Here is a 56267-nt window from a genome sequence, read left to right as displayed (position 1 = left end):
ATGACGGCTTGCCCAACCGGCACGTCCTACACTCGCCGCAACTATTGAAGCTAATGGCGACGCTGTCCCCAACCGCCACCCTTGTGACCTTGTCGCCGACCCGAAGCACCCTTCCGCTGCCTTCGTGACCGAGTACTGATGGAAAGGGGAAGGGAATATGGCCGTCCCTGACGGCCAGGTCAGTGTGGCAGAGACCCACACCTGCAATTTCCACTAATACTTCCCGGCTCGCTGGATCCGAAACCTCGATAGCTTCGAAGCTGAAATCTTCACCTACGGCTCTAACAACTGCGGCTGCGCTCTGCATTCTTGCCTCTCAACTGCTGCGATATGAATGTGATGCAGGTCATCACGTGATCATAGTGATCACATCTACTGCCGTTTCAGCTCCTTAGGGCATAAAGATCCCTCGAAGATCACCCGATGAGTCCCTCATAGGGAGCAATTTCGTGACAGATCGGAGCAAAATTTCTCAGGCGGTAGGTTGCCGAAATATATAGCCCTGCCGAGTGATGTATATCCCCCCGCTACTCGTGGAGACTCAAATCACACCGCATTGGTTGGGTGGCCTGTTGTGTATGCCGCAATTGGTCACCCCAACAGACAAACAAGGAGTTACATTGTCCCCCCAAGACACCTCACTGATATCGACCGTGCCCTCCTCGATCGCAGAGCAGATTATTCTCCCTCAAGGACACCTTGATGAGGAATCTCTCTTCGGAGCTTACGAATGGTTGCGAAATAACGCCCCGCTCGCGCGAGTCGAAGTTGACGGATACGATCCTGTTTGGCTCGTCGCGAAGCATGCCGACATCATGGAGATTGAGCGTCAACCCGCGATTTTCTCTAGCGGGGGCGGTGAAGTCCCGGATCATAATCACAATGTCATCTTCTTTGATAAAGCAACAGACGAGTTTTTCAAGTTGCTTACGGGAGGCAGTGTGCGGATGCTTGAAGGCGGCGTCCCTAATCTGGATGGGGATGAGCACGCTGCTATCAGAGCTATGGCTGGCGACTGGTTCCGCCCGGCAAACATCTCGAAATGGGACGAAAGAATCCGAGTTCTTGCGCGTGAATCAATAGATCAATTACTTTCCGGACCGCAGGAAATTGACCTGGTCAAGGACTTCAGCATTCATTACCCTCTTCGGGTAATCATGGCTCTCTTCGGGATCCCCCGTGAGGATGAAGCGAGGATGATGCATCTTACCCAGGAAATGTTCGGTGTTGCGGATCCGGACGAACAGCGGACGGACATTGACGCGGCATCACCGGAAGCTATTGGTCGGCAATGGGCCGCCACCATGAAGGACTTTTACGCGTACTTCGATGCGCTCATCGCAGAACGTCGTGCGCATCCACAGGACGACCTTGCAACCATCATTAGTGTTGCCAAGCAGTCCAACGGAGAGTACTTCGAAGACAAATATGCATACGGATGGTTCATCGCCATTGCCACAGCCGGCCACGATACTACTTCCAGTACGCTGGCGAGCATCATCGAACAGCTGGCACTTCAACCAGATCTGCTGGCCCGCGTCCAGGAAAATCCGGCGCTGATACCTGACCTCATCAACGAAGGGTTGCGATGGGCTTCGCCCGTGAAACACTTTGTCCGCCGAGCTGAAACCACTTATTCGCTGAGGGGGCAGGAAATCAAATTCGGCGAGAAGCTTATGCTCCTGTATCAGTCTGCAAATCGCGACTCGGATGTTTTCGAATCACCGAATACCTTTGACATCACACGTCGACCCAACCGCCAGATCGCATTCGGGTACGGCCCCCACATGTGCGTCGGACAGCACCTAGCCAAGCTTGAACTAAAGGTCATGTTGGAGGAGCTTCTTCCCAAACTCCAAAAAATCGAGCTTCTGTCAGGTCGAAAAGTGATGCAGGCAAACTTTGTTGGCGGGCCCAAAAATCTGCCCGTAAGGTTGGAACTGAACTGATGGGCCAATCTCGTGTAGTTATTGTCGGTGGGGGTCACGGCGCCAGCTCCCTGGCTGGTTTCCTCCGCCAGGGGGGGTTCACCGATGAAATCGTCATCATCAGCGAAGAAGATGAACTGCCTTACCACCGCCCCCCGTTGTCAAAGGACTTCCTTGGCGCCCATAACGCTAATCTGCTTCGCCCTGCCCAGTTCTACACTGACCAGAACATTCAGGTACTTCTAAACCAGAAGGTCACCTCGATCAACCGGTTCGCAAAGGAAGTTCAGATTACGAACGGTGAAATCCTTGCCTACGGTACTTTGGTCCTTGCCACCGGTGCTCAACCTCGACAACTTCCAGTTGAGGGACATCACCTCGATGGGGTCCTGACATTAAGGAGCTTGCGGAATTCCCGGAAGTTGGGCCAAGCCTTAAAAGCCGGCGGTAATCTAGCCATCGTGGGGGGAGGCTATATCGGCATGGAAGTAGCAGCCGCAGCTCGGGCTCAGGGAATTGGGGTCACGATCCTCGAACGCGAGCACCGGGTTTTGGCGAGGGTGGCCAGCCCGGAGCTTTCAGCTATCTTGGCATCACACCACCGTGCAAACGGAGTTGACATCCGGACCTCAATTGGGGACTTACGCTTCGTTGGAGACCCTGGCGGTCACGTGCGCGCTGTAGCTCTCGAATCGGGTGCAGAAATCGTCTGTGACACTGTACTTGTGGCCGCAGGAGCCGTACCTCGCGATGAGCTTGCCCAGCGAGCCGGAATCGCCTGTGACGGCGGGATCATCGTAGATGCCTATGCCATGACGAATGATCCCGATGTGCTCGCCATTGGAGACGCCACCACTCGTCCTATCTTCCGCCAGGGCCGGTTAGGCAGAGTGGAGAGCATTCCAAGCGTGACAGAGCAGGCCAAGCAAGCCAGCTCCACGATACTAGGATCGCTCCCGCCCCCTTCCGAACTTCCGTGGTTCTGGTCCGATCAGTTCGATCTGAAGCTGAAGATGGCAGGTGCTGTCAGGCCCGACGCCCAAGTTGTAGTCCGCGATGAAAAAGTAAAAAATCGCTTCGCGCTCTTCCATCACGAAAAGGGGCGCGTCATCGCGGTCGAGACCGCTAACTACCCCGCTGCATTCGTAGCGGCCAGGCATCTAATCGCGCACGAGACCCCCGTCGACATCGAAAATCTAGGGAATCCCAGTGTAGATTTTCGCGATCTCGTCGGAACCTAGAAAGGAGAATTCAGTTGGCTATCGTGGAATATCGGCAATTTGACGGAAGGACTCAAGCCGTAGACGTCCCTCCAGGTCAGTCCATCATGGATGCAGCAGTTCGCAATAATGTGCCCGGGATCATCGCTGAATGTGGCGGGTCGTGTGCGTGCGGGACATGCCATGTGTATTTGATCGAAGAAACATCCAGCACCTTTGGGCCGCCGACAGATGCTGAGGCGGAACTGCTTGAGTTCGCTGAGGGCAGGGAGTCCAATTCTAGATTGTCCTGCCAGTTGGTCATAGGACGTGAATGCACAAAAGTCTGCGTAAGTGTTCCTGAACCCTGACTCAGGCTTCCCCTGGACGTCGTCACACCAGCGCTGAATCGAAATGGCGGTTCTGGATTCGACGCAAGTCGAAGGGACCAAGCCAGTATTTCACTGGGCTTGGTCCCTTCGACTGTCTTAATACTTTCGTGGCTGTACCAGTGAATGTAGTCGTCCAGTCGACCAGTGAAGCTGTTATTGACCTGAATGGTTGACCGGGGAAGCGAAGATCATACCGCCGTGGTGCCAAAACAGGTGGTCCTGCGGGACGGCGGATGGCTCACTTTTCGACCATCGCTGACACGGACATCTTCAATCTCGTATCAGCTCCAGTCTTGTTGCCATGCCATCGTCCAGCGTTGCCCACATGACCAGGAAGCTTTCGGATCCAGGAAGTCTCGATCATGCCCGTCAGCCGTTCGGTACAACCCTTGTACGTGGGGAGGCGCAGCGGAGGCGATGACGCTGACCCCGAGGAAGCGGCACTCCGAGATAAAGTCTCAGACAGGTAGTCCTTGCCGCTGTCGGTCGTGTTCGCTCCGGGACAGCACCGATGGCGTTTGATTCAGGGCGCAGCTCCGGCTGGCCTCGTCGCACGAACGCACACTGCATGCTCCGCCACGAGGACTGTCGGCCTGACGATGAGGCTAGGACTTTCCGCGTCGTCTGGCCTGTTCTACGAGGTCGGCCGCCCAAGGCCGGGATCCGTGCTGGAACACCATGCCCTCGGGCAGCCCCCGGACGGTCGCGGTGGAACCGGAGATATCGAGGGTGATTCGGCCCTCGGCCATGGGTGCGTTGGTGATGTGCAGGTCGCCGTACGATTCCGGTAGCACAGGATCCATCCAGAGGCCGCCGAGGGCAACGTCCGGATAGTAGCCCATCAGGCTCGTCACCAACTGGATTGGCGTGGTGGCTGCCCAGGCCTGGGGCGAGCATGCACTGGGGTAGGGGATAGGTTCGTCGAAGTGCTCGCGGCTGAAACCGCAGAACGACTCAGGCAGCCGCCCGTCCGAGTACTCCGCAGCCTCAAACAGGGCTGCGGAGATCCGCTGCGCTTCCTCGACGAAGCCGTAGCGCAGTAGCCCGCCTGCGATGATTGCATTGTCGTGGGGCCAGACCGACCCGTTGTGGTAACTCGCGGGGTTAAAGGCGCCCATGTCGCTCGCCAACGTCCGCACGCCCCATCCGCTGAACATTTCGCGGGACATCAGCCGTTCCGCTACCAGCGGAGCCTTGTCCTCATCAATGAGTCCGAACAACAGGCAGTGGCCCATATTGAAGGCGCAGGCATCAACCGGCCGCTTGTTGCGGTCCAGCGCGATGGCGTAGTAGCCGTGCTCAGGCAGCCAGAACTGTTCGTTGAACTGCTTTTTCAGCCGCGCGGCGCGCTCCGGTACTTGACGGCCAAGTCCACTCTGGCAGGTTCACACTCTTCGTTCGGATCCTCCGAGAATGTGCTGGTCCAGGCTCCTTCGACTGCTGTTACCCTGGGGCAGATCGAAGCTGTTGGCTGGCGTCTTGAGCACACTGGTTACGTTTTCGTAGAAACGGGGTCAACGTCCACTAACCGTGTGCTGGCAACCGGACAGGGCGTCGTCACCAAGGGGCACGTCGCCGGGATCTATCTATTCAGACGTAGGGAACAACAGAAGCTCCGAGTCGCCGCAACGGCAGATACTGGTTCGAGCTTCTAACGACGGTTACGTCCCAGCATTCGCGCGTTGAAACGGATTAAGCGCAACCGGCGGTACTTGGCGGAGGCCAAAAGTGGCGAAACTCCGGCCAAATAGCGGTTGGCCGAAGTTCCATTACCAACCTGCCGGGTGAACCTTGAGGTTGGCGGGGAACCCCGGGGGAGGGGAGAGGGCCTACTTCACGTGGCTTGACGGAGGTACTGGTAGACCGTTTCCCGGCTGATTCCGTAGTCGCGGGCGAGTACGACTTTCGGGATGCCTGTGCCGGCGCGCTGGACCAGCTCTGCTGCCCGTTCTGGGGTCAGGGTTTTCTTTCGTCCTTTGTAGGCGCCGCGCTGCTTGGCCAAGGCGATGCCCTCACGTTGGCGTTCCCGGATCAGGGACCTCTCGAATTCGGCGAAGGCTCCCATGACCGAAAGCATGAGGTTGGCAATCGGGGAGTCCTCTCCGGTGAAGACGAGCTGTTCCTTGAGGAACTCCACCCGCACGCCCCGTCTGGTGAGGCCCTGCACCAGGGCGCGGAGGTCATCAAGGTTGCGGGCGAGCCGGTCCATGCTGTGCACGACCACGCTGTCGCCGTCGCGGACGAACCGCAGCAGCTCCGTGAGCTGTGGCCGCGCGGTGTCCCGGCCCGAAGCCTTGCCGGTGAAGACCCGGTCCAGGACCTGGCCCTCGAGCTGGCGCAGCTCATTCTGGTCCACCGTACTCACCCGAACGTAACCGATACGCTGTCCCGTCACCGCTGCCTCCAATCCTTGACTTGTGAGAACGAGTGTCAGCGCCCTGACCGAACACGTCAAGACACCGCATTCGGAGCCTGCCCCGGGGCCGAAGCCAATGCGTCACGCCGAGACAACACCAACTGGTTCGGGAACAACGCTGTACTTGGGTACGTTGCACTCTGGTCAGAAGGAAGCCAGCCAACTACAGAAATGAGAAGCGCCTACCGTGGCTACCGATTACGACGAAGTCCGCTCCGACGTCAAAGAATCCCAAGACAACTCCTTGGAAGCACTGAAGTCAGCCAGCGCCCCGGACGCCCGCAGCGTCGTCACCGAACTGGACGAAGCCGACGCCCTCGACGAAGGACTGACGCCCGGCGGGGAAATCGTCTCCGAGGAGCTCATCGTTCAGGTCATCCCGCAGGGCAAGGACGAATTCACCTGCTCATCCTGCTTCTTGGTCCGGCACCGGTCGCAGCTCGCGCGCGAAAACAACGGCCAGTCGTCCTGCATCGAGTGCGAAGGCTGACTTCAGCAGCGCAGCGGCAGGTAACCCGGCGTCGTCGATTGGCTGAAAATGATGCATCGGATGCAATACGCAGGGGTTTACTGGCAACGGTGCATATTCGTTTTGGTACTAATCCGCTGACAAGACCTACCGAGACGCCGCAGTGCCGTGGTTCACGGGGCTTTGCGACATACTCGGGTCATGGTTGCTCAACAAAGTTCCGCTCAATCTGCTGCCAAATGGCGCTCGGAGCATGACGTCTGGATCGACCATGCCTCGCTCAAGTTATCGGATGCCCAGTGGCTCGCCGGTGTCCGGCGCCTGACGCTCTGGGCGGTTAAGATCCCCGAGGGCTTTTTGTCATCGCTGTCGCAGCTGGAGTGGTTAGACATCCGAGGGGGCTCCGGAACATCGATCGACGTGGTCAATGGCTGCCAGAACTTGACCTACCTCGCAGTCAACCAGGTCCGCGGTCTGTATGATCTGTCTGCTCTAAGTGCTCAAACAAACCTCCGGCTGCTGAGCCTCTATGGATTGCCGCAAGTGCGGATTCTTCCTTCACTCGCTAACCTTCTGCATCTCAAGCGACTGGAGATCGGATCGATGAAGGGGCTCGCTGGGTTGGGTCCGCTTCTAGAGGCGCCGTATCTGGAGGAATTATTGCTTTCCAAAGCGCTGGCTTTGACTAGTATCGATCCGGAGGCAATCGCTGCCCACCCTTCAATCCGGGCCTTTGATTGGTTTGCGGAGGATGTTCCGGTTAAGACGTGGGCTCCGATCGTTGATCGAATAGGGCGGCCAAAAGCAAGAGCTTTGAGTCCGTCGGATTGGTTCGATCAGAATCGCTGATCCGGCCCGATCCAGCTAGTTTGCTTCGGTAGATGCCTGGTGATCAATATTCAGTAGTGGCTGGCATGTAGCGGGACCAGGGTTCTGCCGCGGCTGCAGCGTGCTTTTGCGTGACCTGGTAGCTGTAGCCGAGCATTTCTGCGACGAGCGGTGCCGGGACTTCTTTGACGAGGTTGCGGAGGGATGCGTTGCGTGCGCCGCGGAGGTTGATTCCGATATCCCGCAACTGTTCCATGAGGGTGTTGGGGTGCAGGTGCTGCCCTGCGCGGTAGCCAGGGAAAAGCCAGGGGCTGCCGGAACTGCTGCCGGTGCGTAGGTTGGGCCGTGAGGCCAAGTGTTCGGTGATGAGTGCGGCGAAGGGCTCGGGTACTGGCGCTGGATCTCCGTGGCCAAGCGATAGGCGCAAACCGTCAGGAGTGATGATGACATCGGTGCTTTTCATCGCGGCGATCTTCACAACTGGCTGGGCGTAAAGCAGCAGGAGAGTGGCAGCGACCCGGTAGGACAGGGTGTCGACATTGTCGGTGAGGCAGGCCTTGAGCATCGCGAGTCGTTCTCCCTGGGTGAGCAGGGGAACGGTTCTGGCCTGGCGATGACCGATGGTGATGTTGGTGCAGGTCCGGTTTTTAGTTGCCCAGACGAAGAAGGTTCGGATGCGGTGTCTGGTGGTTGGTCCGTCGGCCAGCCAGGCATCGACGTCGGCTTGCACACACGAGATGATGGTCCGTCCGTGGGTGAGTTTGAGCCAGGTGAGGAATTTGATGGTTTCGGTGATTTCCTGCTTTGCGCTGTGCACGGGGCCGCGGCTAGGTTTCCCGTCTGTTGACAGGCTTCGGATTCGGCGCAGGTGATGCCATCGGCTGAAAGACTCAACGGGGCGGCGCACCTCGGGATCATCAACCCCATCGAGCTTGCTGGATAGCCACCGCTCAAAGAGGGCGAGGTAGTGGTCCCGGACCGGGAGTAGCTTGTGGTGGGTAAACAGGCTGCGCATGTGCTCCACCCGCAGGCTGTTGGCTTCCTTGTCCAGCGCCTCGTGGCTGAGCGGGACGTCTCCGATAGCGACTCGTTCGAGCAGTTCGCGGACACCGGTGCTGCGGAGCCAGGTAAGGATGCTTTCGGGGCGGTCGGCTCCGCAAAGCGCGGCGAGCAGCTTCGCTGCCGTCGTTTCCGTTCCCTTGGAGTCATCGACGCGCAACAGCGCCGTGAGGTCGTTCCGGAGTGAGCAGCGGGCGCAGGTGTTCTGGCGGTAATGCTCAGTCTCGGTGCCGCAGCCGGAGCAGTGGTAGTCCTGGGTGATGCCCGCGCAATCGGCGCAGACTGGCTGGCCATCGTGGGTAGCTGACCTGCCGGGGAGCATGCGCTCTGTTCCGCAGCCGGGGCAGGTGCCGTGGGTGCGCATGGCGACCGTGAAGCAGGTCCCGCAGATCCTTCCTTCTGGCCAGCTGGCACGGTGCTTGCCGGCTGCCCGTGAGCACCTGTCGCAGGTGAACGCCCCGGTGGTGCGGGGCCGGCCACGCACGGTAAGCCGAGAGCTGATCTCAGCCGTCATCGCGGATTACCCGGGCACGTTTGGGCCGGATGGTCTTGTTCAGGTCCACGACGTTGGCATCGGAGGCGACTTTGCGGGCCTTGGCATCTGTCGCTGTAACGGTAACCAGGTCCTCAGGCCCGCACGAGAAAATGTCGCAGAGCGCGGCGATCATCATGAGTGAGACCCGTTCTGGGCGTTGGGTGACGAGCCGGTAAACCTGGGAGGCCGAGAGTTCGATGCCACGTTCCTTCAGCAACGGGCTGAGGTCGGTGCTGTTGTGCATTCCCCGGGCTGCCATGAGTTCTGCAAGCCGCCAGCGGTAGTCGATCTCTCGTTTCATGCGTTCAGTCTTCCATTCCGGCCAGCGCGTCCCGGGCCGTGGAGTCTAGAGCGCGGCGCAGTGTTTTGACCCTGTAGTCGCTGGAGACGGAGGTGTAGAGGGCGGTCGTTGAGGCGTGCTCGTGCCCGGCCTGGTGCTGGACGAACAAAGCGTCCATACCTGATTCGATCAGGTGGGTGACGTAGGAGCGGCGCAGCGAGTGGATGTCGAGGCCGGGGGAGAGGCCCAGGTCCTCGCAGTACCGGTTGAACCTTCGGTTCAGCGCCGTCTCCGAAACAAGGGTGCCCCGTTCGGAAGGGAACAGGTCCAGGCCGTCGGTCATGTGCGGGTGGCCGTGTTCCAGCCAGTCGGCAACGATTTCCGCGGACCAGTCGAACACGGTGAGCACGCTGCGGCGCTTGGGTGGTGAACCCTTCATGGCCTTCCCGTAGCGGACCTGCAAGACCCCGTACTTGCCGAATTCCCGGGCGTGTGGGTTCCGGGCAAAATCGACAGTCTGCAGGTGCCTGACCTCGTTGCGGCGGAGGCCCCAGCAGTAGGCCACTTTGAACAGGACAGCGTCGCGGTAGGCCGGCAGCCAGCCCTTGCGGCCCAGCGTTGCGATCCTGTCCACCTCGTCATCGGCCCGGTCAAAGAAGGCCTGCAGCTCCTGCCGGGTGAACGGCCGCCGCTTAGGATCCGATTCGTTGGTCTGGGCGTGGACGGCGGTGTTCCAGTCGAAACAGACCTGCGAAGGGTGCGTTCCGAAATACTGCTTGCAGACCCGGTCCCAGCCATAATCAGGCGAGGCTACGTACGAGCAGAACGCCCGGAGCGCCGCTTGATAACTCCGGATCGTGGACTGGGCCGCGTGCTTCACGCTGCGCAGATCACCGAAGAACTCATCCACATGTGCTGGCGTCCACTGCCACGGATACTCATTCGTGGACTCCTGGAACCGCGTCACGAGCCGCTCCCGGCCTTCGATTGTGCCAAACGACAGATTCCTGCTCAGCTGCTGATTCCGCCAACCCGTGAGCATCTGGTTGAAAACGACATCCTCCGGATGAAGGAAACGCACTGCGCCGAAATCCAGCACCCGTCCCGCTGAATCGACCGACACGAACCCTCCTGAAGCATTGCATTGGATGCAAGAATCATGCAATTAATGCACAACGCCTGCAAATCCACTGCGAAACCGGGCATCCAAGATCAAGGTCATGTGGCTTTGCGCGGCCCATCGATGCTTTTAGGAATGCCCTGCGCCGAATCTGTGCGACGTGTTTCCGCAGGTCAGGGCGCTTTGCGACGCTGAATGACTACGTGGCGGCGAGTCGCGGGCGGAAGAGGGGTGATCATGCATCAGATGCAATAATCATTATTCAGCCTTACATAATCACGGTTATCGGCGATTCAAATTAGGCGGGGAGTGCCGTCGTCTTGGCACATCTAGGGTTTTGCCAGGCGCGTTCAGGAGAGGCGTGCGATGCTTCGGCGTGATGCCTTGGGTGTTTTGCCCATCGTCGCCTGGCTCAGGCATCGCCGTACAAGACGCTCGCTTAACCCTGCGCGCCGGGCTAGTGCCGTATTCGTTGGGCGACGGCCCGCGGCATACTCCGCGGCAAGAACTGTATTGACCCGCTGGATAGCCCAAATCGGCACCGCTTGATTGGACATAGCTTGGGTTCACTTTCGTTCAGGCTGATCTAAGGTGTCTGTCGCAGTTACGGGCCGCCGAGGTCCCGCCAAATCAGAATCGGGGGGGGGTAGGGACGTCACGAAGAGCCCGGCCGGGCAGTCCCGGCCGAGCGTCTTCTGCCCTATTGATCTGAGCGCTACGGGCTCGGCTATGTTGCAGTCAGCCAGCTGGCACTAGCGCGCGGCGGTGGCGGGCTGTTCCTGGAAGGCGGGCACGACGTGCTCGATGAACAGCTCAAGTGAGCGCTTCTTCTCTTCATGGGTGAGGCTGTTGTCGGCCCAGAAGCTGAATTCGTCTACGCCGAGTGCCTCGTAGCGGCGGAGACGCTCGATAACCTCATTGGGCGTTCCGATCATCGCCGTCTTGTGGAACGATTCCGGCGTGAACTCCGGACGCTCGGCGAACTTCTCTTCAGGGCTGGGCTCGAGGAAGCCGTTCTTCGGGGTGGTCTTGTTGCCGAACCAGGCATCGAAGGTCCGGTAGAACTTTTGGATGGCCTCGGCCGGGCGCCGCCATCCCTCGGGCTCGTCTTCGGAGTGGACGTGCGTGTGGCGGAGCACCATGAGGTCCGGACGGGGGACGCCGGGGTTGTTCTCCACAGCGGTGTCGAACTTGTTGGCGAGGTCCTCGACTTCCTCGTCGCCCTTCATCAGCGGGGTCACCATGACGTTGCAGCCGTTGGCGACGGCGAACTCGTGCGAGGAGATGTCGCGGGCCGCGATCCACATGGGCGGGGTGGGCTTCTGAATGGGCTTCGGGACACTGGTGGACGTCGGGAACTGCCAGACCTCGCCGTCGTGTGCGTAGTCACCTTCCCAGAGCTTGCGCACTGCCGGGACGAGCTCGCGCAGGTGCTTGCCGCCGTCGACCGCGGACATGCCGCCCATCAGGCGGTCGAACTCGAACTGGTATGCGCCGCGGGCGAGTCCCACTTCCATGCGCCCGTTGCTGATGACGTCCAGGAGCGCGGTTTCGCCGGCAACGCGGAGCGGGTTCCAGAACGGCGCGATGATGGTGCCCGCGCCGAGCCGGATCCTGGACGTGCGGGCGGCCAGGTAGGCGAGCTGGGGCATGGGGCTGGGAGAGATGGTGTACTCCATGGAGTGGTGTTCACCGATCCAGACGGTGCTGAATCCTCCGGCTTCCGCCATGAGCGTCAGTTCCGTCAGGTTCTCGAACAATTCCTGGTGCGAGACGGACTCGTCCCAGCGTTCCATGTGGACGAAGAGTGAAAAGCGCATCATTAAATCCTTTGTTCTGCCGCGGCGTTCTGCGGTGCCTCGTTGACCACAGCTCCGGAGGCTGCTGCATTGCGTTCGGCGATGGTCTGGTTGCCGCGGGACCAGTGTTCATGCTCGATCTCGCGGATGATGACGGTGGTGTTGTCCGGAACTGCACCCACAGCGGTTTCTGCCGCCCGGTGCAGTTCGGCGATGAGTGCGCGGAGCTGCTCCGGGGTCCGGCCCCGGGCGATGGAGACTTCGATGAGTGGCATGGGTGGCTCCTTCAGCTGCGCAGGACGAAGGGGTCGGACACGGGACCTTCGTCGGTATTGATCCAGATGCTCTTGAGCCGGGTGTATTCGTGCATGGATTCGAGTCCGTGCTCGATGCCCACGCCCGAGTTCTTGAAGCCCTGCCGCGGCGACATCGGGGACATGGCGCGGTAGGTGTTGACCCACACTGTGCCTGCTTCAAGCCGGCGCGCCATGCGGTGGGCGCGTGCCAGGTTCTGGGTCCAGACGCCGGCGGCCAGTCCGTACTCGGTGTCGTTGGCCAGGCCCACCACCTCGTCCTCGGAGTCGAAGGGCATGATCGCGGCGACGGGGCCGAAGATTTCCTCCCTTACTACGCGCATGGAGTTGTCGACGTCGGTAAGGACAGTCGGCGAGAAGAAGTATCCCGGAAGGTCGATCTCGGGCCTGCGGCCACCGGTCCGGACGGTTGCACCCTCGCTGACGCCGAGGTCGACGTAGGAGCTCACCTTGTCCAGCTGGGCGCCGAAGGCGAGGGGCCCGAGCTCGGTGTTGGCGAGGAGCGGGTCACCGATGATGATGGAGGCGGCCCGTTCCGCGACCCGCTCAACGAGTTCGTCATAGACGCTGCGATGGGCAAAGACCCGGCTGCCCGCGATGCAGGTCTGGCCTGCCGCGGCGAAGATGCCGGCGATGACACCCATGGCGGCGTTCGAGACATCTGCGTCGCCGAACACGATGTTGGGGCTCTTGCCGCCCAGTTCAAGGGTGGAGCCGATGAAGCGTGACGCGGTCTCCGCGGCGATGCGGGCTCCGGTCTGCGTGGAGCCCGTGAAGGAAATCTTTGCCAGGTCCGGATGGCTGACCAGGGCAGCGCCGGCTTCCTGGCCGAAGCCGGTGACGACGTTCACCACGCCGTCGGGGAACCCGGCCTGTGAGGCTAGTTCGGCGACGCGCAGTATGGTCCGCGAGGTGTACTCGCTGGGCTTGATGACCACGGTGTTGCCTGCAGCCAGGGCAGGGGCGAGCTTGGAGGTGGTCAGCGTCAGCGGGGAGTTCCACGGCGTGATGGCCCCGACGACGCCGAGCGGCTCCCGCTGGGTGTAGTTGAGCATCGCGAGTGAATTCGTGGGGATCTGGCTGCCCTGGACCTTGTCCGCGAGCCCGGCGTAGTAGTACAGGTACTCCGGCAGGCCGGCGAGCTGGCCGCGCATCTCGCGCAGCAGCTTGCCATTGTCCAGGGTCTCAAGCTCGGCGAGCTCCTCGGCATGCTCGCCAATGAGATCACCGAGGCGGCGCAGGAGGTGGCCCCGCTTGGTGGCCGTGAGGTCACGCCAGAGCGGCGACTGGAACGCGGTCTTCGCCGCTGCCACGGCCCGGCGCACGTCCTCCTCGGTTCCCCGGGCCGCCTCGTAGAGGACCTCGAGTGTTGCGGGGTTGGTGCTGGCGAAGTATTCCCCGCCGGCGGGAGCAGACCAGGTGCCCCCGATAAAGTGCTCGAGTCGAACAGTCATGCGCGTTCTCCTTCGGAATCTTTGATGAACTCGTTGATGGCCCGGGCCAGGACGTCAGCGTCCTGGACGGGGAGCATGTGCCGGGCACCCGGCACGACGACGGCCTTCGCACCGGGGATGGCTGCGGCCAGCCGCCTCGTCATCTCCGGCGTCGACCCCGGGTCATGCTCGCCGGTGATGGCCAGCGCCGGCACCTCGATGCGGCTGAGCTCGTTGCCGATCACCCCGTCCCCTAAGGCGAAGACACGGTAGGCGTGGATAAAGGACTGGACGTCATTTGCCTCAAGGGTCCGGCGGGTCGCGTCCACGACGCTTTGGGGCACGGCCGTCCCTGAGTACCAGCGGTCAATCGAAGCCTCAACCGTTGCCGGGAAGTCGGCTTCGGCCGATGCCAGCCGGGCGCCGACCGCACTGCGCTCGGCATCAGTGCGTTGGCACACCGAACTCACGCAGGTGAGGGTCTTGACCCGGCCGGGATGGAACCTCGCGATGTACTGCGCAACCAGCGCCCCCAGTGAGAAGCCCACGAGATGGGACCGCTCGGGGAGGCGCGTCAGCACGTCGTCGGCCAGGTCTTTAAGGGTGACCGGTTGCGTCAGCGGCGGCTGCTGGCCGTGCCCGGGCAGGTCGACGGCGATCGACTCACACCCGAGCGCTTCCTGGACGGGCGCCCACATGGCCGCATCGAGGCCCACCCCGTGAAGGAGGGCAACGGGAGTTTCCTGCGTGTGTGTCATTGCTCTGTGGAGAGGGGCGCCAGGCGTTCCTGCGGCCGGCCCTGTGCGGAGGCCGCGAGGGCAATGAGGATCTCACCGGGGTGGGGAGCGTCGGCGATCCTGACCTCGACGGTCTGGTGGTGGGAGCGGATGGTCGCATCCGTGATGTGCTTCATCGGGATGTCGAACACGGTGCCGGCCGGCGCGCGTTTCTCGACGGCGGGCAGCAGGGTGGTTGCGGAAGCGGCCTTGCGGTAGTGGTCACCGAACTTGAGTGTGTGGATCAGTGCCGAGCCGTGCTCCACCTCCCCTTCGATGCCCACAATGGCTGCTTTGCCGTAGGCCTCCACCGGGGCGCCAAGCGCCTCGATGACCTTGGGAGTAAGGAGTGCGCCAAGGTCGGAGGCTGTTGCATCGATGCCCTGGCTAAGGTCCTCGACGAAGCCCTGGCCTGCCCAGGGGTTTTCCACGACGGCGACGGCGACGGCGACACGGGCTCCGGGCGTGACGGGACGGCCGCCCTCGGTCAGGATTTCTTCGGACAAAGTAACGATCTTGCGGATGTTCACGGCAGGATTCCCTCCAGTATTTCAGCGGTAACGGGTCGGTCAGTTGTTCGGTCGCCAATGCGGGGATGCGGACGCGAGCCTGTGGAGGCGGCGGCGATCACGACGATCTCATCCGGGTGGGGCGCATCGCTCAGGCTCAGCGTCAGGGTTTGGTAGTGGCTGCGGGTGGAGGCGGCCTCTTTGTGCCACATGGGCACGCCAATGGAGGTCCCCGGTTCGGCGCGGTCGTCAGAGAAGGACAGGATGGACGTGCCTTCGAGGAACTCCCGGACAAGGTTGCCGAAGAACGGGGTGTGGATCAGCGCCGCAGCGTGCTCGACCTCACCGTTCAGCCCTACTACGGCCGACTTGCCGAACGCCTCGATTTCGCCGGCACCGCCCAGTGCTGCGGTGAGGCGGTCGGTGAGGACTTTCGCGAGCACCGGAGCGATCCGTTCGGTCTCGGGTGCCAGATCGTTCGAGACCGGTGAGCCGGCCCAGGGGTTGCGGACGATGGCGGCTGCGGCGGCCCTGGTCACGCTGGTGGGCAGGGAACCCTGGCCGTCGCGGAGGAGCTCTTCCGTGAGCACGGTGATCTTCCGAACACCAACCTGCCGGGCAAGCTCTTCCATGAGCTGCGCCTGCTGAAGATCGGTTCCGTCATCGGAACGGGAAGTCAGTGCTGTATCAGACATGGTTCAGGTCCTTCCATCGGAAGGAAAGGGAAGTCAGGGAGCACACAGTGCACGTCCTTTCGGTTTCTCCGCCTCAAAGGCTGGCGGTTCGCTGGTATGCGGCAAGGCCACGCTGGCCATCCCTTTCACAAGGGATGGATCCAGCCAAAATTTCAATTCCCGGCAACGTCTGGCGATTCGGGGGCGATACGGGCTGCGGCAAGGCTAGAGGCATTGACGTGGCCGCGCATTGCAAGTTCGGCACCGGTGGGATCTTTTTCCAGGATCGCTTCGAGAACCGACTGATGCTCACGGATGGAGGCCCGCATCCGGGCCGGACGCTCAACGGTCTCCAGGACAATCCGGTGGTAGGCAAGCTGGTTCATGAGGCGCCCGTAGTGCTCGCGGAGCTTTGAGTTATCGGAGCCGTTCACGATGGTCCAGTGGAACTCATGGACCAGTTCGGCATACTTGGCGCTGTCCCCCCGGCGCTCGGCGCCCTCTGACGCCTCAATGTTGCGTTTGAGACGGTCCAGCTCCGGCACGGGACCGCGCCGGGCGAGCAGGCTGGCCGCCAGGCCCTCCAGGCTTTCCTTCAGCTGGAACAGTTCCACAATTTCGCGCCGGGTGGGTATCCGGACGAAGGTGCCGACCTTTGGGCGTATTTCAACCAAGCCCTCATTTTCCAGCTGCTTGAGCGCTTCCCGCACCGGCGTTCTGCTCACATCGAACTCTTCAGCCAGGAACAACTCAGGCAGGGGAGCACCTGGCGGGTACTCGCCGCTGAGAACGAGCTTGCGCAGCTTATCCAGGAGGCTTCCCTGGTTCCCGTTCGCTTGCTCTTGTGTTTTGGCCTGAAGCATCTCTTGCATGCATCAAACGTACGTTGCATACAAGCAGGGCGTCAAGGGATTGGTTCTATTCCGCGTTGTAACGCTATTTTCCGCGGAGGGTGTTGACGCAGATCACACTTAGATTTACGGTTGTGGCATGCAACAGACAATCAACCACACCTTGACCGCAGCTTGGACCGCAGCCTGGGACGAGGGTGACGTCAGTGCTTTCGACGCAATCGTCACCGCCGACTACCAGCGTGAAAGCGCCGGCACGAAAAAGATCACCGGTCTGAAGGAACTTCAGCAGGAAATCCTCGAAGTCCGGGCGGCATTCCCGGACCTCACCACCCGCATCGACAAGGTCATCGCGGACGGCGACGATGTAGCCATTTTCTGGACAACTACCGGCACCTTCACGCACCCGCTGGGTGGAGTCCCGCCCACAGGACGTGTCGTGGAGACCCGCGGATCAAACGCCCTCACGCTGCGCGATGGCCGTATTGCGTACGAGCGGGTTACCTGGGACGCCGCAGAACTCCTGGCCGACCTGGGTGTTCCGTCCCTCCACTCGGCATTCGAGGACGAAACCACGGACGTCGTGGTGGATGAACTGACCGGCAACCTTCCGCTGGACGTCATGAAGGGCTTCAACCGGCAGTTCATTACCGGTGTCACCGTGGTGACCACCGTCGACGAAGACGGCAAACCCCGGGGCCTTGCGGCAAACTCCTATGCTTCGATTTCGCTGGACCCGCCGCTCGTTCTCGTCTGTGTCCAGAAGACGTCGTCCACCTACCCGGCCCTGTTCCGGTCGGAACACTTCGGGATCAATATCCTCAGCAACGAACAGCACGACACTGTACGGACGTTTGCTTCCAAGGCTCCGGACAAATTCGCCAACCTGGAATGGCACGCAGGCCCCCACGGTGTGCCACTGATCGACGGCTCGGCCGCCTCACTCGAGGCCGAGATCAAGGAACGCTTCCAGGCAAAGACCCACACCATCTTCGTCGGCCGGGTACGGCACGCTGAAGTCGCAGACGTAGACCCCATGATCTACAAGGCAGGCCACTTCTTTGACGGCGCACGCCTCCAAGAACTCTGAGCGCACCACCGCACAGCCGTCCCACACCAGCCGGCCTCCAGCTGACTGACAAGGGCACGCAACGTCCCTCCTTCGTGAAGGCATCCCCAACCAAACCTATGCAGCCCACTGCAACCTGGAGCACCCATGACCCACATCAAAACTGCCGAGGATCTGATGGATGAAACATCCCCCGGCATGGGCGACAACAGCAAGGCATCGCACTCCCCGGCTGCCCCCGAGGAGGCAACCGAAACCCCGATGGCCAAAGCCGACCGCCTCCGGCACCGGCCAGGGGCAGTCTTCTGGACATCCGTTGGCCTCATCGGCGCGTTCACCGCCTGGGCTTCCTTGGCCCCCGAAAACCTGAGCGCCGTCATGACCGCGGCAATGAACTGGGTCGCCGAAAGCGTCGGCTGGAGCTACCTGCTTGTGACCCTCGGCTGCATCGGTCTGCTCATCTACATCGGCATCAGCAGGTTCGGAACCATCCGACTCGGCGCCGACGACGCAAAGCCCGACTTCAGCACCTGGTCCTGGCTTGCGATGATCCTCTCCGCGGTCATGGGGATTGGCCTCATCAGCTATGGCGTCGCGGAACCCATTTCGCACTTCGCTTCCCCGCCCCACGGCCTCGCCGAGGCCGGCACCATGGAAGCCGCCGTCCGGGCCATGCAGTTCTCCTACTTCGACTGGGGTCCGCACGCCTGGGCCGTGTTCGGGGTCTTCGGCCTCGCCATCGCCTACTCCACACACCGCCGCAACAACGCCGGACTGGTCTCGCCCATGCTGCGTCCGGTCTTCGGCAAACTGGTGGACGGCTGGTTCGGCAAGATGATCGACATCTTCGCCATCATCGCCACCCTCTTCGGAACAACCACGTCCCTTGGACTCGGCGCCTCACAGATCGGCGAAGGGGTGGACCGGGTCTTCGGCATTCCCTCCAGCCTTGTGGGCCAGATCCTGATCATCGCCGTCATCACGGTGATCTTCACGCTCTCCGCGCTCTCCGGCGTGCACCGCGGCATCAAGTACCTGAGCCAGGGCACCATGGTCCTCTCTGCCGGGCTGGCCCTCTTCGTCTTGTTCACGGGACCCACCAACTTCATCTCAAACCTGTTCTTCCGTTCCCTCGGCGAATACCTCAGCGGCTTCTTCGCCGTCAGCCTGCTGACGCCAAGCACCCCCGACGACGTCCAGTGGATGCAGTGGTGGACCTACTTCATGATGGCCTGGTGGCTGAGCTGGGGCGCCTTCGTGGGGGTCTTCCTCGCCAAGATCTCCAGGGGACGCACGGTGCGCCAGTTCATCGCGGGCGTCATGATCGTTCCGAGCGTTGTGTTCTTCGCCTGGTTCACCATCTTCGGCGGTTCGGCAATCAAGTTCGACATGGATAACGGCGGCCAGATCGGTGCCGCTGCGCTGGAGGACGTCAACTCGGCCTTCTTCGCCACCCTCGCTGAGCTCCCGTTGTCCGGCATCACCTCCGTGGTGGCGATCTTCCTGGTGGTGATGTACTTCGTCTCCGGCGCCGACGCGAACACCTTCGTGCTCAGCATGATGTCCTCCCGCGGAACACTCAAGCCCACCAAGCCGGTTCTGACAACCTGGGGCCTGCTCACCGGGCTGTGCGCCGTCGTTCTCCTCATCGTCGGAGGCCTGGGGGCGCTCCAGCAGGCGGCCATGCTGTCGGCACTCCCGTTCACCGTGATTGTCGCCCTCCTCGGCTATGGCCTGGTGGTGGAGCTGAGGAAGGACCCCCAGTTCGAGGGGACCCGCGCGCTGACCCAGCGCGATCTCAGCCGCATCCTCAAGCGCGAGGCTGACTGAGCATGACGAAACCCCGCCTCAGCTCCTAACCCTGGTGGTTGAGCCTGTCGAAACCCGCGTGTTGTAACCCGGTTTCGACAGGCTCAACCACTGATTTTCGAACTTCTCCAAGGAACACCATGACCACTTCCCCCGCACTATCCCCTGCCACCTTGTCCGAGCATGAGGCCTCCCTCCTTGCCTCTGTCCCAACCGGCCTATTGATCGATGGCGAGTGGCGGGAGGCGTCCGACGGCGGCACGTTTGACGTCCATGACCCCGCCACCGGCGAGGTGCTCGCCGTCCTCGCCTCCGCCACCAGCGATGACGCGATTGCGGCGTTGGATGCAGCCGACGCCGCCCAGGCGTCGTGGGCGCGGACTGCGCCCCGGGTGCGGGCGGAGATCCTCCGGCGCGCCTTTGACCTGGTCACCGAGCGTGCCGAGGACTTTGCCCTGCTGATGACCCTGGAGATGGGCAAACCGCTGGCTGAAGCCCGCGGCGAGGTCACCTACGGCGCCGAATTCCTGCGCTGGTTCTCGGAAGAAACCGTCCGCGACTACGGCCGCTACCTGACGTCGCCGGAGGGGAAGAACAAGATCCTCGTCCAGCACAAACCCGTCGGCCCCTGCCTGCTCATCACCCCCTGGAACTTCCCCCTGGCGATGGCCACCCGCAAAGTAGCCCCCGCCGTCGCGGCCGGGTGCACCATGGTCCTCAAACCCGCCAAACTCACCCCGCTGACGGCCCAGTACTTCGCCCAGACCATGCTCGACGCCGGCTTGCCGCCCGGCGTCCTGAACGTCGTTTCCTCCTCATCAGCATCCGGGATCTCCGGGCCGCTGCTGAAGGACTCCCGCCTCCGGAAGGTCTCCTTCACCGGCTCCACCCAGGTCGGCAAGCGCCTCATGGCAGACGCCGCGCAGAACGTGCTGCGGACTTCGATGGAGCTCGGCGGGAACGCCCCCTTCATCGTCTTCGAAGACGCCGACCTGGACGCCGCCGTCGAAGGGGCGATGGCTGCCAAGATGCGGAACATGGGCGAAGCCTGCACCGCCGCGAACCGGTTCCTCGTGCACGAATCCGTCGCCCAGGAATTCACCCGCAAGTTCGCCGCCGCGATGAGCGCTCTCACAACCGGGCGAGGCACCGACCCCGCCACCCAGGTGGGTCCGCTGATCGACGCCGGCGCCCGCGACGACGTCCACGCCCTGGTGGCTGCCGCCGTCGACGCCGGAGCGGTGGCGGTCACCGGCGGCGGACCCGTGGACGGGCCCGGCTACTTCTACCAGCCCACCGTCCTCGCCGATGTGCCCAACGGTGCGGCTATTCTGGGCCAGGAAATCTTCGGGCCCGTCGCCCCCGTCACCACCTTCACCACCGAAGAGGACGCCATCCGGCTGGCCAACGCCTCCGAGTACGGCCTCGCCTCTTACCTCTACAGCCGCGACTACAACAAGCTCCTGCGGGTGGCCGAACAGATCGAGTTCGGCATGGTCGGCTTCAACGCCGGCGTCATCTCCAACGCCGCAGCACCCTTCGGCGGCGTCAAACAATCCGGCCTCGGCCGCGAAGGCGGCACCGAAGGCATCGCCGAATACACCACCACCCAATACATCGGCATCGCCGACCCCTACGCCGGCTAACTGTCCCCTTCCTGCCTCGGAAGGATGTATCACACCACCAGGACCTCCCATCCTCGCAACTGGGAGGTCCTGGTTCCAATGGACACACGCGACGCCAGGCGTAGACGGCCTCCACGTCACAGAGCACTGTAAAAGTAGGAGAGTCCAGGTCAATTGGGCTGGCTCATCTACAGCATTCGACCCGGAAGCGGCGCCTGTTGAATGTGAACTCATCTCGTTTTATGCCGCATCAATCCAGGATGGCCAATGAACACTGACAGTGAAGTCGTACATGCTGCTGATGCCCTCACTGCATGGATAAGCGGCGTTTCCGCCGAGACCAAGGAACTTGCGAGGAACGTTACCTCGCTCCTGGAGGAGAAAAATCCCGTCGGCAAGTCCAGGATCAGTAAGACTGGACTGGTAGGACTGGACGAAGTCGCGCGGGAGTTCCTGGCGAAGAAACCTTATGCTGTCGGCGCTTGGATATTTCTCTCCGCAGCATCCGTTGAAGAGGGCGGCCGATCTTTCGAATGGTGGGTCCGCACCAACTCCGGCGGCATGGAGAGAGTTGATGCTGATCGGACCCCCGGCAGTACCCGGTATTACGACTACGAGAAGCTGCCGTTCTTCTCGACTGCCGCTTCCACGCGTGAGCAGGCTCTATCCGGCCCGTATGTGGACTTTCTCGGCTTCGAGGAGTACATCCTCTCATTCACGGCCCCGTTTTCCGTCCATGGAAGTTTTATGGGGGTAGCGGGCTGTGACATTCGGATTAAGGATCTGGAGCCCCTCATCATGCCAAATCTGCTTGCCGTCCCAAGCGACGCCGCCCTCATAAACGCCAGCAACCGCGTCGTTCTTGGCAACTCAGGCAGATACTTGGTTGGCGAGCGGATCAAGCCCGAAGCTCCAGGCCAGCATCGGATAGCTTTGGATGTTCCACACTTGGGTCTATCTCTGATCTACGGCGAGTAGTCTCAGCTTCCAGCGGAAGCCGCCCGTCTCAGCCCAGCGGCGCCGGGCCCAGCTCATCCAGCAGTTTCTGCATGGCCACGTAGGCCTTGTTGCGGTAGGCGATCAGCTCGGGGATCCGATCGGCCGGGACGTTGAGGAACCCGGCGCCGGTCTTGGTGCCGAGCTTCCCGGCCTCCACCAGACCGGAAAGAATCGCAGGCGTGGCGAACCGCTCCGGGAAATCCTTCTGCAGCGACTGGTAGCAGAAGTTGTACACGTCCAGCCCGGCCATGTCGGCGATGGCGAACGGACCGAAGAACGGCAGCCGGAAACCGAAGGTGGTGCGGACCAGGGTGTCCACGTCGTCCGCCGTCGCGATGCCCTGCTCCACCAGCTGCGCCGCCTCGTGGAACAGCGCGTACTGCAACCGGTTCAGCACAAAACCGGTGACGTCCTTGACCACCGCGGTCTGCTTGCCGGCGGCGTGGACCAGCTCGCGGACCGCCCCCACGGTGGAGGCAGACGTGCCAGCGTGCGGAATGATCTCGACCCCCGGAATGAACGGCGAGGGGTTCGAGAAGTGCACGCCCAGGAACCGCTCCGGATTGCTGACCGGCCGGGACAACTCAGCAATGGAGATGGTGGAAGTGTTGGAGCCGATGATGGCATCCGCCCGGGCAGCGGCACTGATCCGCGAAAGCGTCTGGTGCTTGATCTCCATAACCTCGGGGACGGCTTCCTCAATGAAGTCGGCGTCGGCCACGGCCTCCTCGATGTCCTTTGCGGCCCAGAGGTTCTGCTTCAGGATTTCGGTGGAGCCGGCGGGGAACAGCCCGTCGGCCACGAACTGGTCAGACTCCACCAGGAGTCGGTCGTAATTGTTTTGGGCCACCTCTGCGGACACGTCGGAGAGGGCCACACGCGCCCCTCCCAGCGCCAGGACCTGTGCGATCCCGCCGCCCATGTAGCCCGAGCCGACGATGGCGATTTTCCGGGCGCTCGCAGATGCTGGGGTGGTTGCTGTTTCGGTCATGATCAGACTGCCTTCGTGGATTCGGGCTCGTAGGAGCAGATGGCCTCCACCTTCGCGGCGGAGGCTGACTTTTCGTCGAAGCGGTAGTCGAGCCATTCGCCCACCAGCTTCTTGGCCAGTTCCAGGCCGATAACGCGCTGGCCCATGGTGAGGACCTGCGCGTTGTTGCTCAGCACCGACCGTTCGACGGAGTAGCCGTCGTGGGCGGTAACGGCGCGGATCCCCGGCACCTTGTTCGCCGCGATGGCCACGCCCAGTCCGGTACCGCAAATCAGCAGTGCACGGTCCGCCTCGCCCTGCGCCACTTTGCGCGCGGCGTCGACGGCGACATGCGGGTAGGCGGTCGTGTCACCGGCGCCGACCCCCACATCCACGACGGACGCAACACGGCTGTCCGCTGAAAGCAGCGCCTTCAGCGCCTCCTTGTATTCGACGCCGGCCTCGTCGTTGCCAATTACGATGCGCCAGCCTGCAGCGCCCTCCGCACTCACGCCCGGGCTCCATTTCCGGCCACCGAAGCGGCCATCCGGGAATCGGACAGGGGCTGCGAAAAATCGAGGTAATCAGAAACCCGCGTCGCGATCAGGGCAAAGGAAACCGCGCCGGGGTCCGGGTGCCCCAGGCTTTTCTCGGCCAGCGGCCGGGCCCTCCCCTTCAGCGGGCGCAGGGATGCGGTGGCGTCGGCTGCCTGCCGTGCGGCGGTTACCGCGGAGGCCAGCGCCCCGGTCACTGGTGCCCCATCGCCGAGCGCGGCCCGGAAGGCGTCCCGGAAGGGAAGCAGCGCGTCCACCATGGTCTTATCGCCCGGTCCCGCTTTGCCCAGGGTGGTGACGGCGTCCACGAATGCTGCCACGGCGGCCGCCGCGTCTTCGCTGCGGTACGAGTCCTTGGTGCCGAGAGTCCTTCCGGCAGCCGCCACCGCGGATCCCCACAGCGCCCCGGACGTTCCACCCGCGCGTTCGCTCCAGGCTTCCCCCGCAGCCGAGAGGACCCGCTGCACGGAAGCTCCGGCTGCCGCGGCGTCCCGCGCGGCAGTTGCCGCCGCTACCGCGCCCCGCCGCATGCCGATCCCATGGTCGCCGTCGCCGGCAATGGCGTCCAGCCTGCCCAGTTCCTCAACATGTTCGACGACGGCGTCCCGCGCCTGCGCCAGCACGGCGGCTGCCAGCCGGCCCAGCCCAGCCGCTGCCGCCGTCGTGCCTTCCATCTCAGCGGCCACGGCCTCTTCCGGTGCGGCCATCACTCGCCGTGCCCGCGGTGCCATGCTGCCCTTGCGGAACCCCGGGGTGTCAGCGGGGGCGGCCCAATAGTGCTCCAGTTCCTCGTCAAGCCACAGCAGGGTCAGGGACAGGCCGGACATGTCCAGGCTGGTGACCAGTTCACCGCATTCGGGCTCCACGACGGTAAGGCCGGCGGCGGTGAGGAGCTTCTCGATCTTGCCGAACAGCACGAACAATTCCTCGTACTTCACCCGGCCCAGACCGTTGAGGATGGCCACCACACGGTTCCCGGCGTCATCGGGTTTGTCGGCAAGCAGCCGGGAGACGAGCAGTTCGGCCAGCTCGGAGGCCGTGGGCAGGGGCTGTTCGGAGATCCCCGGTTCGCCGTGGATGCCCAGGCCCAGAGCCATCTTGCCGGCCGGCACGTGGAACAGCGGTTCCGCAGCGCCCGGCAGCGTACAGCCGTCGAAGGCCACGCCCAGGGAGCGGGTGCGGTAGTTGGCGCGGACAGCAAGCCGTTCGACGGCGTCGAGGTGCAGTCCCGCTTCGGCCGCCGCGCCCGCGATTTTGAAGACCGTCAGGTCACCGGCAATGCCGCGGCGCTTGTCGAGCTGGTCCAGGGGAGCGCTGGCTATGTCGTCCGTGACCAGCACCGTGCGGGTCTCGATGCCCTCGGCGTTCAGCCGCTGCTGCGCCTCGCCGAAATGGATCACGTCACCGGCGTAATTGCCGTAGCTGAACAGCACTCCGCCACCGGCGTTCGCCGCCTTGGCTACGCGGTAGGCCTGCCCGGCAGAGGGCGACGTGAAGATGTTGCCGCACACCGCTCCTGCTGCCAGGCCGGGCCCCACCAGCCCGGCGAAGGCGGGATAGTGGCCGGAACCGCCGCCCACCACCACGGCCACCTGGCCGGCAGCAACGTCCGTGGAACGGACCACGCCGCCGTCCACGCGGGCCACGTAGCCGCGGTTGGCTGCGACAAAACCGTCCAGCGCCTCCTGCTCAAATTCGGCAGGGTTGTCGAAGATCAGGGTCATGGTTTCCTCGTTGAATCCTTGGTATGAAGCCGTGAAGGCCTGCACCGGTTACACGCGGGCGGGTTCCGCCGCCGGCTGTTGCCGGCCCTGGGCCACCTGGCTGTTGCCGAGCACATAGCCGTCCTTCTTGGGGAGGACATGGCGCCGCAGGTAGTCCTGGTTGCTGGCCGCCACGCTCAGGCCATCCCCGCCGTAATGCTCGGCACAGAGGATGCCCTGGAACCCGACGGACAAGGCCAGCTTGAAGGCCTCGCGGTAATTGATCAGGCCGCTCTCCATGGGAGCGGGCATGGTGACGTACATGTCCCGCGCCACGTCCTCGTCGCGGAAGTAGTTCTTCATGTGCCAATAGTTGGAGTAGGGAAGGGTCTTGGCCACCAGCTCCCGCCAGTCCTCCACCGGCCGGTGAAGGCGAATCAGGTTGCCGAGATCCGGGTTCAGGCCCACGTTCGGGAGGCCAATGTCCTGGACAAGGCGCACCGCTGAATCCGCGGTTCCCAGGTACGTATCCTCGTACATTTCAAGCGAGAGCAGGACTCTCACCTCGGCCGCATGCCGGCCCAGTTCCCGGAGGCGGACCACGGCGTTGGCCCAGGTTTCCTCGTCTCCCACCGGGTCTTTGTGGCCGTCCACCGTCCAGAACCACAGCTGTTTCTGCTGCTCCGGCCTGATGGCCTGGTGGAATCCGACGGAGACAACCTCGCAGCCCAGCTCGGCCGCCGCGTCAATGGTGCGGTGGCTGTACGCCAGGTTGGCTTCCCAGTTGGCTTCGTCAATGACGCTGCGGCGGATGGCGGAGATGGCCGGGATGCCGAGGCCGGCGTTCTCCGCCGCCTGCCTGAACTCCGCGAGGCGGTCCTGGCTGAGGTCACCGGGACGGACCCAGCTGTCCGTGAGGTCTGCGTTGGCGAACCCGGCGTCCTTGACCTCGGTGAACACTTCCGCCCAGGCCGAGGGATCGGCGTCGTTGATGTGCATTCCCTGGGCGTTCGTGCCCGGGAACGGCAGCATGGCCGCGGCGATGGGCCAGGTGTCGGCTGTATAGGCCATGCCCTAGGAAGCTTCCTGGGGCTGGAGGGCATCCACATCGTCGGCCAGGACAGTCAGTTCCACGCTCTCCGGCCGTCCAACCGTGCTGGTGATGGGCACTGTCGAGCCGGTGTGGGCTGATTCGAGGACCGACTCCATCACTTCCAGGACGTGGTAGGCAAGGGTTCCGCCGGCCCGGGGCTCGGTGCCCTGCGGCGTGGAGGCCAGGTCGGCGATGCCGAAACCGCGTCCGGCGTCAACGTATCCGGCGGAGACGGGAAGGGTTTCCCAGGCGTCAGCGCCGAGGGCGAACAGCTGGACGTCGCCGTCAAAGTGGTTCGGGTCCGGCACCACCAGGGATCCGCGCTCGCCGTGGATCTCGATGTTCGGCGACTTGGACTTCACGGCATCGAAGCTCATCACAAGGGTGGAGAGCGCGCCGGAGGCGTGGACCAGTACGCCGGTCACGTGGGAATCGATATTAACGGGGACCTTTTCGCCCTGGCGCGGCCCGGAGCCGATGGTCCGCTCATCGCGGGTGTGGCTTGCGGCGCCGATGACTGAGACGACGGGGCCCAGCAGGGTGACCAGGGCGGTCACGTAATAGGGGCCCATGTCCAGGAGGGGTCCGCCGCCGGGCTGGTAGTAGAAGTCCGGATTGGGGTGCCAGCGTTCGTGGCCGGGGGTCACCATGGTGGCGCTCGCGGAGATGGGGGCGCCGATCAGTCCGTCATCGATCGCCTTGCGGGCGGTCTGGATGCCGGTGCCAAGAACCGTGTCAGGAGCGCAGCCGACGACGACGCCCGCCTCGCGCGCTGCGTCCAGCACCTTGCGCGCCTGGCCGGTTGTGGCGGCGAGGGGTTTCTCGCCGTACACGCTTTTGCCTGCGGCGATGGCCTTCAGTGCCACCTCGGCGTGCGCCGCCGGGATGGTCAGGTTCAGGACGAGTTCGACGTCGTCCGCCGCGAGGAGCGATTCAACGGAAACGGCCCGGACGCCCTCGTACTGCTCCGCGACGGCCTGGGCGCGTGCGGGGTCGAGGTCCGCCACCGCCACCAGCTGGATGTCCCCGAGTTTCCGGAAACTGGCCAGATACTGCGCGATGATGGCTCCGCAGCCAATGATTCCTACTTTCAACGGCTTGCCCACAGCAGGCCCCTTTCGATGATGGTGCGGACGTTCTGGTCCTGGAGGATTTCGACACGGTGGCCGGGAGTTGCGACGAAGATGCGGCCCTTGCCCCACTGGCGCGTCCAGATGGCCGGTGAGGTGACTTCGCGGTTCCACGGGTCCCACTCCCGGACCTTCTGGGTAGTGGTGGCCAGGACGTCGATGTAGTCATCCGAGAGAACCCAGTACTGCTCGGTGACCAGGTCGAAGTCCGGGATGCCCTTGGTGATGGGGTGTTCCGCGGCCGCCGGCAGCATGTTCACCGTGTAGGGCACATAGTTGTCGGACTGCTCCCCAACGCACTCGTCCGGATGCTTGCCCGGATGGCAGGCGAACTGGCCCCCGATCAGGTGCAGGTAGTCCGAGGTGTTCCGGTAGGAATCGGCGATCCCGCCGTGCCAGCCGGCCAGGCCGGTGCCGTTTTCCACGGCGGTCCGCAGCCCGGCGAACTCGTCCTTTTCGATGGTGCTCATGGTCATGCACTGCATGATCAGGTCCACGCCTGCCATGTAGCCTGCATCGGCGTAGACCTTGGGCGATTCCTCCACGCGGACGTCGTAGCCGTTGTCCTCGAGGTAGGGAATGAAGAGCTCGGTGGCCTCGTAGGGCTGATGGCCGTCCCAGCCGCCGCGGACCACCAGGGCATTCTTGCGATCTGTCATTGAGGAGTTCCTTTGTTTATCCACCGGCACGTTGAGGGCCGGCAGGAGGTTCGGGTCAGCGGCTGGCGAACGCGGCGTCGAAGGCCGCTGCGGGCGGGGCAATCCGGGCGAGTTCCTGGACCATGGCCAGCGCCTGCGGTGCACCGATGAGCCTGTCCATTCCGGCGTCCTCCCATTCGATGCTGGTGGGGCCGTCGTAGCCGATGGCGTTCAAGGTCCTGAAGATCCGGTTCCACTGGACGTCGCCGTGGCCGGCCGTGACAAAGTCCCAGCCGCGCCGCGGGTCCGCCCATGCCAGGTGGGAGCCCAGGCGGCCGTTGCGGCCATCAAGCTGCCGGACCGATTCCTTCACATGGACGTGCAGGATGTGTTCGGCGAAGTCCTGCAGGAACATCACCGGGTCCAGGTCCTGCCAGATGAAGTGGGACGGATCGAAGTTCAGTCCGAAGCTCTTGCGGTGCCCGATGGCTTCCAGGGTGCGCTTGGCGGTCCAGTAGTCGTAGGCGATTTCGGAGGGGTGGACCTCCAGTGCGAAGCGGACACCCTCCTCCTCGAAGACGTCCAGGATGGGGTTCCAGCGGTCGGCGAAGTCCTGGTAGCCGGCGTCGATCATTGCCTCGGAGGCGGGCGGGAACATGGCGACGGCCTTCCAGATGGAGGAACCGGTAAAACCTGTAACGGTCCTGACGCCGAGGCGCGCGGCTGCGCGGGCTGTGTCCTTCATCGACTCGGCGGCGCGGCGGCGCACTCCTTCAGGATCGCCGTCGCCCCAGATCCCAGCGGACAGGATGCCCTGGTGGCGTTCGTCGATGGGGTCGTCGCACACGGCCTGGCCGGTGAGGTGGTTGGCGATGGCGAAGACTTTCAGGTGGTTCTTCTCCAGGATGTCCAGCCGGCCCTGGAGGTAGTTGTCGTCCTCGGCGGCACGGCGCGGGTCCAGATGGTCGCCCCAGCAGGCGATCTCGAGCCCGTCGAAGCCCCACTCGCCGGCGAGCCGGGCCACCTCCTCAAAGGGCAGGTCGGCCCACTGGCCGGTAAAAAGAGTGATGGGTCGTGTCATGGCCGTTCCTTGTCCTGTCGTCATATGCCTAGACCTTTTGCCATTGGCTGGAGTTGGCGGCGCTGGCTTCCACGGCCGCGAGCACCCGCTGGACCTGCAGGGCGTCGGCAAACGATGGTTCGGGCTGGCGGCGCTCGCCGATCGCCGTCACCAGGTCCACTACCTGGTGGGTGAAGCCGTGTTCGTAGCCCAGGCCGTGGCCTGTGGGCCACCAGTTGCCGACGTACGGGTGCTCGGGCTCCGTGACGAAGATCTTGCGGAAGCCGGCGTCCGGGGATTCGGCCGCGTCGTAGAAGGACAGGACGTTCATGTCCTCGAAGTCGAAGGCCAGGGAACCTTTGGTGCCGTTGACTTCCAGGCGCATGGCGTTCTTCCGGCCCAGCGCGTAACGCGTGGCTTCGAAGACGCCGATCGTGCCCGTGGCGCCAGCGCCGCCGTCGAACCTTGCGCTGAAAATCGCTGCGTCATCCACGGTGACCGCTCCCCGGGGCGCATCGCTGCCGGCGTCCCCGTGGCCGCCGAGGCCCACCAGGTCACCGGCCAGCGGCCGCTCGGTGACAAACGTTTCGAGCAGGGCGGACACACCGCTGATGGTGTGGCCAGTGACCCACTGGGCCGCATCGATGCTGTGTGCCCCAATGTCGCCCAGGGAGCCGGACCCGGACTTGCTCTTGTCCAGCCGCCACGTCATGGGGGCGTTGGCATCGGAGAGCCAGTCCTGCAGATACTGTGCCCGGACGTGCCGGATGTCGCCCAGCCGGCCTTGTTCCACGAACCGCTTGGCCAGGGCCAGGGCGGGCGTACGGCGGTAGCTGAAGCCGCACATTGACATGATGCCCTGCTTGGCGGCGGTCTCCGCCGCAAGGGTCATCCGCTCGGCCTCCTCCACTGAGTTCGTCAGCGGCTTTTCACACAGCACATGCTTGCCGGCTTCAAGGGCGGCGATGGCAATTTCGGCGTGGGTGTTGCCGGGCGTGCAGATGTCGATGAGGTCGATGTCGTCCCGCTCGATCAGGCGGCGCCAATCCGTTTCGACGGATTCCCAGCCCAGCTTGTCCGCGGCGGCGCGGACGCCCTCGGCGTTCCGGCCGGCAACCGCGGTGAGCTCCGGCTGCAGCGGCAGGTCGAAGAACCGTGGGGCCGTTCGCCAGGCGTGGGAGTGCGCTGCACCCATAAAGGCGTAGCCCACCATGCCGACCCGCAGGGGTTTTGCGGTGGTCATGTGCATTTCCTTTCGTGAGAATCGTGGTCCTACTTGCTGAAGCCGGCGGTGAGGCCGCTGAGCAGCTGGCGGCGGCCCACGACGTAGAGCACGAGGATGGGCAGCGTGCTGAGCACCACCGAAGCCAGAACAGCCGGAATGTTGACGCTGTACTCGCCCTGGAACGTCCACAGCCCGAGGGGCAGGACGCGCAGCACCGGGCTCTGGGTCAGGACCAGCGGAAGCAGGAATCCGTTCCAAACGTGCAGGCCGTTGTAGATTGCGACGGTCACGATGGCGGGACGGGTCAGCGGGAGGGCCAGCCGCCACATGATCTGCCACTCGCTGCAGCCGTCCAGGCGCATTGACTCGAACAACTCGTTCGGCACGTCGCGGATGAAGTTGGACAGGATCAGCACCGTCAGCGGGATGGCAAAGGCTACGGACGGCAGCATCAGCGCCAGCAGGCTGTCGTACAGGTTGAGGCGGATGATCATCAGGTAGATCGGGATGATCGTGGCCTGGAGCGGGATGGCCAGTCCCATAAGGAACAAGCCGTTGACCAGTTTGAGGAACCTGCCGCTGCCCCTGACGATGGCGAACGAGGCCATAAATGAAACCAGCACCGCCGGAACCACCGAACCGATCGTAACGATGGAGCTGTTCATGAAGTACGTGGCGAAGTCGGCTTCCAGGACCAGCTGGTAGTTTTCCAAAGTCGGTGATGTGGGAAGTGCCAGCGGATTCTGCCCGAAGTAGCCTTCCTGCGTCTTCAGGCTGGTGATGACCACGTAGTACACCGGGATGATGATGATGGCGAGCCAGATCCAGCCGCCGAGGCCGGCCGGGACGTTGAACTGCCTCAGCCGGGAACCGACCCCCCGCTTCGCGGCGGCGATATTGGCGGGGGAGCCGACCCGGGCCTCCTCCGTGCTGTTACTCAGGACGGTACTCACGCTACAGGCCTTCCAATTGGCTGCCCTGCTTGTCCTTGCCTCCGAGGCGTTGGAGGAACAAGGCAAGTGCAAGGCCGATGAGGACGAGAATGACGGCGATGACGCTTGCCGGGCCCATCAGGTTGGCCCGGAAGCCCCGCAGGTACATGTCCAGCGCCAGGATCCGGGTGGAGTTACCGGGGCCGCCGCCGGTGAGGACGAAGATCAGGTCGAAGTACGTCAGCGACCCCACCACCATCAGGGTGGACGAGGTGATGATGGTGTACTTCAGCTGGGGGAGCGTGATGTGGAAGAACTGCTTGATGGTTCCGGCCCCGTCGATCTCGGCCGCTTCGTAGAGTGATTTGGGGATCTGCCGCACGCCGCCCTGGTAGATGAGCGTATGGAACGGCACGAACTGCCAGGCGATCACAAAGATGGCCAGGCCCAGGGCCAGATGCGGGACACCCAGCCAGTCCTGGGCAAGGAAGGGCAGTCCCAGGCCGGTTGCCAGGCCGAAGTTCGGATCCAGCAGGGCCTTGAAGGCGATGGCCACTGCAGCCGACGAGAGCAGCAGGGGCAGGAAGTACAGCACTGCCAGGGCGGCCCGGTAGCGCTGGCTTCCTGCAGTGAAGACACCCAGGAGGAGGCTGATCGGGGTCTGGACGAGCCAGGAGGCGGCCATGATCAGGAAGGTCAGCCCCAGGGCGTTGTACAGCCCGGGGTCGGCAAGTACCGAGAACCAGTTGCCCAGGCCCGCCGCCCCGATGGCGCCGATGCCGTCCCAGCTGGTGAAGCTCAGAATGAAGACGCCGGCCAGCGGCACGACGGCGAAGACCAGGAAGAAGAACAACGCAGGCAGCGTCAGCCACGCGAGGGCGGCGCGGCGCTTCCCGGTCTGCTCCGACTCGGTCCTGGCCGCGGCAGTGGTGGGAGCGGTGGAGACGGCGTTACTCATTTTCCGAGGGTGGCATTCATGTTCTCGGCGAACTGCTGCGGCGTGATCGACTTCAGGAACAGCTGGTCGATGTTGTTCAGCAGGGCCTCGGCGGCGGTGGGGCTCAGGGCCTGGTCCCAGGACTGCTGGAAGCTGGGAGCGTTCTTGGCCATGTCGTACACGAAGTTCAGGAAGTCCTTGTCCGGAGAGGTGTTGAGCTTGTCCTCGATGCCGTTGACGATGGGAACGGATCCGGAGTTGATGTAGGTGTCGATGACCGTCTCGGTCAGGATGCCGTCCTTGAAGAACTTCTTCGCCGACTCCTTTTCCTCCTCTGTCGCCTTCGAGGAGATCGACATGTACTGGGCAGGGTTCCCGACGCCGTTCTTGGGGTCGCCCTTGCCGCCGGCAACGGTGGGGAACTGGACGAAGCCCAGCTTTCCGTCCTGGACGAAATTCTGGCCGCCCTTCTTCATGGCGCCGTAGGTCCACGACCCATGCAGCATCATGGCTGCCTTGCCCGTAAACAGCAGTGCCTGGTCCGCGTTGGAGTCTGCAGTGATCGATGAGAAGCCCTTGATGAAGCCTTCCGCAGTCACGAGTTCCTGGATTTTGGTGCCCGTTTCGATTACCGCGGGGTCCAGCCAGGCGTTGGGCTTGCCTTCGAAGATCGCGGTGAAGACGCCGGGGCCGCCGATGCGGTCCAGCAGGTATTCCAGCCACATCATGGAGGTCCAGCGCGACTGTCCGCCCAGTGAGAAGGGTGCCACACCCATGCCGTTGAAGGTCTTGACCAGCGACATGATGTCATCCCAGGTCTTTGGCGGCTGCACGCCGGCCTTTTCGAACAGTTCCTTGTTGTAGAACAGGACGATCGGGGCCACGTACTGGTTGGGAAGCGCGTAGATCTTGCCGTTGACGGTGGCTGCACCGAAGGACGCGGGGAAGAACTTCTCTTTCAGGTCCTTGTTCTCGTCAAACCAGCCGGTCAGGTCGTCCACCTGGTTGGCCTCGGCGTACGTCTTCAGGGTGCCGCCACCCCAGCCGTAGATGATGGTGGGGGCCTGGCCGGCGCCGATGGCGGTCTTGATCTTGGTCTTGTAGGCGTCGTTCTGGAAGTAGGTTACTTCGATCTTGTTGTCGGGGTTCGCCGAATTGAAGGCGTCCACGGCCTTCTGCATGGTGGTTTGGTTCGGCTCGCCGGAGAGGTACCACATGCTGGCGCCCCCGCCGGCGCTGGAGGCGCCCGGTCCGGAAGTGCCGCAGGCAGTGGTCGCTGCGACAGCGAAGGGAGTGAGGGCGGCAAGGGCGAGGAAAGAGCGGCGGGACGTCTGGGGCTGCTTCATTGCTTCTCCATCTGGGGTTTGCTTCTTTGCAAGGTGCGGGTCTCTGCCTGACCAGTTCGAAACATTTCGAAAGGGTGATTTAGGTCACGCTCTAAACTAAAGTGGCTGTCTGGTGGAGGTCAAGAGGTCGGGGCCGAAATTTTTGGCACAAGGACACGGCTTCCCTTGACCGTTCCGTTGCTGCTTCTGCAGAATGAAGCTCACGAAAATTTCGAAAGGTTGCGAACCGTGAGATCGATGAAGATTCCAGAGCAGGCCAAGCCGACGCTTGCCATGGTCGCGCTGCAGGCCGGCGTCTCGGCGCCAACCGTTTCGAAGGTGGTGAACGGCCGCGACGACGTAGCGCCGGAGACCCGTGCCCGCGTCCTGGCGGCTCTCGAGCAGGCAGGGTACCAGTCCCCGGTGCAGCGCCGCGCGGCCGGGGAGGCCAGCATTGTTGTCGAGGTGGTCATCGACGTCCTGGACTCCGCCTACATGATCGAGGTCCTCAACGGAATCCTGCAGTTTGCCGCCGCTGCCGACGTCGAGATCATGGTCAGCGTCACCGGCCCGTCACCCTCGAACCTGCGCACCCCTGAGCGCCGCGCGCAGCGCATGCTGGATGAAGGCCGGGCGGGAATGATCGTGGTGACGTCCGCTTTCAGCGAGGCGCAACTGCAGGCGTTCCGCCGACGCAAGATTCCCGTTGTTGTCATTGACCCGCTCAACCCGCCCTCAGCGGATGTGGTGAGCGTCGGGGCAACCAACTGGGCCGGCGGCAAGGCCGCGACGGAACATCTGCTTGACCTGGGGCACCGGCGGATCGCGTACATCGGCGGGATAGAAAAGGCCGAATGCAACCAGGCCCGGCTGCACGGCTATATGGCCGCCCTGATGGCCCGTGGCGTCACGGTGGATCCCCAGTACATCGTGCCCGGTGGCAGGTTCCGCCGCGAGAGTGGCGTTGCCGGACTCCAGGCACTGCTCCAGCTGGACCAGCGGCCCACGGCCATCTTCGCCGGAAGCGACGCCATCGCACTGGGTGTCCTCAGCGAAGCGGGCCGACGAGGGGTCAGGGTTCCCGAGGACATCAGCCTCATCGGTTTCGACGGGACAAGGCAGGGTGAGGAATCGGTTCCGTCACTCAGCTCCGTGGCCCAGCCGTTGGAGGAGATGGGCCGCGCGGCACTTCGGTCACTGCTGCGCCAGGCGCGCGGGGAAGTCCTGGACTCCCACCGCGTCGAACTTGCCACGCACCTGATTGTCCGGGACTCCACCGCCCCTCCCGCGGGCACTGCAAAGGGATGAGTTTCCGCCGATGCTGCTTCTTTCGCTGAGGGGCTTCAACTTTGGAAGAAGGTAGCGGGGGTTTCTCCGGAGAGGTGGGTGACGATTTCTTTTGCGAGGTCCTGCCGCGTTTTATCGCTGGCCTTCGACGCGTTTGTCAGGATGGTCATGGCCTCGTCCTGGCTGCAACGATTCTGCGCCATGAGTATCCCGCAAGCGATGCTCACGGGTGTCTGGCTTTCCAGGGCTGACCTTAGCTCGCTTACGGTGTTTTGGGCGTCCTTGATTTTCAGCACGAGGCGGATAGCTTGTGAGGCTGCGCCTGCGAAGGCAGCGGTTTCTTTGATCGTCTGGTCATCGAAGACCCGGCCGGAGGCAAAGAAATTGAGTGCGGCAGTGGAGTCTCTGCCGATGTGCAGGGGCATGCCGAGAACGCTTCGGCAGTTCTGGGAAGCGAGTTCCTGCTGGTAGGACGGCCAGCGAGGGTCACTCGCGACATCTTCCAGGAGCACCGGGGCAAGGGTTCGCAGGGCTTCTACGCAGGGTCCTTGGCCCAGGCGCTGCTCAATTTGGTCCAGACGGACAGCACGCGGGCTGCTGCCGGCGACGGTAACGCGGCGGCTTCCCTCCTGGAATGTGATGCCGCAGTCAATGGTGCTCCGGGTACGTCCACTCAACGTGGCGGCGGCGACACCCGACAGGCCACAGAAAAAGTCCTCAACGCTTTCAGCACTGATCAGGAGGTTCTGAAGCTCCATCATGGGCGGCCGTTGTTCAGGGGTCATGGGCATGCCTTAACGTAAACGGGAGCTGTGTCATGGACAATCCCCGGCGCCGTCCCGGGTACGACATCGTCACCGCAACGTCCGTGCGTCAATGTCGTTCTGGGCGATGGCTGCGAGGGACCGAAGTACCAGCTCGTCAGATGCAGTGAACGTCCTGGGTTTCTGGTCGATGACGCACAAAGTCCCAATGTTCCACCCACGCGGACCGTGCAGGGGATAGCCGGCATAGAAACGGATGTAAGGGTCCCCGACGACGAGTGGATTCGAAGCGAATTGCTCATCAGTCAGCGTGTCGTTTATGACCAGCATTGAGTCCCGCTTAACTGTCTCTGTGCACAGTGCGATTTGACGTGGGGTCTCCTCCCGGAGAGGGCCGACAGCGGACTTGAAGAACTGGGCGTCCTTCGCGATCAGTGACAGTGAGGCAGCACCTACGCCGAAGTACTCTCGGGCAGCATTTACTACCCGATCAAAAGTTTCCTCCGCACCTGTGTGGAGGAGGTCAGTTTCCCGCAACGATGCCAACCGTTCCTCCTCTGCCCGTTCAGGGGTAAGAAGGAACCTGCCCGCCGCTCCCAACGCAGCCAAGAGATCTTCATCAGACCTTTTCACCACGCCATCCGGTTGACCGGATCCGCGCGGAATGGACTGTGGGGGAGGCCGCCTTGCCGTGACCTCCTTCCCCTTCGGGTCAGTGCCGTGGCCGTGTTCAAAGTCGGGAAGGGCAAGGACGCCATGAAGGTAGGCGCGCAGCTCGAACTCAGAACACGGGGCTTGGCCGAAATAGGAGGGCCAAAGAACCTGCGGTTGCAAACCGTCGACGACCAGTGCTGCAAGTTCCAGCCGCCGCTTCGCCGCTTCATCCATCCCTTCCACCTCCAATCTGGCATTGCTTCTGGCTACCCCAGCGTTTCGTAGTGCAAGAAGCCATAGTGATAAGTGTACTTATTACCTTAAGGAAGCAGAGCGCCGCTCGGTGACGTCTTGGGTGAGGGCCAGTATGCCTTCGGCGGTCACGATGGCGCGCGCCGTGTCGGACGAGGGGACGTTGCAGCTTGTCGGTTTCGACCGGCACCATCGTCCTTTCAGTTCGAACAGTCAGACCGCTTCACGTCCATGCCACGAAAGCGGGGGCGGCGGGACGCCTTGGCGAGTGTCACTCCCAGTACGACGGATGCCATCCCACCAACAAGTAGAAAGGCTACTTACTATTTAATAGTAATCATGCTTACTATTACGTCAGTGCTGATGCATCAACAGCAGCTGACCTGACGGAAAGAGAGCATGATGACAGAAAATCAGTGGACCAACGTTTCGGGGTCGTCCTCGCAGGACACCGAGATTATGACCGTCGGAACTACCCCTTCCGTTACCCCGGCGTCCGAAGGCGCCCCCGGATCCAAAAAACAGGTCGCGAAGGAAGAAGCTTCCAATGTCGCCGGGCATGCCACCAGCGCCGCGCAGGGTGTTGCCCAGACGGCTAAGGAAGAGGCCGCCCATGTCGCCTCTGAGGCAAAATCCAACGCCAAGGATCTCCTGTCCCAGGCGAAATCGGGTCTGTCCGGCCAGGCAGGCACCCAGCAGCAAAAGGCTGCGGAAGGTATCCGCACCCTTTCCAGCCAGCTGCAGACCATGAGTGAGGCACCCGAGCAGCAGGGCATCGCCAGTGACCTGATCCGGCAGGCTGCCCATCGCAGTGAAGTGGTGGCTTCGTGGATCGAGAACAAGGAGCCTGGCGACCTGCTCGGCGAGGTCCAGAGGTTCGCGCGCAACCGTCCCGGCACCTTCTTGCTGCTGGCAGCAGGGGCAGGGATCCTCGTGGGCCGGCTCGGCCGCGGCCTGCAGGCAGGAGCCCCGGGATCCCAGGATTCCGCTGGCCAGCGACCCCTTACATCAGGGCAAACCCTTCGGACGGTTGAAGCTCCGGCCCGGCAGGAGAGCGCGTTTGCCTCCGGCAGCGCCCCTGAATTTTACGAAGAGCCCATTGTGGCCGGCGGAGCTCCGGTATCCACCTCGGCCCTGCCCTCAGGCACAGCGGAAGATACGCCCCTGCGCTTTGAGGATGACCCCTACGAGTCAAAGGAAGGACGTCACCTGTGAGCAGCCAGATACCGGAGATGCCGCCGAGTGAGGCGCATCAGAAGGCGGATAACGCGTCGCTGGGTGAGCTGCTGGGTGATGTGACCCGGGACCTGTCCACCCTGATGCGCCAGGAAGTGGAGCTTGCCAAGGCTGAAGCCAAGCAGTCCGCCACCAAGGCCGGGAAGGGCGCCGGGATGTTCGGCGGCGCCGGCGTGGCCGGACACTTCGTCCTGTTGTTCCTGTCCCTGGCGCTGATGTTCGCCCTGGGCGCCCTGATGCCGCTGGGCTGGGCCGCCGTGATCGTCGCCGTGATCTGGGGCATCATCGCCGCGGTCCTGGCCTCGATGGGGCGCAAGGAACTCAAGCAGATCAAGGGCATGCCCCAGACCGGCGAGACACTGTCTGAAATTCCCCCAACCCTAAAACCAGGTGAGGTAAACCGATGAGCGATAACCCGGATGCAATTCGTCAGGAAATAGAAGAGACCCGCGCACGCCTGGGCACCAACGTGGACGCGGTCGCGGACAAGGTCACACCGTCCAACATCGTCCAGCGCCAGACCGAGAAGGTGAAGGGCAGCGTCAAGGACGCAGTTACGGGGGTGAAGGACAAGGTCATGGGAGTCGCCGATTCCGCCACGACCACTGTTGGAGACAAGGTGTCCACTGTTCAGGACAAGGTCTCCTCCGGGACTGGCCATGCCGGTAACGCCCTGCACTCCACCGGCGACACCCTGCACGGGGCAAAGGACACCGTTGCCAGCAAATTCTCCGATGCCGGTTCCGCGATCAGCGCCGCCCCGTCACGGGTCAAGGCCCAAACCCAGGGCAATCCCCTGGCAGCAGGTTTGATCGCGTTCGGGGCCGGGATGCTCGTCTCGTCCCTGATCCCGGCCAGCCAGAAGGAACGCGAAGCGGCCGAACAGCTGAAGACCGCCGCGGAGCCACTGGCCACCCAGGTTACCGACGCGGCCAAGGATATGGTCCAGGACTTGAAGGCACCCGCCCAGGAAGCCATGGAAAGCGTCAAAGCCACCGCCGCTGACGGAATGCAGAACGTCAAAGCCGAGGGCCAAAGCGCCGCGAGTGACGTCAAAGACCGCGCAGCAGATGCCAAGGATAACGTCCAGAACACATGAGCGGCCGGGACCAGGTCCCCAAGCCTCCCCCCGACCCAGCGGGGAGGCCGACGGACCCCGACCAGCAACAATCCGCTGCCGGCGGGCCGCGGCACATGAAGGCACAGCCGGGGACCGTTCCGGAGCAATGGGCCACTCACAGGCTGGTCAGCATTGCGGCCCGACTTGATGAGCGCCGGCTCAACCGACGGTTGGCCAGGCTCGGACTGACCACAGGATCGCTGGACGCACTCGAGACAGCGGCGCAACTTGAACCAACCACGGCGACGGATCTTGCCGAAATGCTCTGCGTGAGCCGGCAAAGCCTGGGCAAGGTGCTGCGGCGGCTTCAAAGCCTCGGATTCCTGACCAAGGAACCAGGCAGGGACGGCCGGAGCGCCGACATCTACCTCACCCCGGAAGGCCGGGCCGTCCTTTCCGCTGCCGGAAATCTCATTCGTGAGGGCACCGAAGCGGAAGCACCTGATGAGGTGTTGTTCCGCCGACAGCTGGAACAACACATCCTTCGCCTCCGGAACTCTGAGCGGAACACCGCCGCCCGGCACAAAAACAGCGATCGGCAAAACAAAAATCTCTCTACGACAGGAGCAACAAGATGGCGACAACAAACCGGACTACCGGACCCAAAACCACCCTTCAAAGAGCAGCCCAGGCAGTAGGCGCGGTCTTCCTGCTCGTCGGAGTCCTCGGCTTCATCCCGGGCATCACCAGCAACTACGAAGCGCTCTCCTTCGCCGGACACGGCTCAGAAGCACTCCTGTTGGGCATCTTCCAGGTCTCGATCCTGCACAACATCGTCCATCTGCTCTTCGGCGTCGCCGGGATCCTGATGTCCCGCACCAACACACAGGCCCGCAGCTACCTGCTTTACGGCGGGGTCATCTACCTCATCCTGTGGCTTTACGGCCTCATCATCGGCCACGACACCCCCGCCAACTTCGTCCCGGTCAACACCGCGGATAACTGGCTGCACTTCGTCCTCGGCATCGCCATGATCGCCCTGGCCATCCTGCTCTCCCGCAACACCACGCGCACCGCCGGCTCCACCCACCGCTAACCAGCGCCCCACGCCGGATTCATCAACAGCATTAGAAGGAGAACATCGTGCTTAACACTGAAAACCTTTCTGCACTGACCACCGCCGGCGGCAATGTCATCGGTTCCGACGGAACCAAAATCGGATCCATAGGGCAAATCTACGTTGATGACCAGACCTCAGAACCCACCTGGGTCACGGTCAAGACCGGGCTCTTCGGAACCCATGAGTCCTTCGCCCCGCTGGGCTCCGCTTCGCAGGACGGCAACGACATCGTCGTCGCCCACACCAAGGACAAGGTCAAGGACGCGCCCCGTGTCGCCCCTGACGGGCATCTGGAACCCGCCGAGGAAGACGAGCTCTACACCTACTACGGTCTCTCCAACGGCTTTAGCCGTCACGGTGACGCCAACACTGCTGACGCCGCAGCCGTAGGCCGCGGCACGGTGGGTCACGACACTTCAGGACCCACCACGGACGAGGCGATGACCCGGTCTGAGGAGCAACTGCACGTCGGCACCCGGAAGGAAGAAGCTGGCCGTGTGCGGCTGCGCAAGTATGTAGTCACCGAGAACGTCACCACCACCGTCCCGGTCCAGCGCGAAGAGGTCCGCCTGGAACGCGAGCCCATCACCGACGCCAACAGGGGCGCCGCTCTGGACGGCCCTGCCATCAGCGAAGAAGAACACGAGGTCATCCTCCATGAGGAACGCCCCGTGGTGGAAAAGGAAGCCGTCCCCGTCGAACGCGTCCGCCTGGACAAGGAAACGGTGACCGACGAGCACACCGTCACCGAAGAGGTCCACAAGGAAAACATCGACCTCGACGACGACGCCCGCACCAACCGCTAACGGCCGGCAACCACCCGGAGAACATCCGGGACCGTCGATGAGACCGCCATGGTCCGCTTTCCGTTGGGGGGCGGGCCATGGTCTTTTTCAGGGTCCTCCGCACCACTTCGTATGTGAAAATGGGGCGGGTTGAGCATGCAACCCGCGGACCTACGCCGAGGAGCTCAGTGGCTTACGTTATCCGGAAGAACGGCGGTGTCCGAGCAGCTGAGTGGGTGCACGCGGGGGATCTTCACGTCCTGGGCGGGTTGCGATGACGCGCAGGATGGGTGTTGAGGAGGAGTTCCTGATTGTCGACGGCGAGAGCGGGAAGCCCCTGCCGCTGGGCGAAGTCCTGGAACAGCTCAGCGATTTTCCCCGCCTAACCAGCGAAATGAAGCAGGAACAGATTGAAACCTGCACCTTGCCGCGGGTCACCCTCGCCGAAATCGCCGATGACATTACCGCCGGGCGGAAGAGCGCCGACTCTGCGGCCAGGCGGGCAGGAGCGCGGGCGGTTGCGTTGGCAACTTCGGCGCTGCCGGTCGAGTCCACCATCGCCCCGGGTGAACGATGTGCCCAGCTGATGGAAAGGTTCGGGCTTACCGCTGTTGAACAGCTAACCGGAGGCTGCCACGTGCACGTGGAGATCGAGTCCGAAGAAGAAGGCGTCGCCATCTTGGACCGCATCCGGATTTGGCTGCCCGTCCTGCTGGCCATCAGCGCCAACTCACCGTATTGGAATGGGGTGGACTCAAGCTATGCGAGTTACCGCTGGCAGGCTTGGAGCCGCTGGCCCACCACCGGAGCGGCTGGCATTTACGGTTCCGCTGCTGCGTACCACCGTGAAATCGGGCAGATCCTCAGCTCCGGCGTGCCCTTGGACAAAGCCAACCTGTACTTGGACGCACGACTCAGCCACAAGCACCCGACCGTAGAGGTCCGGGTCGCCGACGTGTGCCTGTTTGCCGACGACACCGTCCTGCTGGCGGCCTTGGTCCGCGGGTTGGCGGAAACCGCGGCACGGCAGTGGCGCGACGGCGTCAGTCCATTCCCCACTTCGGCTACCCAACTGCAACTCGCGTCCTGGCAGGCCAGCCGCTACGGACTGCAGGGTGAGCTGGGAGACCCGATAACAGGAAAGCCCCGGGGCGCCTTTGAGGTGGTAACGGCGCTGATGGACCACCTCCGGCCGGTGCTCGAGGAACAGGGAGAGTTCAACACCGTCGAGTTCCTGCTGTTCCAAGTCCTGAGCCGGGGGACCGGTGCGGCGGTGCAGCGGGGCTCCTACGCGCGTGGCGCAAGCACACGAGATGTGGTCACCGATGCCGTTCACTTCACCTGCCTTCCGGTGACCCCACTGCGGGCGGCAACAAACAGCAGTAGGTTGACCCTCTGACGCGGTCGCAGGTAGCGCGACCGATCAGGGGATGAGGGTCTCCGCACGGTACCGGTTGAAGAGTGTGGTGAAGGAATCCAGTGTTCGGCGATAGCCGGTGAACCCGGCGTCCCGGCTTTTGCCCATATCCGTCACTACCTCGATGTTGCGGCCCAGGTCGCCGTCGGTGTGCCACCAGGAGGCGACGCGGTCCAGGTCCGGCTCGCTGAGGTTATGGCGCCGGGCAAGTTCCCTCCACTGGTCTTCGCGCCCTGCCATGGACTGCTCGAGAGGCCGGGGCTCACCCTGGTACCCCTCCCATTCCAGGCCGAAGTAGGCTGCGAGTTTCGGCCACATCCATCGCCAGCGGAACACATCACCGTTGACGATGTTGAAGGCCTCGTTTGCGGCTTGAGGCGTCGTGGATGCCCAGAGCATGTGCTCTGCGAGTAAACCTGCGTCGGTCATGTCAGTCAGGCCGTTCCACTGCGTTTCGGACCCGGGAAAGACAAACGGCTCCCCGCTCTCCCTGCAAAGGGTGGCCTGGGCGGCGAGCGTAAGTCCCATGTTCATGGCGTTGCCCACCGCATGCCCGATGACCGTGTGCGCGCGGTGCACGGACCAGGTGAACCCCTGCTCGGCCGATGCGGCCCAGAGCTCATCCTCCTGCGCGTAGTAAAAGTTCGCCACCGGCAGGCGCGGCTCCTCCTCGTGGAAAGGTGTGTCGGCCATTTCTCCTGCCGCGTAGGCCTCAAAGGGTCCGAGATAATGCTTTAGGCCGGTCATCAGGGCAACGTGGCTCACGTCTTTGCCGCGGAGTGCGGCGAGCAGGTCACGCACCATGCCGGCGTTGACCCTGATGTTCTCCTCCTCGGTGGCACGGCGCGACCATGCTGTGAAAAAAACGTGCGATGGATTCTCCGGCTCAAGCACATTGGCCAAGGCTGCGGCCGAGGTCAGATCCGCCGAAAGCCACCGAACCCCGGCGCGCTCCGCTCCGGGCCGGCGGGACAAGGCAAGGACGTCCCAGCCCTCGCCCGTCAAGGTGTCCACCAACGCGGATCCCGCGATGCCCGTGGCTCCTACCACCAAAGCTGTACGCCGGGCGCCTGATGTTGACTCTGTACCGGTAATCATGGTCCTCCTCAGATGTGCTGCTCCTGCCACTTGGGACAAGCCCGGACCCTGAGAAGATATTCCTGCAGCCCGGCTAGGCGCTCGGAGGCGTGGGGCGGAAATTTATCTTCCGTTCTGATCGGTACCGGCGGGTACTGCGGGATGCACTTGGGGCAGATTCGCCAGAATTTCCTCGGTGAGTGCTTCTATGCCGCCTTCGGATGTCACGGTCATTCCGGCTTCGGCTGTTCCAAGGGTCTCAAGTGTCTCCAGCTGTGAGGTGAGGAGGGATTGAGGCATGAAGTGTCCTGGGCGCTGGACCAGCCGCTCCTTCAGTACCGAAGGGTCGACCTTTAAGAGGATGAACCGGGTGGAAGGAGCGGCTGCGCGGATAGCGTCACGGTAGGCGCGTTTGAGGGCCGAACAGGCAACCACGATCCCGTCGGGGTGTTCGGCCGCGAGTTCTTCGCCGACCAGGCGAAGCCATGGCCATCTGTCTTCATCGGTGAGCGGTATGCCAGCCGTCATTTTTTCGACGTTCGGCAAGGGGTGCAGGTCGTCAGCGTCCTTGAAGGTTGCCCCGAGCCGGGCTGCCAGGGCAGCGCCGACCGCAGTCTTGCCTGCACCACACACGCCCATAATGACAAGAGGGCTGTGCACTACAGTGCTCCCTGTTGTGCTGTTCCCGCGGGGATCGGAACCATCCGGGTCACTACGACAGGCTTTTCCAGCAGGCCTTCGAGGGAGGCGTTCAGGCGTTTGACCGGTTCACCTTCGCCGTGGGCGTCCAGCAGCGCAGCTGATTCCCATTTCTCAATCATGAGGATCTGGTTGTTGGGGGCTTCGTGGATCGCGTAGAGCAGGCAGCCGGGTTCCTGGTGGACTTCGCTGATTGCGGGGGAGAGGGCGGCGACGACCTGGTCGAAGGCGCCTTCCTTCGGGCTAAAAGCTGCAGTGACGACGATGGTCATGCTGGGGTTCTCCTTGCTTTAAGGGTGCCCTTGAGGGGCGTGGGAGGGTCCTTGGGGGGCGCGGCGCGGACCGACGGGTAGAGTCCGTCGGTCCGCGCCGAACATCCGCAGGGTGTTCGTCAGACTTAGCTGAGAGCGGCGAGGTTTCCAGGGGCCGAACTTTCAGTGGATGCCAGGTTCAGCCCATTGTGGAATCCCCGCTTGCCAGCTACTTCGACACTGCCTCAAGGGCAAGGGCAAGGGCTTCGGTTTCCCGGCGCAGTTCGAGGGCCTGGGCCAGGGAGTCGTCCATGATGACGTCATCCCAGCGGACGATCCCGCCCTTGGCGACGTCATTGCGCAGTTCCACGTGGTGGGCCAGTGCGACCGGCAGTGCACCGGTAGTTACGGAGTGCTTCGCCGAAACGAGCTGGCCCCAGACGGTGTATCCGCCTTCGCCGTCGAGGAATTCGCCGGCTTTGAGGTCTTTCTTGGCGGTGGCAACGACGTCGCCGAAGAACCCGATAGGTGAACCCGTGGAAATTCCGCGGAGCACGGCGTTGGCGATGGATACATTCAGTTCCAGGCCGACGTAGTGGTAGGGGCGGTACAGGGCGGCGTACTGGCCGGTGGGGTCCGGGTGCCAGGGGTATTCGTTGAAGCAGCCGGAGACGTACGCGTTCGTGGCCTTCACGACGACGAAGACGCCTTCCTGGGTGTTGTGGGGGATCCAGGTGCCGTCGCGGTTGACGCTGGACATGACGTCGACGGTCCCTTCGTGTGCGAGGGCTCCTCCGACATCGGCGGGGCGGCAGATTGAGGCAATTTCCTCAACGTCTCCGGGCGTGAACGTCAGCCCGGTGTCGGAGGGGACCAGTCCTGCGCCGTTGGCGACGGCGGCCATTTCGATGGCGGCCTTGGTGCCGTCGCGGAAGGAGGTGTGCATGTTCGGGTTCAGCTGCCCGGAGTCGGTGAGTTCCTTGGAGAATTCCCAGTTTTCCCAGACGTTGTCGGGGTTCATCTCGTGGTAGTGCTCGAGGAATTTGGCACCCTTGCCGGCGCAGACGACGTCGAAGCCGCTGGTGCGGGCCCAGTCGACGAGTTCCATGATGAGGGCCGGCTGGTCGCCGTATGCCATTGAGTAGACAACGCCGGCTGCTTCTGCCCGCTTGGCAAGAGCGGGCCCTGCCAAGGCGTCGGCTTCAACCGTGACCATGATGATGTGCTTTTTCGTTTCGATGGCGCGCAGTGCGTGCTTGACGCCAACGATGGGGTTGCCGGTGGCTTCCACGATGATGTCGATGTCGACGTCGAAAAGCTCGTCGGCGTTGGCCACGATCGCGGTTGAGCGGTCCCTCAGGGCGGTTGCGATGTCGGGGGCGATCTGGTCTTTGGGCCATCCAACGAGTTCGAAAGCACCTTCAGCGCGTTTGACGTTGATGTCTGCGATGGCGACGACGTGGATGCCCGGGATGTTGTTTGCTTGGGCCAGGTACATCGTCCCGTAGCGTCCGGCGCCGATCAGGCCGACCCGGATGGGCTTTCCGTCGGCCTCGCGCTGGGTCAGGAGATGGTGCAGATTCATGAGTTGCCTTTCAAGGGATACGGCGCTGTTCCGGAAGGGATGCGGGCTGGTCTGGGATCAACCGCAGATTGTGGGGCTCTACTTATCACCGTGCGGCTCGCCGCCATTGGTAGTGGGGCTCTGCAGTCCAAGCGGGATCGAACTAAGGTAAAATAAGTGGAACCGGTACACTTTTATGTCACAGGCGTAGGCCTGAGGTCAAGCCCTAGGCTAAAAAAGGTTCCCGGATGTCCAGGAAGTGCCAGACAAAGGAGTAGGCGTGCAGAAACAACCGACCATCCGCGATGTTGCCCAGGCGGCCGGGGTGTCCGTTGCAGTTGTCTCGCGGGTGCTGAATCCGGGCTCAGGTCCAGTCGCTGCAGCTACCCGCGCCAGGGTCAACGGCGTGATGAAGGACTTGGGCTACCATCCCCGCACGGCGGCCAGGGAGCTAAAGTATGGCCCGCCTACCACGCTGGGGCTGCTCCTCGCCGACGTCTCCAACCCATTTTTCGCCCGACTGGCCGACCAGGTGGTGCAGGAGGCGCACGCCCGCGGAATCCAGGTGCTGCTGATGACCACGCAGGAGGATGACCAGCTGGAATCAGAGCGTCTGGCGACACTGATCGAACGCAGGGTCAGCGGGATTATCGCGACCCCGACCGGCAACAACCTGGCAATCTGGAAGCAGCTTCAGGACCTTGGGACTGATGTGGTGTTTGTCGATAGATCAATACCTTCGCTCCCTGAAGTAGACGTGGTGAGCATCGACAACTTCGAATCCGCCCGGGCTGCTACGGCACTGCTCGCCGCGCACGGCCACCGCCGAATCGGGATTATCTCCGGGCCGGCTGCCTCCACCACCGGAAGGGACCGGATCGCCGGCTATCGGCACGCCCTGGAAACAGCCGGCCTGGAGCAGGATGAGCTCCTCATCCGGCACGCCGCGTTCCGCGGGCCGGCGGGAGGAGATGCCGCGTCGGCGCTCCTCGGCATCGAGGAGCCGCCCACCGCATTGGTGGTGGCAAACACCGCCCAGGTAACCGAAGTTCTGCGGCGCCTATCCCACGCCGGAATCGACATTCCCCGCACCCTATCCGTTATCGTTTTCGAAGATTCACCCTGGACCGAACTCATGACCCCGGCCCTGACAATCGTCCGGCAGCCCATAGATCTGCTCGCCCGGCACTCCGTGCAGCTCGCTTTGTCCAACACGCAGGGCAGGACGTCCGGAAAACCCAATGTCATACGCGTAGCCGCCGAACTGGTCGAACGGTCCAGCGTTGCCCGGCTGCAGTTTTCCAAGTAACAAGTAGCATCCGCTTCTCAACGGTTTACAGCCCCACCCGCGCTGTGGTAAAAAAGTGTACCGGTTCCACTTATACCGCAATCTTCCACCCTGTTCCGTAGGCCGCGACTGCAAGGCACCGGGCAAGCGAGACGAGAAAGCAGCAAGAGCAGCCCTTCTCGACCATATCCGCACAGCCCAAGACGCCTTAACCACCGCCATCGAAGCATCAGTACCCCTGTCCGTACCGGCCAGGAACCAGCAAGTATTCAAAGGAGAATCAGATGCCAAAGCGCATCCTGGCCGCCGCAGCTGTGGCCGTTGCACTCACCGTTAGTACTGTCCTCAGCGGTTGCGGCGGGGGCGGCGCCGGCGGTGCCGGCGCCAGCACCACCGTGCGCCTCGGCCTCGGTGACCCGGCAACCTCTTCCATGGGCGTCTCCGCAAAGCACTTCGCCGACAAGGTTGCCGAGCTGAGCGACGGCAAGGTCAAGGTCGAAACGTTCCCCGACGGCACCCTTTTTGGCGGGGACCAGAACGCCGCCGTCAACCTGCTTGGAAATGGCACGCTGGACTCGACCATCATGTCCACCTCGGTGTACGCGTCCTTCGAGCCGAAGATGAATGCCGTCAGCCTTCCCTACCTTTTCAAGGACTCGGAGGAGGTCACCAAGTACTTTGAAGGCGAGCCAGGCAAGGAACTGCTGGGCTCACTGGACAAGCTGGGCATCAAGGGCGTGTCCATGCTGACCCGTACTCCCCGGCACACCACCAACTCGGTGCGTCCCATCACCCAGCCCGAGGACTTCAAGGACCTGAAGCTCCGCGTACCGCAGAATGACCTCTGGGTGAAGTTCTTTGGTTCAGTCGGCGCCAACCCGACGCCCATGGACTTCAAAGAGGTTTACACCGCCCTGCAGCTCGGCACTATCGACGGCCAGGAAAACCCCCTGGAAGTTCCAGTCAACAACAAGTTCTTCGAAGTCCAGGACTACCTCTCCCTGACCGGCCACATCTCGGACGGCCTCGTCCTCGGGTTCAGCAAGAAGAAGTGGGACTCGTTCGATGAGGACACCCGGAAGGTCCTGCAGGAAGCTGCAGACGACACCGCTGACTTCAAGACGAAGTACGACACCGACGAAGCCGCCAAAACCCTTGAGAAGCTGAAAGGCGAAGGCGTGAAGATCAACGAACTGACGCCTGAAGCCCGGGAAAAGTTCCAGGCGGCAGCGCAGAAGGTCTACCCCGAGCTTGAAGGCAAGGTGGGCAAGGAATTCGTACAGTCAAGCCTTGAATTCCTTGGACGGTAAGGTGACGGGTCCAGTGCAGGAGACGAGTGCAATGCATGATGAAGGAACCACCCCAACCCGTGGGGCCGAACACCAGGCGGCCGAAGATGGCATCACGGTGGTTCCGGCAGGCGAAGTCCCGGAACCTCATGGCCTGATCTGGAAGGCCGTGGATGCTCTCCTCTTCGTCGGAATCTGCGCGATGCTGCTTAGCCTTGCGGCCCAGATGGTCAGCCGGCAGATGGGAGCCTCGCTGCCATGGACCGAGGAACTGACCCGTTTCCTGTTCATGGACACCACCTTCCTGGGGATGGCAGCCGGCTTCCGGGCCGCCGTGCACCCGCGCGTGAACTTCGCGGTGGCGTGGGGACCAGCCTGGCTTAAGCAAGTCAGCATGCATCTCTACGCCATCTGCGGGACCGTGTTCTTCAGTGTCCTGCTTTACAAGACGTGGGAACTGATGCTGCAGCAGTACGCCGCCGGAGAGTCCAGTCCTGCCCTGGGACTCAAGATGTTCCTGGTAACACTTCCCCTTGTAATTGGCGCGGCACTCGCAATCGTCGCCCATATCACCACCGTCTACTTCTCCCCCTATATGCGTAAGCGGATCCTCAAAGGAGAGATGATCGCATGAGCCTGACCCTGCTGGGCATTTTCCTCCTCCTGCTGCTGCTGGGCGTTCCGCTCTCAGTCTCACTCGGCATCGGCGTCATCGCCACGCTGCTGATCTTCGACATCCCCCTCGACCTGTTGCCCCAGTCAATGATGAGCTCCATGAACAGCTTCCTGCTGGTTGCTGTCCCCTTGTTCGTCCTGGCCGGCAACCTCATGGCCGGAGGTGGTATTTCAGACCGCATCTTCCGTGGCGCCGAAGTCATCTTCGGCCGCTTCCGTGGCGGCCTTGGCCAAGTGAACATCGCATCGAGCGCAATTTTCGGCGGCATCTCCGGTTCCTCGGTTGCCGACATTGTCAGCCTTGGCAAGATCGAGATCAAGGCCATGACTGACCATAAGTACCCGCGGCCCTATGCGGCCGCGATGACCATGGTCACCGCTACCCTGTCCTCACTGATACCGCCGAGCATCCTCATGATCATCGCCGCCTCGACCGCGAACGTGTCGGTAGGCGCGGCACTCGCGGGAGGATTTGGACCGTCCATTGTCCTGATCCTCGTCCTGATGCTTGTGAATTTCTTCCTGTCGGCACGCCACGGTTACGGCGAGGTCTCAAGGACGCCTTTCAAGAAGGGCCTGAGGATCGTCCTCGGGGGAATCCCGGCCATGGGCGGCCCGGTGATCATCCTGGTGGGCATGTTCAGCGGGCTCGTCACGCCCACGGAGGCTGCCGCCGTCGCCGTCTTCTACAGCCTGTTGGTGGGCATCTATGTCTACCGGGACATGAAGTGGCGCCAGATGCCCAAAATGATCGTGGACGCTGGCCTCACCACCGGCACCATCCTGCTCATCGCCATGATCGCCGGCGTCGCCTCTTACATCTTCACCATTGACGGACTGCCGGCAAAGGTCAGCAGCTGGCTGCTGAGCGTCAGCACCGACCCCACCATCGTCATGCTGCTGATCGGGCTGATCCTGATCATCATCGGAACGGTGATGGACAAAGTCGCCGCCATCCTTCTTTGCACACCGGTGCTCATGCCCGCGGCTGTGTCTTCCGGCGTGGATCCCATCCACTTCGTCGTCTTCCTCGTTGCTGCCCTTGCCGTTGGCCTGGTCACGCCGCCTGTCGGCGTCTGCCTGTTCGCGGCGTCCTATGTCAGCGGGCTGCCGATGGAGAAGATCGTGAAGGCCGCGGTGCCGCTCTACGTGGTCATGGTGGTTGCCATCGTCATGCTGGCCGTCTTCCCGCAGCTCATCCTGTGGCCGTCCGATCTCCTGACCAACCAGTAACGTCTGCCCTAATCTCTAAAGGATTCCAATGCCTGAACATGACCACCCAGCGCTTGCCCTGATGGGATTAGGGCCGATGGGGGAACCGATGGCCCGCCGGCTGCTGAAGGGCTACGGCGAGCTGACAGTCTGGAACCGGACTGCTTCGAAGGCCGAAACCTTGGTGGGCCTGGGCGCCCGCGTTGCGACTTCACCTTTTGAGGCGGCCGCCGACATCGTCCTCACCGTGTTGCCGGACCTAAGCCACGTCGAATCGTTGCTTCCGGGAGAAGAGGGCCTGATAGCCGGATGGACAGCCCGGGGCATTGCCCGGCCCATACTCGTCGTGCACGGGACCGTCTCGCCGGGGGCAGTGGCGGCCTTTGGCGAACGAATGCTTAGCGAACACGGGGTCCGGGTCCTGGACGCCCCCGTCAGTGGCGGCACCGTCGGTGCCGAAAACGGCACCTTGAGCATCATGGTGGGCGGGGACGAGGACGCACTTCGCTCGGTCGCCCCGGCGTTCGAGTTCATGGGCAGCACCATCCGGCACATGGGGTCCGGAGGTTCGGGCGCCCTCGCCAAGGCCTGCAACCAAATCGTGGTCGCCGGCACGGTCACGGCAGTTTCCGAAGCCATGCTTCTCGCGCGCGGCGGGGGACTCGATCCATCGGTGATGCTCGAACTGCTCCGGGGCGGGCTGGCCGACTCCAAGGTGCTGCGCCAAAAGGGGCACAGATGGATTGACGGCGACTTCACAGGGGGCGGCAGCGCCCAAAACCAGCTGAAGGACCTCAACTTCGTGCTGGGGGCGGCTGGAACGGCACAGCTGGAGCTACCCCTGAGCACGGTAATCAAGGATCTTTTCGAGGATATGGTCGCGCGGGGCGACGGCGGCCTTGACCACACAGGGATCTTCCTGACCCTTGCTCAACGCAACAGCGCTCTCACTGAGACCTGAGAATCCCCACGGAGGGCGCGAAAGCACTCTTTCTGCGGCCGCTCTCAAGCTGGCTAAACCAATACGTCCGCGGTCATCAGTAGAAGGTCGTGCTGAATTTGGTAATGGGTTCGCAGGGACCCGTCCAGTTCTTTGAGCCAGGCGACGGAGGGGGAGCGAATATCCAGGACTTCAGTTGACTGCAGCAGTTGCTGCGCGGCGAAGGCTGCCCGGGGCAACACCAGCTCCTGGGGCTCGATGGTTTGGCCCGAGATGCGTTGGTAGCCCTGGAGGAAGGCCGTTAGGAGCTCGGGATGTTCCGGGGAACCTGGGCGCGGCCCCAGAAGGTCCCGTGCTGCTGAGGCCACATCCGCTGCCGCCGGCATAGCCCCGGATTCGTCCAGGTCGAAGCAGGCAGGCCATCCGTCAGTCCAGCGCAGGTTGTCGAGTTCAAAGTCGCCGTGACCGAGAACGAGCGGCGTGGCAGGGCTGGCCGTTAGTACTGTGCTCAGGGTCTTCGCAGCTTCCGCCAGTTCCGGATCTTCCAGTGCAGCAGGGGCAGCTGCCAAGGCGGCGAACGGATCCGGCGGCTTTGTCTGGGCTCGCATGGCCGGCTGGCCCGCGGCCTGGTGAAAGGCAGCCAGCGCTGCTCCCCAGGCGGCGGCAGCACCGCCGTCGAGCTCCTCAACATCCAGCTCGTCCCCGTCCACCTTGCCCAGGACCGAGGCGTACATGTCGCCGAGCGGCGTACCGATCCGCTCGACCATCGTGTTTATTCGGGAGGGGACAACCCGCGCAACAGAAGCGCCAGCGGCTGCCAAACGGGCATGGAACCGCGCGCCTTCGGCAAGGCGGTACCCCGCGGGGTCCTCCGCGGGCGCGAACCGCGCGTACAGCACACCTCGGGAGTCAGCTCCTGGCGGGGCAACAAACACGTGGGCCGCGGACGAACGCCAGAAACGGAGAGCCCCCGCCGGCAAGCCCCAGCACTCGCCCACAGCGTCGGCAACTGGGGAGCACCACTCTTGGTCCACCGTTTCCCTCAACGCGAAGATCTGGCTCAAAGGCAACATACCTACCATCTTGACGGACCTCGTAGTGGTTGAGCACTCACTTTCGCGGCCATAGAACCTTCACCAACGACAGAAGTCCTCCGTCCCTCAGGGGACGGAGGACTTCTTCGAAGAGCCGTTCTCTGGCCGTCAACAGTGGATGTGGCTACCTCGTACTGACGGATACAGTGATGGATCCGCCTGCGGAGGACGTTACCTTGACGGTTGGCGTCACAGGGGCGGCCGAGTTACGGGCACGGAGTGTCCAGGTACCGTCAGCGGCCACCACCGCGGTGCCGATCCGCACATTGTTGGCGTTCGTGACCGTAATCGTGTTGGCGGTGGTGATGCTGGCGCTTCCACCGATGCGCCATTCCTGCTTGTCAGCGCGGTACTCGGCCGTGGCCGTGAGCTGGTCCGCGGGAGTCACGGTTGACGAAGCGCCGGTACCAAAGGTTGCCGGAGCGCTATCGCCTGCTGCGCTCTTAGCGACCAGCTTGAGGGTGTAGGTGGTGCCGTTGGTCAACCCGCTCAGCACGGCGGTACGCGCTGCCGCGTCCGTCTCCACCGTGACCGCTGTTCCTGTCGCCGGCGTAGCCGTCAGGACGTAACCGGTAACCGGCGTATTGCCCGCGGCTGCACCCTGCCATTCGACAGTCGCGCTGCCGTTGCCGGTGGTGACCCGGACGACGTTGGGAGCGGACGGTGCAGTCAGGTCCCCTGCCTTCACGGAGTAGATAACCGGTTCGGCTGCGGTGTTGCCGGCACTGCTCTTGGCCGTGACGACGAAGCTGTACTCTGTGCCAGGTGTCAGCCCTTCGAGCTTGGCTGAAGTGGCGCCGCTTCCTGCGTCAGCCGTTGCGACTACCGCATCGCCCGACCGCGCCTCCACGGTGTACCCGGTGACAGCCGAGCCATTGGCGGCGGCCGCGGTCCACGTGACATCCGCTGAACCGAGCAGGGAACCGTCGTTCACCGCCACGTTGCCGGGGGCTGTGGGTGCGGAGGCCTCTGGAGGCAGCTCGGCAGACGTCGCGGTAACCGTGCCGGCCGCCGCAGGGGTGCTTGCCTGTCCGTTCAGTGCCACGATCTTGACCGGGTACACCTGACCGTCCACCAAGCCGCGGATGGTTGCTTTTGTTTCTTCGGCTCCGACCTTGATGCTCACTTCCTGGCCCAGAACAGTGTCCTCGGCGATCACTTCGTAGCCGGTGATGGCCGGAGCGTCCGCGGGGACGGTGGCGGGTGCCCAGGTGGCGGTAATGCTGCCGTTGCCTGCCGCGCTGGCGAAGGCCTCAGTGGGTGAGTTGGGTGCTTGCCCGGAGGGCCCCGCGGGGCATCCGCCGAAGCCTGGGCCGTCGATCTCCTTGAACTCGGAGATGGTCAGGCCGAGCTGTGCTTCAACCCCCACCGGTTCTGCCTGCCAGCTCGCTACGGACGGGTCGCCGGCCATAGCAGCGTCCCGCTCGGCTTCAGAGAAGAAACCGTACGTCACGGTGAACTCGCCGTTCTCAGCGACGCCATCGACCCTGTAGCCGGCAGGTACCTCATCGTCGGGCCAGCCGATTGCCCGCTCGCCGATGCCCATGTCCCTCATGTCGGGGTTGACGATTTCCACCGCCATGCGGGCGGTGTCGACGTCGGCGCCGTACTTGCCCTTGACCACAACCTGGCCCTCGACGTCGCCGGCGACGTCCGGAGTGGGCGTCCCGTTAACAGCGTCGACTGAGGTGATGACCGCCGTGCCTGCCAGGGCTCCGTCGCCGCTGCCGTCCTCAAACTCCACCGTGACTTCGTCGCCTCCTGTGATGTTGGGAGTAACCACATCCCAGCAAACACCTCCCGGGTGATTGACCTCGAGGAAGCCTGTGGCGTCGACCACCCCGCGTGCGACACCGATGAGGTTACCGCCGCGGGACACGCGGATGGTCGCGTCCTGTCCCGCCTGCGCGGCGTATCCCTCGATGGCGACCATGTCGCGCTTGGTGAAGATTTCAATGTTGCCGGGGCCGACCGGGGGGTTCGCCGCCATCACAGCGGACGCACCGGCTCCCACAAGTGCCAGCGTGGTGGTTCCCGCGAGCAAGCCGGTGATGCGTCTGCGTGAGGACGGGTTACCTGGCGTACCGGGAGGAACGTGCCTTCGAAAGCTCATTACGAGTCCTTTCCTTATCGGAGCTCTCAGGCCCCGGAATAGCTCAACTGCAGGACGGATGATGCCTACGAGGAAAGGATCGGTGGAGGGGCTTGCGAATAGCTTGGCTTTTCACAGTGGTTGCCCCGCTCAACTGGGACCGTCATTCTGCAGCACCGCGCCGGCAACACGCTCCTGGGGGCACCGCGACGAAGCGCGTGGTGAGCAAAGGGCGTAGCTTCGCCAACTAAGCGGTAGTGAGTCTCCCAAATCGAGTGATTTTGGGCAGCGCCTTAAAACCGGCAAGATTCGATGAGCCGTCAAATACCGGTACACCGCTTGAACGAGTGGCAACAACTACTCTCATGAACCGGAGTTGGAGAAACGCTGGAAACCCAGGTTGCAAAAACCTTGGCGAAAGCGTCGTTTCCGGGAAAAATTGCTGCTAAGTCCTTGCCTTATCCGAACAGGGCTGCGGCTTCGTCGTAGCGCTTCTGCGGGACGGTTTTGAGCTGGCCGAGGGCTTCCTGGAAGCCGACGTGTTCGATGTCCGTTCCCTTCAGGGCCACCATGGTGCCCCAGAAGCCTTCCACCACGGAGTCGATGGCGGCCATGCCGAGCCGGGTGGCCAGGACGCGGTCGAAGGCGGACGGTACGCCGCCGCGCTGGATGTGGCCCAGGATGGTGGCGCGGGTTTCGATGCCGGTGCGGGCTTCCAGTTCCGGGGCGAGCTGGTCGGCGATGCCGCCCAGGCGGGGCCGGCCGAACGTGTCCAGGCCGCGTTCGGAGTGCGGGGCTTCCATGTGCTCGGGCACGAACCCTTCGGCCACGACCACCAGGGGTGCGCGGCCGCGGGCGTGGGCTTCCTTCACCCACTGGGTGATCTGGTCGATGCTGACCTTCTGCTCCGGGATGAGGATGGCGTGGGCGCCGGCGGCCATGCCGGCGTGCAGCGCGATCCAGCCCACGTGGCGGCCCATGACTTCGGCGATCATGCAGCGGTGGTGGGATTCGCCGGTGGTGCGGAGCCGGTCGATCGCTTCGGTAGCGATCTGGACGGCGGTGTCGAAACCGAAGGTGTAGTCGGTGGCGTCGAGGTCGTTGTCCACGGTCTTGGGCACGCCGACGATTTTCAGTCCGGCGTCGGTGAGGCGCTTGGCGGCGGCCAGGGTTCCCTCACCGCCGATGGCGATGATCGCGTCGATGCCCAGGCGTTCCATGTGGGCTTTGATGACCTCGGGGCCGCCGCCGTTGTCGAACGGGTTGGTGCGGGAGGTGCCAAGGATGGTGCCGCCCTGCTTGGCGATGCCGCGGACCATGGTGCGGGGGATGTCGATGATGTCGCCCTCCACCACGCCGCGCCAGCCGTCGAGGAACCCGACGAACTCGTGGCCGTGGATGGCAATGCCTTTGAGGACGGCTCCGCGGATCACCGCATTCAGTCCGGGGCAGTCGCCACCGCTGGTGAGGATTCCAATCTTCATGTTTCGGCTCAAATCTGCGTTATGTGCTCCTGCTTGGGCTGTGCCTACTTGGCCTGCCGGCCGGGGTTTGCTGCGAGAACGGCGAGGTTGTGGATGAGTTGCCGCAGATCCAGCGGAGACGACCTGAACCGTGTACTGCCCGCTGTGGTGGTTTTGTGCGGGCAGTACACGGTTTGGGGGTGGGTTATGCGATGGCTGCGCGGAGTTCTTTTGCTGCCAGGGCGGGGTCGGCTGCGCCGTAGATTGCTCCGCCGGCGACGGCGACGTCGGCGCCTGCTTTCTGGACGTCTGCGATGGTGGCGACTTTCACGCCGCCTGCGACGGAGAACGGTACGCGGGCTTCTGCTCCGGCGCGGAGCAGTCCGTTCAGGTCGAA

The 56267-nt window shown here is 63.1% G+C and carries 55 protein-coding genes and 1 pseudogene (1 of these 56 running past the window's edge); 22 read left to right on the top strand and 34 right to left on the bottom strand.

Annotated features, from left to right (window positions below):
* Positions 1–307: the 5' end (the start) of an NAD(P)-dependent alcohol dehydrogenase gene (locus B5520_RS16830; protein ID WP_079598229.1), read on the bottom strand. 809 nt of this gene lie to the left of the window's left edge; 307 of the gene's 1116 nt are visible here — the first part of the coding sequence; its start codon is at positions 305–307; its stop codon lies beyond the left edge, outside the window.
* A gap of 313 nt (positions 308–620) precedes the next feature.
* On the opposite strand from B5520_RS16830, the gene B5520_RS16825 reads away from it, so the two are divergent.
* Genes B5520_RS16825 through B5520_RS16815 form a run of 3 tightly spaced genes read left to right on the top strand, consistent with a single transcriptional unit; the run spans position 621 to position 3498 of the window.
* Positions 621–1949, top strand: coding sequence for a cytochrome P450 (locus tag B5520_RS16825; protein WP_079598228.1), 1329 nt, complete (start codon positions 621–623; stop codon positions 1947–1949).
* Positions 1949–3169 carry an NAD(P)/FAD-dependent oxidoreductase gene (locus tag B5520_RS16820; RefSeq protein ID WP_079598227.1) on the top strand — a complete coding sequence of 407 codons (1221 nt, stop codon included), beginning with the start codon at positions 1949–1951 and terminating at the stop codon, positions 3167–3169. Before B5520_RS16825 ends, B5520_RS16820 begins: the two co-directional genes overlap by 1 nt.
* Positions 3170–3192: 23 nt before the next feature.
* Positions 3193–3498 carry a 2Fe-2S iron-sulfur cluster-binding protein gene (locus B5520_RS16815; RefSeq protein ID WP_303048432.1) on the top strand — a complete coding sequence of 102 codons (306 nt, stop codon included), beginning with the start codon at positions 3193–3195 and terminating at the stop codon, positions 3496–3498.
* A gap of 626 nt (positions 3499–4124) precedes the next feature.
* Here B5520_RS16815 and B5520_RS16810 read toward each other — a convergent pair.
* Both B5520_RS16810 and B5520_RS16805 read right to left on the bottom strand, forming a co-directional pair.
* Positions 4125–4880, bottom strand: a pseudogene (locus B5520_RS16810) (amylo-alpha-1,6-glucosidase); the annotation flags it as partial.
* A 473-nt stretch (positions 4881–5353) separates the two neighbouring features.
* A complete protein-coding gene (locus tag B5520_RS16805) occupies positions 5354–5914 on the bottom strand; it encodes a recombinase family protein (RefSeq protein WP_079598225.1) in 561 nt (186 codons plus the stop codon).
* Positions 5915–6122: 208 nt separating this feature from the next.
* Here B5520_RS16805 and B5520_RS16800 point away from each other — a divergent pair, with 208 nt between their 5' ends.
* A complete protein-coding gene (locus B5520_RS16800; protein WP_079598224.1) occupies positions 6123–6425 on the top strand; it encodes a DUF4193 domain-containing protein in 303 nt (100 codons plus the stop codon).
* A gap of 180 nt (positions 6426–6605) precedes the next feature.
* Positions 6606–7253: a hypothetical protein gene (locus tag B5520_RS16795; protein ID WP_079598223.1), complete on the top strand. Its 648-nt coding sequence runs from the start codon at positions 6606–6608 to the stop codon at positions 7251–7253.
* A gap of 43 nt (positions 7254–7296) precedes the next feature.
* Here B5520_RS16795 and B5520_RS22920 read toward each other — a convergent pair whose 3' ends face one another.
* From B5520_RS22920 to B5520_RS16745, 10 genes are all read right to left on the bottom strand, one after another.
* Positions 7297–8655 (bottom strand): hypothetical protein, encoded by a 1359-nt coding sequence (locus B5520_RS22920; protein ID WP_254865608.1) that lies wholly within the window; start codon positions 8653–8655, stop codon positions 7297–7299.
* Between the two features lie 139 nt (positions 8656–8794).
* Positions 8795–9127: a helix-turn-helix domain-containing protein gene (locus tag B5520_RS16785; protein WP_079598222.1), complete on the bottom strand. Its 333-nt coding sequence runs from the start codon at positions 9125–9127 to the stop codon at positions 8795–8797.
* Positions 9128–9131: 4 nt separating this feature from the next.
* On the bottom strand, positions 9132–10229 hold the full coding sequence (locus tag B5520_RS16780; RefSeq protein WP_079598221.1) for a tyrosine-type recombinase/integrase: 1098 nt from the start codon (positions 10227–10229) through the stop codon (positions 9132–9134).
* A gap of 749 nt (positions 10230–10978) precedes the next feature.
* Complete coding sequence (locus B5520_RS16775; protein WP_254865607.1) at positions 10979–12049, bottom strand: LLM class flavin-dependent oxidoreductase; 1071 nt, start codon at positions 12047–12049, stop codon at positions 10979–10981.
* A complete protein-coding gene (locus B5520_RS16770; RefSeq protein ID WP_079598219.1) occupies positions 12049–12300 on the bottom strand; it encodes a tautomerase family protein in 252 nt (83 codons plus the stop codon). The genes B5520_RS16775 and B5520_RS16770 overlap by 1 nt, the downstream gene beginning before the upstream one ends.
* A gap of 11 nt (positions 12301–12311) precedes the next feature.
* On the bottom strand, positions 12312–13793 hold the full coding sequence (locus tag B5520_RS16765) for an aldehyde dehydrogenase (RefSeq protein WP_079598218.1): 1482 nt from the start codon (positions 13791–13793) through the stop codon (positions 12312–12314).
* Complete coding sequence (locus tag B5520_RS16760) at positions 13790–14530, bottom strand: alpha/beta fold hydrolase (protein ID WP_079598217.1); 741 nt, start codon at positions 14528–14530, stop codon at positions 13790–13792. The genes B5520_RS16765 and B5520_RS16760 overlap by 4 nt, the downstream gene beginning before the upstream one ends.
* Positions 14527–15078, bottom strand: a complete 552-nt coding sequence (locus tag B5520_RS16755) for an amino acid synthesis family protein (protein WP_079598216.1) — start codon at positions 15076–15078, stop codon at positions 14527–14529. The genes B5520_RS16760 and B5520_RS16755 overlap by 4 nt, the downstream gene beginning before the upstream one ends.
* On the bottom strand, positions 15075–15752 hold the full coding sequence (locus tag B5520_RS16750; RefSeq protein ID WP_176156893.1) for an amino acid synthesis family protein: 678 nt from the start codon (positions 15750–15752) through the stop codon (positions 15075–15077). The genes B5520_RS16755 and B5520_RS16750 overlap by 4 nt, the downstream gene beginning before the upstream one ends.
* Positions 15753–15904: 152 nt before the next feature.
* A complete protein-coding gene (locus B5520_RS16745) occupies positions 15905–16603 on the bottom strand; it encodes a GntR family transcriptional regulator (protein ID WP_079598215.1) in 699 nt (232 codons plus the stop codon).
* A gap of 118 nt (positions 16604–16721) precedes the next feature.
* Here B5520_RS16745 and B5520_RS16740 point away from each other — a divergent pair, with 118 nt between their 5' ends.
* The 4 genes from B5520_RS16740 (at position 16722) to B5520_RS16725 (ending at position 22063) form a co-directional block, all read left to right on the top strand.
* Positions 16722–17672, top strand: a complete 951-nt coding sequence (locus B5520_RS16740) for a flavin reductase (RefSeq protein ID WP_079598214.1) — start codon at positions 16722–16724, stop codon at positions 17670–17672.
* Positions 17673–17798: 126 nt separating this feature from the next.
* The gene (locus B5520_RS16735) at positions 17799–19481 is read left to right on the top strand and encodes a BCCT family transporter (RefSeq protein WP_079598213.1); all 1683 of its coding nucleotides are present in this window, start codon (positions 17799–17801) and stop codon (positions 19479–19481) included.
* A 119-nt stretch (positions 19482–19600) separates the two neighbouring features.
* Entirely contained in the window at positions 19601–21106 is a 1506-nt protein-coding gene (locus B5520_RS16730; protein ID WP_079598212.1) for an NAD-dependent succinate-semialdehyde dehydrogenase, read from the top strand.
* A 246-nt stretch (positions 21107–21352) separates the two neighbouring features.
* Positions 21353–22063, top strand: coding sequence for a cache domain-containing protein (locus B5520_RS16725; RefSeq protein ID WP_079598211.1), 711 nt, complete (start codon positions 21353–21355; stop codon positions 22061–22063).
* Positions 22064–22091: 28 nt separating this feature from the next.
* Here the strand turns inward: B5520_RS16725 and B5520_RS16720 are convergent, their stop codons facing one another.
* From B5520_RS16720 to B5520_RS16670, 11 genes are read right to left on the bottom strand one after another with little or no spacing between them, the layout of a single operon-like run.
* Entirely contained in the window at positions 22092–23075 is a 984-nt protein-coding gene (locus B5520_RS16720; RefSeq protein ID WP_104443629.1) for a 3-hydroxyacyl-CoA dehydrogenase family protein, read from the bottom strand.
* A gap of 2 nt (positions 23076–23077) precedes the next feature.
* Entirely contained in the window at positions 23078–23566 is a 489-nt protein-coding gene (locus B5520_RS16715; protein ID WP_079598210.1) for a ribose-5-phosphate isomerase, read from the bottom strand.
* Positions 23563–25332, bottom strand: coding sequence for a dihydroxyacetone kinase family protein (locus B5520_RS16710; protein ID WP_079598259.1), 1770 nt, complete (start codon positions 25330–25332; stop codon positions 23563–23565). Before B5520_RS16710 ends, B5520_RS16715 begins: the two co-directional genes overlap by 4 nt.
* Before the next feature lie 48 nt (positions 25333–25380).
* Complete coding sequence (locus tag B5520_RS16705) at positions 25381–26382, bottom strand: sugar phosphate isomerase/epimerase family protein (protein ID WP_079598209.1); 1002 nt, start codon at positions 26380–26382, stop codon at positions 25381–25383.
* 3 nt (positions 26383–26385) lie between these two features.
* Positions 26386–27510, bottom strand: coding sequence for a Gfo/Idh/MocA family protein (locus B5520_RS16700; protein WP_079598208.1), 1125 nt, complete (start codon positions 27508–27510; stop codon positions 26386–26388).
* Entirely contained in the window at positions 27495–28193 is a 699-nt protein-coding gene (locus B5520_RS16695; RefSeq protein WP_079598207.1) for a ThuA domain-containing protein, read from the bottom strand. The genes B5520_RS16700 and B5520_RS16695 overlap by 16 nt, the downstream gene beginning before the upstream one ends.
* 55 nt (positions 28194–28248) lie before the next feature.
* Complete coding sequence (locus B5520_RS16690; RefSeq protein WP_079598206.1) at positions 28249–29253, bottom strand: sugar phosphate isomerase/epimerase family protein; 1005 nt, start codon at positions 29251–29253, stop codon at positions 28249–28251.
* Positions 29254–29281: 28 nt separating this feature from the next.
* Positions 29282–30475 carry a Gfo/Idh/MocA family protein gene (locus B5520_RS16685; protein ID WP_079598205.1) on the bottom strand — a complete coding sequence of 398 codons (1194 nt, stop codon included), beginning with the start codon at positions 30473–30475 and terminating at the stop codon, positions 29282–29284.
* Positions 30476–30504: 29 nt separating this feature from the next.
* A complete protein-coding gene (locus B5520_RS16680) occupies positions 30505–31410 on the bottom strand; it encodes a carbohydrate ABC transporter permease (RefSeq protein WP_079598204.1) in 906 nt (301 codons plus the stop codon).
* Position 31411: 1 nt separating this feature from the next.
* Positions 31412–32347 (bottom strand): carbohydrate ABC transporter permease, encoded by a 936-nt coding sequence (locus B5520_RS16675; RefSeq protein WP_079598203.1) that lies wholly within the window; start codon positions 32345–32347, stop codon positions 31412–31414.
* Positions 32344–33672 (bottom strand): extracellular solute-binding protein, encoded by a 1329-nt coding sequence (locus tag B5520_RS16670; protein WP_079598202.1) that lies wholly within the window; start codon positions 33670–33672, stop codon positions 32344–32346. The genes B5520_RS16675 and B5520_RS16670 overlap by 4 nt, the downstream gene beginning before the upstream one ends.
* A 237-nt stretch (positions 33673–33909) precedes the next feature.
* Between B5520_RS16670 and B5520_RS16665 the strand changes: the two genes are divergently transcribed.
* Complete coding sequence (locus B5520_RS16665) at positions 33910–34959, top strand: LacI family DNA-binding transcriptional regulator (protein WP_079598201.1); 1050 nt, start codon at positions 33910–33912, stop codon at positions 34957–34959.
* A 35-nt stretch (positions 34960–34994) separates the two neighbouring features.
* Here B5520_RS16665 and B5520_RS16660 read toward each other — a convergent pair whose 3' ends face one another.
* Both B5520_RS16660 and B5520_RS16655 read right to left on the bottom strand, forming a co-directional pair.
* A complete protein-coding gene (locus tag B5520_RS16660; protein ID WP_254865606.1) occupies positions 34995–35699 on the bottom strand; it encodes a GAF and ANTAR domain-containing protein in 705 nt (234 codons plus the stop codon).
* A gap of 93 nt (positions 35700–35792) precedes the next feature.
* Positions 35793–36590 carry a GAF domain-containing protein gene (locus B5520_RS16655; RefSeq protein WP_079598199.1) on the bottom strand — a complete coding sequence of 266 codons (798 nt, stop codon included), beginning with the start codon at positions 36588–36590 and terminating at the stop codon, positions 35793–35795.
* Positions 36591–37067: 477 nt separating this feature from the next.
* Between B5520_RS16655 and B5520_RS16650 the strand changes: the two genes are divergently transcribed.
* From B5520_RS16650 to B5520_RS16620, 7 genes are all read left to right on the top strand, one after another.
* Positions 37068–37823: a hypothetical protein gene (locus B5520_RS16650; RefSeq protein ID WP_254865613.1), complete on the top strand. Its 756-nt coding sequence runs from the start codon at positions 37068–37070 to the stop codon at positions 37821–37823.
* 17 nt (positions 37824–37840) lie between these two features.
* Positions 37841–38251, top strand: a complete 411-nt coding sequence (locus B5520_RS16645) for a phage holin family protein (protein WP_079598257.1) — start codon at positions 37841–37843, stop codon at positions 38249–38251.
* Entirely contained in the window at positions 38248–38943 is a 696-nt protein-coding gene (locus tag B5520_RS16640) for a DUF3618 domain-containing protein (RefSeq protein WP_079598198.1), read from the top strand. Before B5520_RS16645 ends, B5520_RS16640 begins: the two co-directional genes overlap by 4 nt.
* Entirely contained in the window at positions 38940–39602 is a 663-nt protein-coding gene (locus B5520_RS23265; protein WP_079598197.1) for a MarR family transcriptional regulator, read from the top strand. Before B5520_RS16640 ends, B5520_RS23265 begins: the two co-directional genes overlap by 4 nt.
* A complete protein-coding gene (locus B5520_RS16630; RefSeq protein ID WP_079598196.1) occupies positions 39539–40000 on the top strand; it encodes a DUF4383 domain-containing protein in 462 nt (153 codons plus the stop codon). Before B5520_RS23265 ends, B5520_RS16630 begins: the two co-directional genes overlap by 64 nt.
* 47 nt (positions 40001–40047) lie before the next feature.
* A complete protein-coding gene (locus tag B5520_RS16625) occupies positions 40048–40830 on the top strand; it encodes a DUF2382 domain-containing protein (RefSeq protein WP_079598195.1) in 783 nt (260 codons plus the stop codon).
* A 253-nt stretch (positions 40831–41083) separates the two neighbouring features.
* Positions 41084–42208, top strand: a complete 1125-nt coding sequence (locus B5520_RS16620; RefSeq protein ID WP_079598194.1) for a glutamate--cysteine ligase — start codon at positions 41084–41086, stop codon at positions 42206–42208.
* Positions 42209–42232: 24 nt separating this feature from the next.
* Here B5520_RS16620 and B5520_RS16615 read toward each other — a convergent pair whose 3' ends face one another.
* The 4 genes from B5520_RS16615 to B5520_RS16600 form a co-directional block, all read right to left on the bottom strand.
* Positions 42233–43324 (bottom strand): SDR family oxidoreductase, encoded by a 1092-nt coding sequence (locus B5520_RS16615; RefSeq protein WP_079598193.1) that lies wholly within the window; start codon positions 43322–43324, stop codon positions 42233–42235.
* A gap of 102 nt (positions 43325–43426) precedes the next feature.
* The gene (locus B5520_RS16610; RefSeq protein WP_079598192.1) at positions 43427–43963 is read right to left on the bottom strand and encodes a gluconokinase; all 537 of its coding nucleotides are present in this window, start codon (positions 43961–43963) and stop codon (positions 43427–43429) included.
* The gene (locus tag B5520_RS16605) at positions 43963–44274 is read right to left on the bottom strand and encodes a putative quinol monooxygenase (RefSeq protein ID WP_079598191.1); all 312 of its coding nucleotides are present in this window, start codon (positions 44272–44274) and stop codon (positions 43963–43965) included. The genes B5520_RS16610 and B5520_RS16605 overlap by 1 nt, the downstream gene beginning before the upstream one ends.
* A gap of 208 nt (positions 44275–44482) precedes the next feature.
* Positions 44483–45838, bottom strand: a complete 1356-nt coding sequence (locus tag B5520_RS16600) for an NAD(P)H-dependent oxidoreductase (RefSeq protein WP_079598190.1) — start codon at positions 45836–45838, stop codon at positions 44483–44485.
* A 259-nt stretch (positions 45839–46097) separates the two neighbouring features.
* Here B5520_RS16600 and B5520_RS16595 point away from each other — a divergent pair, with 259 nt between their 5' ends.
* The 5 genes from B5520_RS16595 (at position 46098) to B5520_RS16575 (ending at position 51242) form a co-directional block, all read left to right on the top strand.
* The gene (locus tag B5520_RS16595; RefSeq protein ID WP_079598189.1) at positions 46098–47126 is read left to right on the top strand and encodes a LacI family DNA-binding transcriptional regulator; all 1029 of its coding nucleotides are present in this window, start codon (positions 46098–46100) and stop codon (positions 47124–47126) included.
* Between the two features lie 263 nt (positions 47127–47389).
* Entirely contained in the window at positions 47390–48415 is a 1026-nt protein-coding gene (locus B5520_RS16590) for a DctP family TRAP transporter solute-binding subunit (protein WP_079598188.1), read from the top strand.
* 31 nt (positions 48416–48446) lie between these two features.
* The gene (locus B5520_RS16585) at positions 48447–49028 is read left to right on the top strand and encodes a TRAP transporter small permease (RefSeq protein WP_079598187.1); all 582 of its coding nucleotides are present in this window, start codon (positions 48447–48449) and stop codon (positions 49026–49028) included.
* Positions 49025–50302 (top strand): TRAP transporter large permease, encoded by a 1278-nt coding sequence (locus B5520_RS16580; protein WP_079598186.1) that lies wholly within the window; start codon positions 49025–49027, stop codon positions 50300–50302. Before B5520_RS16585 ends, B5520_RS16580 begins: the two co-directional genes overlap by 4 nt.
* Positions 50303–50330: 28 nt before the next feature.
* On the top strand, positions 50331–51242 hold the full coding sequence (locus B5520_RS16575) for an NAD(P)-dependent oxidoreductase (RefSeq protein ID WP_079598185.1): 912 nt from the start codon (positions 50331–50333) through the stop codon (positions 51240–51242).
* 53 nt (positions 51243–51295) lie between these two features.
* Here the strand turns inward: B5520_RS16575 and B5520_RS16570 are convergent, their stop codons facing one another.
* The 4 genes from B5520_RS16570 to B5520_RS16555 form a co-directional block, all read right to left on the bottom strand.
* Positions 51296–52294: a phosphotransferase gene (locus tag B5520_RS16570; protein WP_079598184.1), complete on the bottom strand. Its 999-nt coding sequence runs from the start codon at positions 52292–52294 to the stop codon at positions 51296–51298.
* Positions 52295–52439: 145 nt separating this feature from the next.
* Complete coding sequence (locus B5520_RS16565) at positions 52440–54428, bottom strand: fibronectin type III domain-containing protein (RefSeq protein WP_079598183.1); 1989 nt, start codon at positions 54426–54428, stop codon at positions 52440–52442.
* A gap of 437 nt (positions 54429–54865) precedes the next feature.
* On the bottom strand, positions 54866–55891 hold the full coding sequence (locus B5520_RS16560; RefSeq protein WP_079598182.1) for an ATP-dependent 6-phosphofructokinase: 1026 nt from the start codon (positions 55889–55891) through the stop codon (positions 54866–54868).
* A gap of 184 nt (positions 55892–56075) precedes the next feature.
* Positions 56076–56267, bottom strand: a 192-nt coding sequence (locus B5520_RS16555) for an orotidine 5'-phosphate decarboxylase / HUMPS family protein (RefSeq protein ID WP_176156891.1), incomplete at its 5' end; no start/stop codon positions are given.

The sequence above is a fragment of the Arthrobacter sp. P2b genome (assembly GCF_900168295.1).
Classification (GTDB): Bacteria; Actinomycetota; Actinomycetes; order Actinomycetales; family Micrococcaceae; genus Arthrobacter.
The sequence above is the reverse complement of the archived record's forward strand: the minus strand, read 5'-3'. Positions and strand labels throughout refer to the sequence as shown.

What these genes read in the sequence shown, in the direction of transcription:
- B5520_RS16575 (WP_079598185.1), top strand. Translation starts at nt 50,331, where the DNA reads ATGCCTGAACATGACCACCCAGCGCTTGCCCTGATGGGATTAGGGCCG.
- B5520_RS16750 (WP_176156893.1), bottom strand. Translation starts at nt 15,752, where the DNA reads ATGTCTGATACAGCACTGACTTCCCGTTCCGATGACGGAACCGATCTT.
- B5520_RS16645 (WP_079598257.1), top strand. Translation starts at nt 37,841, where the DNA reads ATGCCGCCGAGTGAGGCGCATCAGAAGGCGGATAACGCGTCGCTGGGT.
- B5520_RS16820 (WP_079598227.1), top strand. Translation starts at nt 1,949, where the DNA reads ATGGGCCAATCTCGTGTAGTTATTGTCGGTGGGGGTCACGGCGCCAGC.
- B5520_RS16775 (WP_254865607.1), bottom strand. Translation starts at nt 12,049, where the DNA reads ATGATGCGCTTTTCACTCTTCGTCCACATGGAACGCTGGGACGAGTCC.
- B5520_RS16685 (WP_079598205.1), bottom strand. Translation starts at nt 30,475, where the DNA reads ATGACCACCGCAAAACCCCTGCGGGTCGGCATGGTGGGCTACGCCTTT.
- B5520_RS16650 (WP_254865613.1), top strand. Translation starts at nt 37,068, where the DNA reads ATGACCGTCGGAACTACCCCTTCCGTTACCCCGGCGTCCGAAGGCGCC.
- B5520_RS16710 (WP_079598259.1), bottom strand. Translation starts at nt 25,332, where the DNA reads ATGACCCTGATCTTCGACAACCCTGCCGAATTTGAGCAGGAGGCGCTG.
- B5520_RS16590 (WP_079598188.1), top strand. Translation starts at nt 47,390, where the DNA reads ATGCCAAAGCGCATCCTGGCCGCCGCAGCTGTGGCCGTTGCACTCACC.
- B5520_RS22920 (WP_254865608.1), bottom strand. Translation starts at nt 8,655, where the DNA reads ATGCGCACCCACGGCACCTGCCCCGGCTGCGGAACAGAGCGCATGCTC.
- B5520_RS16760 (WP_079598217.1), bottom strand. Translation starts at nt 14,530, where the DNA reads ATGACACACACGCAGGAAACTCCCGTTGCCCTCCTTCACGGGGTGGGC.
- B5520_RS16600 (WP_079598190.1), bottom strand. Translation starts at nt 45,838, where the DNA reads ATGAATCTGCACCATCTCCTGACCCAGCGCGAGGCCGACGGAAAGCCC.
- B5520_RS16695 (WP_079598207.1), bottom strand. Translation starts at nt 28,193, where the DNA reads ATGACAGATCGCAAGAATGCCCTGGTGGTCCGCGGCGGCTGGGACGGC.
- B5520_RS16655 (WP_079598199.1), bottom strand. Translation starts at nt 36,590, where the DNA reads ATGGATGAAGCGGCGAAGCGGCGGCTGGAACTTGCAGCACTGGTCGTC.
- B5520_RS16585 (WP_079598187.1), top strand. Translation starts at nt 48,447, where the DNA reads ATGCATGATGAAGGAACCACCCCAACCCGTGGGGCCGAACACCAGGCG.
- B5520_RS23265 (WP_079598197.1), top strand. Translation starts at nt 38,940, where the DNA reads ATGAGCGGCCGGGACCAGGTCCCCAAGCCTCCCCCCGACCCAGCGGGG.
- B5520_RS16665 (WP_079598201.1), top strand. Translation starts at nt 33,910, where the DNA reads ATGAAGATTCCAGAGCAGGCCAAGCCGACGCTTGCCATGGTCGCGCTG.
- B5520_RS16605 (WP_079598191.1), bottom strand. Translation starts at nt 44,274, where the DNA reads ATGACCATCGTCGTCACTGCAGCTTTTAGCCCGAAGGAAGGCGCCTTC.
- B5520_RS16735 (WP_079598213.1), top strand. Translation starts at nt 17,799, where the DNA reads ATGACCCACATCAAAACTGCCGAGGATCTGATGGATGAAACATCCCCC.
- B5520_RS16580 (WP_079598186.1), top strand. Translation starts at nt 49,025, where the DNA reads ATGAGCCTGACCCTGCTGGGCATTTTCCTCCTCCTGCTGCTGCTGGGC.
- B5520_RS16720 (WP_104443629.1), bottom strand. Translation starts at nt 23,075, where the DNA reads ATGACCGAAACAGCAACCACCCCAGCATCTGCGAGCGCCCGGAAAATC.
- B5520_RS16765 (WP_079598218.1), bottom strand. Translation starts at nt 13,793, where the DNA reads ATGACTGTTCGACTCGAGCACTTTATCGGGGGCACCTGGTCTGCTCCC.
- B5520_RS16770 (WP_079598219.1), bottom strand. Translation starts at nt 12,300, where the DNA reads ATGCCACTCATCGAAGTCTCCATCGCCCGGGGCCGGACCCCGGAGCAG.
- B5520_RS16615 (WP_079598193.1), bottom strand. Translation starts at nt 43,324, where the DNA reads ATGATTACCGGTACAGAGTCAACATCAGGCGCCCGGCGTACAGCTTTG.
- B5520_RS16640 (WP_079598198.1), top strand. Translation starts at nt 38,248, where the DNA reads ATGAGCGATAACCCGGATGCAATTCGTCAGGAAATAGAAGAGACCCGC.
- B5520_RS16725 (WP_079598211.1), top strand. Translation starts at nt 21,353, where the DNA reads ATGAACACTGACAGTGAAGTCGTACATGCTGCTGATGCCCTCACTGCA.
- B5520_RS16740 (WP_079598214.1), top strand. Translation starts at nt 16,722, where the DNA reads ATGCAACAGACAATCAACCACACCTTGACCGCAGCTTGGACCGCAGCC.
- B5520_RS16670 (WP_079598202.1), bottom strand. Translation starts at nt 33,672, where the DNA reads ATGAAGCAGCCCCAGACGTCCCGCCGCTCTTTCCTCGCCCTTGCCGCC.
- B5520_RS16690 (WP_079598206.1), bottom strand. Translation starts at nt 29,253, where the DNA reads ATGACACGACCCATCACTCTTTTTACCGGCCAGTGGGCCGACCTGCCC.
- B5520_RS16795 (WP_079598223.1), top strand. Translation starts at nt 6,606, where the DNA reads ATGGTTGCTCAACAAAGTTCCGCTCAATCTGCTGCCAAATGGCGCTCG.
- B5520_RS16785 (WP_079598222.1), bottom strand. Translation starts at nt 9,127, where the DNA reads ATGAAACGAGAGATCGACTACCGCTGGCGGCTTGCAGAACTCATGGCA.
- B5520_RS16620 (WP_079598194.1), top strand. Translation starts at nt 41,084, where the DNA reads ATGACGCGCAGGATGGGTGTTGAGGAGGAGTTCCTGATTGTCGACGGC.
- B5520_RS16570 (WP_079598184.1), bottom strand. Translation starts at nt 52,294, where the DNA reads ATGTTGCCTTTGAGCCAGATCTTCGCGTTGAGGGAAACGGTGGACCAA.
- B5520_RS16560 (WP_079598182.1), bottom strand. Translation starts at nt 55,891, where the DNA reads ATGAAGATTGGAATCCTCACCAGCGGTGGCGACTGCCCCGGACTGAAT.
- B5520_RS16630 (WP_079598196.1), top strand. Translation starts at nt 39,539, where the DNA reads ATGGCGACAACAAACCGGACTACCGGACCCAAAACCACCCTTCAAAGA.
- B5520_RS16660 (WP_254865606.1), bottom strand. Translation starts at nt 35,699, where the DNA reads ATGATGGAGCTTCAGAACCTCCTGATCAGTGCTGAAAGCGTTGAGGAC.
- B5520_RS16730 (WP_079598212.1), top strand. Translation starts at nt 19,601, where the DNA reads ATGACCACTTCCCCCGCACTATCCCCTGCCACCTTGTCCGAGCATGAG.
- B5520_RS16675 (WP_079598203.1), bottom strand. Translation starts at nt 32,347, where the DNA reads ATGAGTAACGCCGTCTCCACCGCTCCCACCACTGCCGCGGCCAGGACC.
- B5520_RS16565 (WP_079598183.1), bottom strand. Translation starts at nt 54,428, where the DNA reads ATGAGCTTTCGAAGGCACGTTCCTCCCGGTACGCCAGGTAACCCGTCC.
- B5520_RS16705 (WP_079598209.1), bottom strand. Translation starts at nt 26,382, where the DNA reads ATGGCCTATACAGCCGACACCTGGCCCATCGCCGCGGCCATGCTGCCG.
- B5520_RS16745 (WP_079598215.1), bottom strand. Translation starts at nt 16,603, where the DNA reads ATGCAAGAGATGCTTCAGGCCAAAACACAAGAGCAAGCGAACGGGAAC.